Source organism: Neochlamydia sp. AcF95, assembly GCF_018342455.1.
Lineage (GTDB): Bacteria > Chlamydiota > Chlamydiia > Chlamydiales > Parachlamydiaceae > Neochlamydia.
This window is the reverse complement of the sequence record NZ_JAEMUC010000045.1, coordinates 1-44,494: the sequence shown is the minus strand read 5'-3', so window position 1 is coordinate 44,494 and position 44,494 is coordinate 1. Positions and strand designations below refer to the sequence as shown.

35 protein-coding genes are annotated in these 44,494 nt (G+C 38.9%); 21 read left to right on the top strand and 14 right to left on the bottom strand.

All coding sequences use genetic code 11. The features are described from left to right. Positions 1 to 603 precede the first annotated feature (603 nt). Positions 604 to 1,989, top strand: a complete 1,386-nt coding sequence (locus NEOC95_RS05185) for an F-box protein (RefSeq protein ID WP_213152026.1) — start codon at positions 604 to 606, stop codon at positions 1,987 to 1,989. Between the two features lie 5 nt (positions 1,990 to 1,994). Here NEOC95_RS05185 and NEOC95_RS05180 read toward each other — a convergent pair whose 3' ends face one another. Further along, the gene (locus NEOC95_RS05180; RefSeq protein ID WP_213152024.1) at positions 1,995 to 3,485 is read right to left on the bottom strand and encodes a mediator of RNA polymerase II transcription subunit 19 family protein; all 1,491 of its coding nucleotides are present in this window, start codon (positions 3,483 to 3,485) and stop codon (positions 1,995 to 1,997) included. Continuing rightward, the gene (locus NEOC95_RS05175) at positions 3,433 to 3,765 is read right to left on the bottom strand and encodes a hypothetical protein (RefSeq protein WP_213152022.1); all 333 of its coding nucleotides are present in this window, start codon (positions 3,763 to 3,765) and stop codon (positions 3,433 to 3,435) included. Before NEOC95_RS05175 ends, NEOC95_RS05180 begins: the two co-directional genes overlap by 53 nt. An 864-nt stretch (positions 3,766 to 4,629) precedes the next feature. On the opposite strand from NEOC95_RS05175, the gene NEOC95_RS05170 reads away from it, so the two are divergent. Next, the gene (locus tag NEOC95_RS05170) at positions 4,630 to 5,820 is read left to right on the top strand and encodes an amino acid permease (RefSeq protein ID WP_213152020.1); all 1,191 of its coding nucleotides are present in this window, start codon (positions 4,630 to 4,632) and stop codon (positions 5,818 to 5,820) included. 41 nt (positions 5,821 to 5,861) lie between these two features. On the opposite strand, the gene NEOC95_RS05165 is transcribed toward NEOC95_RS05170, so the two are convergent. The 4 genes from NEOC95_RS05165 to ftsY form a co-directional block, all read right to left on the bottom strand. Further along, a complete protein-coding gene (locus NEOC95_RS05165) occupies positions 5,862 to 6,089 on the bottom strand; it encodes a hypothetical protein (RefSeq protein ID WP_213152018.1) in 228 nt (75 codons plus the stop codon). Between the two features lie 82 nt (positions 6,090 to 6,171). Continuing rightward, positions 6,172 to 6,558 carry a hypothetical protein gene (locus NEOC95_RS05160; RefSeq protein ID WP_166156816.1) on the bottom strand — a complete coding sequence of 129 codons (387 nt, stop codon included), beginning with the start codon at positions 6,556 to 6,558 and terminating at the stop codon, positions 6,172 to 6,174. Between the two features lie 831 nt (positions 6,559 to 7,389). Next, the gene (locus NEOC95_RS05155) at positions 7,390 to 7,752 is read right to left on the bottom strand and encodes a hypothetical protein (protein WP_166154895.1); all 363 of its coding nucleotides are present in this window, start codon (positions 7,750 to 7,752) and stop codon (positions 7,390 to 7,392) included. A 266-nt stretch (positions 7,753 to 8,018) separates the two neighbouring features. Continuing rightward, a complete protein-coding gene (gene ftsY, locus NEOC95_RS05150) occupies positions 8,019 to 8,948 on the bottom strand; it encodes a signal recognition particle-docking protein FtsY (RefSeq protein ID WP_213152015.1) in 930 nt (309 codons plus the stop codon). Between the two features lie 681 nt (positions 8,949 to 9,629). Here ftsY and NEOC95_RS05145 point away from each other — a divergent pair. The 3 genes from NEOC95_RS05145 to NEOC95_RS05135 all read left to right on the top strand — a co-directional run bounded on the left by NEOC95_RS05145 (position 9,630) and on the right by NEOC95_RS05135 (position 11,899). Beyond that, a complete protein-coding gene (locus NEOC95_RS05145; protein ID WP_213152013.1) occupies positions 9,630 to 10,811 on the top strand; it encodes a site-2 protease family protein in 1,182 nt (393 codons plus the stop codon). A 116-nt stretch (positions 10,812 to 10,927) separates the two neighbouring features. Then, a complete protein-coding gene (locus NEOC95_RS05140) occupies positions 10,928 to 11,353 on the top strand; it encodes a hypothetical protein (protein ID WP_213152011.1) in 426 nt (141 codons plus the stop codon). 312 nt (positions 11,354 to 11,665) lie between these two features. Then, positions 11,666 to 11,899: a hypothetical protein gene (locus NEOC95_RS05135; protein ID WP_213152009.1), complete on the top strand. Its 234-nt coding sequence runs from the start codon at positions 11,666 to 11,668 to the stop codon at positions 11,897 to 11,899. Positions 11,900 to 11,952: 53 nt separating this feature from the next. Here NEOC95_RS05135 and NEOC95_RS05130 read toward each other — a convergent pair whose 3' ends face one another. From NEOC95_RS05130 to NEOC95_RS05120, 3 genes are all read right to left on the bottom strand, one after another. Continuing rightward, positions 11,953 to 13,371 carry a Do family serine endopeptidase gene (locus NEOC95_RS05130; RefSeq protein ID WP_213152007.1) on the bottom strand — a complete coding sequence of 473 codons (1,419 nt, stop codon included), beginning with the start codon at positions 13,369 to 13,371 and terminating at the stop codon, positions 11,953 to 11,955. 10 nt (positions 13,372 to 13,381) lie between these two features. Beyond that, on the bottom strand, positions 13,382 to 14,767 hold the full coding sequence (locus NEOC95_RS05125) for a dipeptidase (protein WP_213152005.1): 1,386 nt from the start codon (positions 14,765 to 14,767) through the stop codon (positions 13,382 to 13,384). 115 nt (positions 14,768 to 14,882) lie between these two features. Beyond that, a complete protein-coding gene (locus NEOC95_RS05120) occupies positions 14,883 to 15,959 on the bottom strand; it encodes a M48 family metallopeptidase (RefSeq protein ID WP_213152000.1) in 1,077 nt (358 codons plus the stop codon). Between the two features lie 1,008 nt (positions 15,960 to 16,967). On the opposite strand from NEOC95_RS05120, the gene NEOC95_RS05115 reads away from it, so the two are divergent. Together NEOC95_RS05115 and mnmA are read left to right on the top strand one after the other, a co-directional pair. Then, positions 16,968 to 18,224, top strand: coding sequence for a dicarboxylate/amino acid:cation symporter (locus NEOC95_RS05115; protein WP_166154909.1), 1,257 nt, complete (start codon positions 16,968 to 16,970; stop codon positions 18,222 to 18,224). Between the two features lie 45 nt (positions 18,225 to 18,269). Continuing rightward, positions 18,270 to 19,403 carry a tRNA 2-thiouridine(34) synthase MnmA gene (gene mnmA / locus NEOC95_RS05110; protein ID WP_166154911.1) on the top strand — a complete coding sequence of 378 codons (1,134 nt, stop codon included), beginning with the start codon at positions 18,270 to 18,272 and terminating at the stop codon, positions 19,401 to 19,403. Between the two features lie 63 nt (positions 19,404 to 19,466). Here the strand turns inward: mnmA and NEOC95_RS05105 are convergent, their stop codons facing one another. Then, positions 19,467 to 20,147: a hypothetical protein gene (locus NEOC95_RS05105; protein WP_213151999.1), complete on the bottom strand. Its 681-nt coding sequence runs from the start codon at positions 20,145 to 20,147 to the stop codon at positions 19,467 to 19,469. A gap of 293 nt (positions 20,148 to 20,440) precedes the next feature. After that, complete coding sequence (locus NEOC95_RS09520) at positions 20,441 to 20,569, bottom strand: hypothetical protein (RefSeq protein ID WP_283248249.1); 129 nt, start codon at positions 20,567 to 20,569, stop codon at positions 20,441 to 20,443. A 661-nt stretch (positions 20,570 to 21,230) separates the two neighbouring features. Here NEOC95_RS09520 and NEOC95_RS05100 point away from each other — a divergent pair. Beyond that, positions 21,231 to 23,267 carry a DUF4116 domain-containing protein gene (locus NEOC95_RS05100; RefSeq protein WP_213151998.1) on the top strand — a complete coding sequence of 679 codons (2,037 nt, stop codon included), beginning with the start codon at positions 21,231 to 21,233 and terminating at the stop codon, positions 23,265 to 23,267. A gap of 220 nt (positions 23,268 to 23,487) precedes the next feature. On the opposite strand, the gene NEOC95_RS05095 is transcribed toward NEOC95_RS05100, so the two are convergent. Next, a complete protein-coding gene (locus tag NEOC95_RS05095; protein ID WP_213151997.1) occupies positions 23,488 to 23,910 on the bottom strand; it encodes an acyl-CoA thioesterase in 423 nt (140 codons plus the stop codon). A 442-nt stretch (positions 23,911 to 24,352) separates the two neighbouring features. On the opposite strand from NEOC95_RS05095, the gene NEOC95_RS05090 reads away from it, so the two are divergent. The 7 genes from NEOC95_RS05090 to kdpC all read left to right on the top strand — a co-directional run bounded on the left by NEOC95_RS05090 (position 24,353) and on the right by kdpC (position 32,381). Continuing rightward, positions 24,353 to 25,429, top strand: a complete 1,077-nt coding sequence (locus NEOC95_RS05090) for a thiamine pyrophosphate-dependent dehydrogenase E1 component subunit alpha (RefSeq protein ID WP_213151995.1) — start codon at positions 24,353 to 24,355, stop codon at positions 25,427 to 25,429. A gap of 28 nt (positions 25,430 to 25,457) precedes the next feature. Further along, a complete protein-coding gene (locus tag NEOC95_RS05085; RefSeq protein ID WP_213151994.1) occupies positions 25,458 to 26,435 on the top strand; it encodes an alpha-ketoacid dehydrogenase subunit beta in 978 nt (325 codons plus the stop codon). A gap of 11 nt (positions 26,436 to 26,446) precedes the next feature. Then, positions 26,447 to 27,673 (top strand): dihydrolipoamide acetyltransferase family protein, encoded by a 1,227-nt coding sequence (locus NEOC95_RS05080; protein ID WP_213151993.1) that lies wholly within the window; start codon positions 26,447 to 26,449, stop codon positions 27,671 to 27,673. A gap of 107 nt (positions 27,674 to 27,780) precedes the next feature. Next, positions 27,781 to 27,912 carry a potassium-transporting ATPase subunit F gene (locus NEOC95_RS09840; RefSeq protein ID WP_502710274.1) on the top strand — a complete coding sequence of 44 codons (132 nt, stop codon included), beginning with the start codon at positions 27,781 to 27,783 and terminating at the stop codon, positions 27,910 to 27,912. 13 nt (positions 27,913 to 27,925) lie between these two features. Continuing rightward, positions 27,926 to 29,617, top strand: coding sequence for a potassium-transporting ATPase subunit KdpA (gene kdpA, locus NEOC95_RS05070; RefSeq protein WP_213151991.1), 1,692 nt, complete (start codon positions 27,926 to 27,928; stop codon positions 29,615 to 29,617). Positions 29,618 to 29,686: 69 nt separating this feature from the next. Continuing rightward, entirely contained in the window at positions 29,687 to 31,783 is a 2,097-nt protein-coding gene (gene kdpB, locus NEOC95_RS05065; protein WP_213151990.1) for a potassium-transporting ATPase subunit KdpB, read from the top strand. A 10-nt stretch (positions 31,784 to 31,793) separates the two neighbouring features. Continuing rightward, positions 31,794 to 32,381: a potassium-transporting ATPase subunit KdpC gene (kdpC, locus tag NEOC95_RS05060; RefSeq protein WP_283248248.1), complete on the top strand. Its 588-nt coding sequence runs from the start codon at positions 31,794 to 31,796 to the stop codon at positions 32,379 to 32,381. A 211-nt stretch (positions 32,382 to 32,592) separates the two neighbouring features. Here the strand turns inward: kdpC and NEOC95_RS05055 are convergent, their stop codons facing one another. Further along, the gene (locus NEOC95_RS05055; protein ID WP_166154933.1) at positions 32,593 to 32,754 is read right to left on the bottom strand and encodes a hypothetical protein; all 162 of its coding nucleotides are present in this window, start codon (positions 32,752 to 32,754) and stop codon (positions 32,593 to 32,595) included. Positions 32,755 to 32,994: 240 nt separating this feature from the next. Between NEOC95_RS05055 and NEOC95_RS05050 the strand changes: the two genes are divergently transcribed. From NEOC95_RS05050 to NEOC95_RS05030, 5 genes are all read left to right on the top strand, one after another. Beyond that, the gene (locus NEOC95_RS05050) at positions 32,995 to 34,566 is read left to right on the top strand and encodes a DUF4116 domain-containing protein (protein WP_213151987.1); all 1,572 of its coding nucleotides are present in this window, start codon (positions 32,995 to 32,997) and stop codon (positions 34,564 to 34,566) included. Between the two features lie 584 nt (positions 34,567 to 35,150). Next, the gene (locus NEOC95_RS05045; protein ID WP_213151984.1) at positions 35,151 to 35,471 is read left to right on the top strand and encodes a hypothetical protein; all 321 of its coding nucleotides are present in this window, start codon (positions 35,151 to 35,153) and stop codon (positions 35,469 to 35,471) included. Between the two features lie 15 nt (positions 35,472 to 35,486). Further along, the gene (locus NEOC95_RS05040; RefSeq protein ID WP_213151982.1) at positions 35,487 to 35,921 is read left to right on the top strand and encodes a leucine-rich repeat domain-containing protein; all 435 of its coding nucleotides are present in this window, start codon (positions 35,487 to 35,489) and stop codon (positions 35,919 to 35,921) included. A gap of 481 nt (positions 35,922 to 36,402) precedes the next feature. Continuing rightward, on the top strand, positions 36,403 to 39,474 hold the full coding sequence (locus tag NEOC95_RS05035; protein ID WP_213151979.1) for a leucine-rich repeat domain-containing protein: 3,072 nt from the start codon (positions 36,403 to 36,405) through the stop codon (positions 39,472 to 39,474). Positions 39,475 to 41,222: 1,748 nt separating this feature from the next. Continuing rightward, the gene (locus tag NEOC95_RS05030; protein ID WP_213151977.1) at positions 41,223 to 42,632 is read left to right on the top strand and encodes a DUF4116 domain-containing protein; all 1,410 of its coding nucleotides are present in this window, start codon (positions 41,223 to 41,225) and stop codon (positions 42,630 to 42,632) included. A gap of 267 nt (positions 42,633 to 42,899) precedes the next feature. Here the strand turns inward: NEOC95_RS05030 and NEOC95_RS05025 are convergent, their stop codons facing one another. After that, the gene (locus tag NEOC95_RS05025; RefSeq protein ID WP_213151975.1) at positions 42,900 to 43,670 is read right to left on the bottom strand and encodes a class I SAM-dependent RNA methyltransferase; all 771 of its coding nucleotides are present in this window, start codon (positions 43,668 to 43,670) and stop codon (positions 42,900 to 42,902) included. Between the two features lie 158 nt (positions 43,671 to 43,828). On the opposite strand from NEOC95_RS05025, the gene NEOC95_RS05020 reads away from it, so the two are divergent. Further along, the coding region (locus tag NEOC95_RS05020; protein WP_213151973.1) for an IS701 family transposase at positions 43,829 to 44,494 on the top strand (666 nt) is incomplete at its 3' end.

Here is a 44,494-nt window from a genome sequence, read left to right as displayed (position 1 = left end):
TCAGAAGATTAATTAACAGCTTATTTTGCATTACTATTTGCCCTTTTTGCCAAGCTATTCATGACTCATCCAAAAGGCTATTTTTTGATACCTCTTAAACCTAACGAAGTAGTACTATAATAAATCATCTAATTTAAAGAAAATACGTTTGCATAGTCATAGAAGGGGGGGAGCCTCTTAAAAAGGGGCCTTCTCCTTAAAAACATGTCTTTATTAAGCATAGGATTGCACAAAAAGCTGTTCAAAAGCGTATTCTTAAGTAGAAATTGCATAAAAAAAACCTGCTTAATATCTTATAATTTAAAGCTTTAAGATAGAACTAAACAATGTTTAGTTGTAAACGTCAGGGGGTATAAATGGTTTTTCTTCAAAAAAGCAGGGGATTGGGCATCAATTATATGGTTTTGTGCTGCTCTTTATATGATTGCTTACTTTATGAAATATCTTTATCAAGGAGAGAGAGGCCTTTCAGAGGATTAGACAGGCAAATTGGCATTTTTAAAAGCGTATTAGTTGAGTTTTAAAATTTTTCTTTGGTTACTAATTAATGGATTATTAGTATTTTATAATAAATAAGACTAATTTGAATTTATGGTAAATAGCATGACCCCACTTTCTTTAATTCCTCATATAAGAATACCTGAAGAAGTGCAATTAAAGATTCTTAGTTTTCTAGATGAAAAAGATTTACCGATTGCAGCCCTTGTTAACAAACATTGGCAGCGAATGGCCCAAGATCCTTCTTTATGGCGGCCTATTTGCCAACGACGCTGGAAAAATCTTAGCCACTCTTCTTCTCCAGGAAAAAACTGGCAAAAAATCTGTAAGAAAAGAGTGCAGATGTCAAAAACGATGAGGCTAACGAAAGACGAATATTCAAAAAACAAATGTAAACAAACTATCTACAAATTACCTAATTTCTCAGGAAAAATTCTTTCGCTTAAAAGAGAAAAACAATTTGCTTTTATTAAGGCTACAGCAGGTACAGCACAAATCTATCACTTGGGCGAAAAAAGTTGTCAGTTAGTGTATGATAATGTGGAAGATAAAAACTCTCATCTGATTCATTATCAAGAAGGCCATATTATTCAAGTGACGCAAGAAGGGCAGCTCTATCGTTGGAAAGTTAATGAGGCTTTTCCCAAAACTTCTCTATGTTACCTTGGAAACTTTGAAAATGCTTACTTGGCTCAAAACCATTTATTTTTAACTGACCTATCCCAAACCCAATTTAAAATTGTAGATGTACGCACAGGATTAAGCTGTTACAAGACTACCTCTGCAGCCATCAATTTTATTCTCTGCCGAAATAATCAAGCCTTAATCCACTGTCTAGATGGCAGCCTTTATTTTATTAATGATATAGAGAACTCTTTTGCTACGACCTTGATGCCATTGAAGGGCGCTCTTAAAATTACTCTTAATCAAGAATTATGTCAGTTTGATGAAGCACGAGTCATTATTTTATGCGAGGATGATTTACATAGAAGATGCTATGTATGGGATGCTTCTAATGGGGAAAAAAAGATAGAATTTACCTTGGAACCTCGACCTGCGGAAAAATTTTTGGACAGGAAGTCAATCCTAACAACCTCTAGTTATGATGGCAAGCGCTTAGCAGTAGGGCTAAGTATAGGTTTTGTTTTAACTTATAATATGAATGATGGAGCTTTTTTAACTGAATCAAACATAGGCGGTGTAGCGCCTGTGCGCTTTCTTATTTTAGACGAAAGCTATTTCCTAGCTTCTCGTTTCCATCCTGAATTTAAGAAATTTAACCTTTGTCAACATACTCCTGATACAAAATACTGTGGATCCTTATGGCCTTTGCCGCCTAGGGAATATCCAGTGGTAGATTCTCATCATATTCATGCTAGCTACGATGGTCGCAAACTAGTCTTTTGCGATGAACATGGATGGCTGCATTTATGGGACTTTGCTCATTTACAAGGAAAGGAGCCCGTTTTAGTGGCTCCTCCCGATGTTTAAAAAAGCTATTTGTTTACCTGAAGCGTTTGGCTAATTAAAATAGATTGTAACTGTTCATAAGAACGATAAGAGGAATATTTACTTTGCATTACTTCTTGGCTAAGCTTCTCGGTGAGTTGAGAAGTGGCTTGAAGCTGAACATCTATAAAATGTCTCGATTCTTCGAGCCTAGTAAAAAAAGAGGGATCAATGGGGGAAAAAATTGAAGAACCAAAATATGTTTGTATATCGAGTGCATAGTCTTTAAATTCTGCTAGTAAGCCTCGAGCGTCCGGAGCTCTTAGTGCAGCTTTTTTTTCCTGCAAAGCTGAAAGGCTTTCCTTATCTTTTTTTAATTTTTCCTGAACTTTCCCCTGATCCCCAGACATTTTTTGATAGCTTTTATGCTTTTTTTCTATTCCCGGAAAATGTGATGAAGTTTGGTCCATTGAAAGAATCCAATCCTCCTGCGCGGTAAGTTTATATTCCTTCAGCTTGTTAACAAATTTTCTAATGACTTCTTCTTTCTGACGAATTGCGCTTTCAAGACGCTTAATTTTCTCGTCTATCGGTCCATAAATTTCTTTTCTTTGCTGTTGATAAATTTCATATTCATTTTTTAATTCTTTAAAATTCTGAGGACCTCTCGCCAGCCATGCTTTTATATTTTCTAGATCAGGAATGATAATGGGAAGGGAATAAGAATTATCTAAGCTAGATATGCTATCTAATAACCCAGGGATACGTAGAATTAGATTATTTATTTTTTCAAGATTTTCAAACTTTTTGTCCAGAGAAGCCGCTGATTCAGTTTTTAAGTAGCGATTATTATCCCAAAGGAGTTTATTAAGTTCTCCTACGCTTTTTTCTAATTCTTTAAGCATATTGAGTTTTTCATCGGTCTGCACTAAGCTGTGACCCAATACTTTTTCAACTTCTTTACCTACATGCACTGTAGTTGCTATCGGCGTCAAGCTTCTTCCCAATGAAACGTTTTCTAATTGTTTTCTGGCAAACTCACGAACATTTCTTTCAATGATATCATCCATTCTGTTAAGGGTGGCAGGAGCTATTATGGTATGATTATTTAAATAGTAAAACTTACTTTGTTCATTAAATAAGGAACGGGAACGGGAAGCAGGAAAAAAATTATTCCATAATTTGTTAACGGCTTCCTCAGCTCCTACCTTTTTATCTATAATTTGCTTTAAAATTTCTTGAAGAGCTTCTCCAGGAATACCCAAAATCAATAGTTTTAAAATCAAAGCGGATGGAATATTTTCTTTTTTCCTTCCTTCCTTTCTTTCCTGGCGCGCAGCTTCAAGAACTTCGTATTTTAATTTTTTTAAGTAATCGTCTCTAATTTCTGGAAACGATGAATGATGGCAAGCCTCGGTACCCTGCACTTCAGAACCCTGATGAAGTTGAAACTTTGCTCCAAGTGGCTCAATTTTATTTTCGGATTTAAAGAAAGCTACCGATAGATGAAAAAAAAAGTGGCAAGCGTGCTTCAGCATGTAGCTTCACAGCTGAGGATAATTCGCTAGCTGGGATGCCCTCTTGTCTATCATTATACCTATCCATCTCCTCTATCAGCTGTTGAAGATGAGAAAATTTAAGCCAATCCTCTTGCCTGGCCGTCCTGGTTAAACTAGGAATGAGTTCTTGGGCATTGAGAACAACTTGACGGTTAGTGGCAGGGTTGCTATCTAAAGGGCCTGCAGGCCTGAGTTTCAAAGAAAAAATTTCTTTAGCAAAATGAAAAATTGCCAAAGAATCATTATCTCCTTCTTCCATTCTCAGGTAGGTATAAAGATGAGCTTTAAACTGCGGTTTGCTTCAATTTCTTCTAACTCGATTTACAAAAAGTGTAGTTACTCTTTCGTCACTAGCCAATTTAATTGCGTCTTATGAGGCGAGTTGCCACTGGAAGATCCTAGCGTATGCAAAGATCTTAAGGGAGTGATAAGATAACCTAAGAAAAAATATATTTTTAGGATCTATAGCGAAGGAAAGCAAAAAAAGCATTTTCCTTATTAAGAGATTAATAGAGCACTCTTTAGGCTTTAAGGAGGAAAAATAGATAAAATATGCCAGGCTTGTTTTCTTTATTTTCTCTAGCTGGGTTGTTGATTTTAACGCTAAAGGAATAGAGTTTATCAAAGGAAAAAAGATAAAAGGTGAACAGTATCGTAAAAGAGACCGACGAAAAATAAAGTTAAGATAACCGGTGGTTACATTAGCTTTTTGTAAAGCGGAGCATAAAAGGCACTTGCGATCTAGCTTATTGTCCTGGTGAGGCCCTCCTATGCGATAGGGCCAAAGCTGGGGGCAACGTCCGGGCAAGAAAGGAATGCTTTAGAGTTTCTAAAGAAAAATTGGGGCAGGGAAGGCTAGAAGGCGACAAGCTACACAAGCTAGTATCTACATATAGCGCTTCGTTATTTAACATTAACTTTTTTTATAGCCTCCGCTATGCTTTCAATCCGTCAAATGAAAAAAAATTTTCCTAGAGTTCATATGAAATACCTTCTAAAAATATAAAATTTCATTCAATTGTATATTTCTTAGGAATTATTGCTTTTATGGCTTCTATCTTGAATTTTTGAAAGTTCCTCTCTATACTCGCACCTAATTTAACTTATTTAAGAAGATGAGCCCATGAACAATACTGCAAGTTTACTTAAAGGCGCCTTATTAGTAGCAGGAACCTCTATCGGAGGGGGAATGCTTGCTCTACCCGTAGCCACAAGCTTAGGCGGCTTCGTTCCCTCTTTACTTACTTATTTTTTTTGTTGGGTTTTCATGGCCTGTACTGGCTTATTATTCCTTGAAGTTTCTACTTGGATGAAGGGGGAAGCTAATATTGTGACTATGGCCTACACTACTTTGGGAAGTTTAGGCAAATGGGTAGCATGGATCATTTATCTATTTTTATTTTACTGCCTCAATTTAGCTTATATAGTAGGGTGTGGAAATCTGGTTTCTCAGCTCTTAGTCAATATTGTTCCTGCTCATTATGGCTCTTTGTTGTTCGTGCTTTTATTTAGCCCTTTTGTTTATGCTGGCGCTCAAGTAATTGGCCATTTAAATATCATGCTCATGGGTGGATTAGCTGTGTTTTATGCTGCTTTTGTGATGCTAGGAGCTCCCCATGTAAACTCCCAACATCTATTCTATCAAGACTGGTCCCTAGCCGTTGTAGGTTTGCCTATTGCTTTTACTGCATTTGCCTACCAAGGAATTATCCCTACTTTAGTGCAATATATGCATAACGATATACGTTTAACCCGCTTAGCTATTTTGATAGGTAGTTTTATTCCCTTGATAACTTATATTATTTGGCAGTGGTTAATTCAAGGTATAGTGCCGACTTTCGGCTCAGGAGGATTAATAGAGACCCTACAAAAAGGAGAAAATGCTGTGGTTCCGCTTAAGCATTTTTTAGGCACTCCTGCTGTCTATATCATTGGCCAATTTTTTGCTTTTTTTGCTTTAGTAACTTCATTTTTTGGGGTGACTTTAGGATTGCTAGATTTTCTTGCCGATGGATTGCAATTAAAAAAGAACAGCGCAAATAAACTCTTTATTTGCTTAGCTATTTTTGTTCCCCCTCTATTGATTTCCTATAGCCATCCTCATATTTTTTTAGAAGCCTTAGATTATGCCGGAGGATATGGTTGTGCTCTTTTGTTGGGCTTATTACCTGTCTTAATGGTGTGGGTAGGACGGTATGTGCGTGGATTTAAAGGAGCGTATATTTTTCCGGGTGGGCGTATAGCTTTGGTTTTTCTCTTTATGTTTGTCCTATTTGAAATAGCCTGTGAAAGCTATATTAAGTTTATAAAATGAAAGCTAGATATTAGCATTTTTTTAAATGCTTTCCTTAACTTTTAAGGATGATGAGAAGAGGGATAGCGGTAAGAGCGCTGAGGCGTAAGTTTAGAGGGATCATAAGGAGGAGTGCGAGCAGTAGGCTGGCGCCCATGGCGCCTTGGGCGCCGTGGTTGAGTGTAGGAATAGATTTTTAAATTTTTGCCTATGCGGTCATACGCTTCCGAAGGATAAGGAATAAAAAAAGAAAGGAGGGATAATAGATAAACTAATCTTCTATTTTTCATTTAGCCCTTTTTAAATTAAGATGGCTTTCTAGTTGATTTTTGCTACTCTTATTAATTCCAAGAACGACGATTATCGTTCTTTTTAATAGGAAAAACGGCTTTCAAGACGTCTCTCATAGGGAGCAGGATAGCTTGGATTGAGATAAATCGAATAGCTAGAGGGGTAATAATAGGATGAGGAAGGCCCTCTATAATAGTCATAGTAATAGGGATAGGAGGCTCCAAAGCCCAGCCCAATTCCTAATCCGCCATAGTAATAATAATTATTTCCTCCTCCATGCCTATGATCATGATGTTTTTCATCCCTATCATGGCGTCCACCTTTATGGTGCCCATTCCTACCCCCATGCTTTCCTTGAGCTATCAGCAAATTGTCTTTCAATTTTTGAGGCTCATCAGCTTGTAAAGTAGAAGAAATACCCATAGATAGAGAGAAAAAAGCAATAAGAAAGCCATATCTTTTGTACATACAATCTCCCGGTTTATTAGCTATTCAAGTTCTTAAGACACCAACTAAAAAGTTTTTATAAATTAATCTCTAGACTGTTAATCAAATCCACTTATGTTTCCTGTTTTTCTGCTAAAGCTGCTTTTAAGATAGGATTACTTTGTACCTTGCAAGTACTAGCCATAGCTGCTAAATTTTCCTAGAAATCCAAGGCTTAAGCTTTTTAATAAACCCTCAAGGGAGAGCTTATTGACTTAATATTCTAAGAACTTTAGGGGCCTGCTGCGCTTTTTTTCTTAAAAAAGCTTTAAAAGAAACCTTTTACTCAATAGAAAAACTTTAAAATAAAAGGAAAAACTTTTCAATTTATCGCATGTTTTTCTCCAAATCCCTGGCTAACCAAGTGTTTCAACTGAATTTCAAAGGCTTAAAATGGTGTTAGATTTTTGGTTGGTGCCATGCTCTTCTATTCGTATTTATTTAAAAGTATTTCCAAAACCCAAGAATTAGCTAAGTTCCCTAATTGAAGAAAATCTAGCTAGCTTTATCCTTTATTTAAAATTAAGTGTTTCTCTTTACTATTTTCTTAAAGCTAAATTGAAGCTAAAATTTAAGCGTGTAGTTTTTTAATTTTCTTTTTTTAATCAACTCTTTTGGCTTAAAGAATGTTAAATATCTTTTTAATTTTATTCATATTTTAACGGGTGTAGCCCAACAAAGGGATGAAAAGGAATTGGATTTACTAACCGCTCTTTCCAGCTTTCCCTCTATAAATGAGCAGGCATCCTTTCCTAATCATTTTAAAATTGCCTAGCAAGGATTTATAATAGCTAAGCCAAGTGATATAAAAAATTACCCACCTATATTTAAATTAACATTAATCCCATTATCCCAGTAGTAATTAGGATGATAGTAATAATAGGGATAACCATTATAATAATAGGGATAGGTAACAGAAGTATCGCTATAGACGAAGCCTGGATTATACCAGGGATCTACCACATATACATTGCTATGTCCATGCTCATGATGCCAACGATGGTCTTCATGATGATGTTCCCAACCATGATCTTGTTTTCCATGAAAGCCCTCGTAAGAATGATGTCCTTCTTCCTTAACGCCTCCATGGTCACTCCCACCGTGTGCAAACAATCTAAGAGATGAAATAGCAAGCGTGGCGCTCAAAATTGTGACGCGAATTAAGCTTTTTTTCATAATTAATCCCTCCTTTAACTTATAATTTCTTTTAACGATTTTGTGAGTTTTGAACAAGAAGGTAATGGAGAAGAATGTAAAAATATTTTATTATGCTTGCTTTCAAATATATAGAATATAAGAAGCCTGCTTTTCGGAAATTATGAAAAGCTAAAGAAAAGAAAAAATTAATTTTCTTTAAGATTTGATAAGTTTAAATTTTGCTTAGGTAGAGGTGATTTTTCAATTGAATGACTTTAATATATAGATCTGAGTTTATAAACTTTTTATTCATCAAACAGCGCTTTTACAAAGCTTTCAGCATTAAAAGGCTCAAAATCTTCTACTCCCTCACCAAAGCCTATATATTTAATAGGAATACCAAGCTGTTGTTGAATGCTAATAGCAATTCCCCCTCTTGCTGTTCCATCAACTTTAGTAAGAATCAAACCAGTAATAGGGGTATGCTTATGAAAAATAGTAGCCTGATCGATTGCATTTTGTCCTGTCGTCGCATCAAGAACCAAAAGAATTTCCTGAGGTGTGCTATTTTGCACTTTATGGCAGGATCTTTTGATCTTTTCAAGCTCTTGCATAAGATTAGCTTTGGTATGTAGCCTTCCAGCAGTATCAATGATTAATATATCTGCTCCTCTTGCTTTGGCTGCTGTTACCGCATCAAAAGCAACTGAGGCGGGGTCACTTTTGGCAGCTCCTTTAACAATGTGAATATTAAAGAGCTGTGCCCAGCGCTCCAACTGTTCGACTGCAGCAGCGCGAAAGGTATCAGCTGCGGCGAGTAAGACTTTCTTACCTTGGCTATGGTAGAACTTGGCGAGCTTAGCAGCTGAAGTAGTTTTACCATTTCCATTAACTCCTACAATTAGAATAACATGAGGGGTAGAGGAATCCATAGTTGAGACAGAAAGGGAAGGGCTCTTAAGGCTTTGGACAATGTCTTGTTGAATTTCTTTGACTAAATCTTCCGGTTTTAAAAGTGGATGGCTGATGTGTAACTGGCGAATTTTCTCGGTTAAAGTTGCGGACATTTTAACCCCTAAATCCGCTTCATACAAAGTACGTTCTATTTGCTCTAAGGTTTCCTCATTGAGGGGTTTGCTAAAAAGAGCTTTAAGCTTATGTCCTAATACAGCACTTGTCTTGGATAAGGCTTTTTTTAATTTAGTATAGCTGCCTTTTAAAAAATCTAAAATCATAAAAGTTTTTTGTAAATTTAGGTTAAGTAGAAAAAAAGTATACCACATCAGGCTTGAAGATTAAAAAGAAAAAATAGGTTAAGTGCTGTGAGGTGGAGGGGAGTGATGATGAATCTTCATGCCTTTCAATCTTAAAAAAATATTGGCTAGCTTAGCCCTTCTTGTAATGGCCTTTAATTAAGCAAGGGGAATAACGGGCGATATGATCTTAAAATAGATGAAATGATTAAAGGGCAAGTTTAAGGATTAAAGCAAGAGAAGTAGGAAGAGTTCCATATTAGGGAGTAAAGTTTTGCAGTTGGTGGAGGCAATATTTAAAAAATTTTATACCTTCTTTGCTCAGCTTAAGCATCGCTGCTAAAGAAAGGATTTAAGACATTTTCTCTTTCTTTTATAAAGTTATAGTTTATTGAGAAAAAAGTTAGGAAGAAGGAGGCTACTCATAGTAAGCGAAAATGGGGCAGGGAAGCAAGTAAGAGACTGCCTAAACAAATGAAAATTTAGGAAAATAAATTTTAGCCCTAACTTTTGGCCCATTGGGTCTTCTCTTAGGAGAAATAGGCGACTACAATTCTAGTGGCACAAAAGGAAGGGCTGCTGATAAGATAAAACAGATGGAAAGCTCAAAAAATATAATTCAACAAGCTGTCTTAAAAAGAAGCAAAAGGCATAAAAGAAATAATGGTTACTATTCCTGGAAAAATTCCTCTACGTATTTATCCTTTTTTTTGGATTTTAACTTTGATTATCGGCTGGTTAAACAGTTTTTCAGAAATAACATCTATCCATGCAGTTTTAATTAAAACTGTGCTATGGGTCATCGTTATTACGTTTTCCATTATTGTGCATGAATATGGGCATGCTTTATCCGCGCTTGCTTTTGGCCAACGTTCTACTATAGAGCTTACTGGCTTAGGAGGAGCAACTTATCGAACAGGCCCTAAGCTTAAGCTATGGCAAGAATTTATCATTGTCCTTGCAGGTCCGCTTGCTGGCTTTGCTTTAGCAGGAGGCACTTATCTATTTTTAAATAGATGGAGTGAACATTCTTCCCATCTAGGAATCTTTGCTTTGGAAATCTGTTTCTATGTCAATACCTTTTGGACAATAGTTAATCTGCTACCTGTGCAACCTCTAGATGGAGGACGGCTTTTAAGTATAATTTTAGAAGGCTTATTAGGCCTGCGAGGAATCAAAATTGCCTCTTTTATAAGCATTCTTATTGCTGCAGGTGTAGGTTTATTCTTTTTTGCAGTGCAAGCCATTTTAGCAGGATCTTTGTTTTTAATTTTAGCTTTTGAAAGCTATCGTTCCTGGCAAAGCACGTTATCGATGCAAGCGCAAGATCAAAACGATGAGATTAAAGATTTATTAAAAGCTGCAGAAGAAGACCTCCAAGAAGGAAGGAAGCAAGAAGCTTTCGAGAAATTTAAAACTGTTCGCAACAGGACACAATCAGGTGTTTTATATAGGCAGGCTACCTACCATGAGGCCCTTTTATTAAATGAAAAAGGAGACTATAAAGCAGCCTATGAAATTCTTTATCCTCTTAAAAATAAATTTCATCTGCCTATTTGGCAGTTATTGCAAGATTTAGCTTATCATAATCAAGATTGGAAAGAGGCTATTCAATTAGGTAATCGAATATTTAGTGAGGCCCCTAGCTACCAGACTGCTCTTACCAATGCCCTCAGCTATGCTCAGCTAGGTTTGTCTAAACCTGCCGTAGGATGGTTAGAATCGGCTTTTAGGCAGGGGATGCCTTATAAGACTCCCATCCTTTCTAAAAGTGAATTTGATTCTATCCGCCCCAGTAGCGCTTTCCAAAATTTATTAAAAAATTGCCTTAATGAATTAAACTGAATTTTTTTTATAACAATAATTGTAAAAAGATGAGTTTTTTTATCTTTTATTACTTGTGTTGTTTATAGGCGTTAATTATAATTATTTATTTATTAACAATAAAACTTGGATGAGCCATGATTCCCCCTTCTGTAGGAGCGACCCCCCATATACCTCTTTCCCTTAAAATAGAGGAAAAAGAGAATTCCAAAAGTAGAGCTATACAGATATGCCAAGAAAAATATCCTAGTGACTTTAAGCAAAAAAAAATCATTGCCCTGGCAATCGTGATTGGAACCTTATCTTTAACGCTTCTTTCTGTGGTAGGTTCAATCGTAGCTGCCCTCACCTTAGCTTCTCCTTTAGGAATTGTTTTATTAGTAGCTACTCCTTTAGCTATTGTAGGAATAGGCTTGCTTATCAAAAAAATAGATGACAAAACTCTTTATTGGTCGAGGGGAGTAGCTAATGGCCTTATCGAGAAAAAAGCTAAAGAGGAAAAGGAAGCAAGGGAAAAAGAAAAAGATAACGCTTGCAAAGTGGCAGTATCTAAGAATAATTAAATTTAGCTTTCAGCTTTCCTGTTTACCTAAGAAATAGCTCCCTCTTTGGCCTAAGATGTATGGTTTCTTAGCTGCTTATCTGCAATTGCTTGCCGACTTCTATCTTTTCTTAAAATGATGCATCTGTTTTTAATTTAAATAGGCTATTTAGCTAGCTGCGGAGGTTATTTATCTGATAGCTAGGAAGTTTTTTCTATCTTTTTATTTTTTTAACTTCTATTTTTTTTAGGAAATGGAGCTTTTCTTTACCGAAATTAAAAGAATTTGCTATAAGAGTGCTGTTTCTAAATTAAACCCTGTGGAGAAGAACCCATGAAATTAAAATTAGTTTCTATCTTATTGTATACGATGATGCCTATGGTAGCTACAGCAGCACCTGCAGCTGATCAATCAGCTGTTACAGAGGAAAAAGTTCCTTTCAATTTACATAGCAATCCTGATACAACAGATGTATTTGCTATTCCCTTAGACTCTAGCGAAGCCGAGCTAGATGGAGAAGAAGAAGAACTACAAGAACTTCAGAAATATGATGTAAAGAAAAATTAAGCCTTTCAGAAGAAGTGCGAAGCTATCATTAGCTTCGCACTTAATTATCTCCCTTATTTTACCCATAAAGAAATAAAACGAGTTGTATTTCCTTGCTTAACCAGCAGAAGGACTGGTTTATTGCTATCGTGGGTATCCAAGAGCTTGTTGAACTGATCCAGACTGCTAACAGGCTGTTGATCAAGGCTTAAGATTAAGGTTCCTTTTTTTAGGCCTGTCCATGCCGCAGCGCTATTAGGTAAAATCTTTGAGATCACCACACCTTTTTGCTCCCCATATCCTAAAGAGCGGGAAAGCTCAGGTGTAAGTTCTTGCACTTCAATACCTAATTTGTTTTCTTTTTGCGTTAAGCTAGAAGTTTTTTCTCCTAACCTAGGCATCCTGCCAACTTCTAGAGTGAGGGTAAAAGGTGGTATATCTTTACGCTGAAGGGTAAGGGTTAATTTGCTGCCTGGCTTCATTAAGCCAATCGCATTCCTTAGCTCTCCAATAGTGTTAAATGAACGATCATTATATTGGAGAATGACATCACCTTGTTTAATACCAGCTTTTTCTGCCGGTGAATCTTTACTTACCTCTGCTACAAGAGCTCCTTGAGGTTTTTCTAAGCCTAACGCTTTGGCAAGATCTTTGTCGACTATTTGCAAAGCCACCCCTATAAAGCCATTGGAGATGGTTCCACTTTCTAAAATTTGTTCGAAATCATTTTTAATGATGTTGCTAGGGATTGCAAAGCCAATACCCATATGGCCACTACCATTTCTTGAGATAATAGCTGTATTCATGCCAATCACCTCACTTTTTAGATTCAAAAGAGGACCTCCAGAATTGCCACGATTAACGGCAGCATCTATTTGAATAAAATCTTCAATTTGAGCAATATCGAGGTTATTCCGACCTTTAGCGCTTACCACGCCCACAGTTAAACTAGCCTCTAAGCCTAAAGGGGCACCAATAGCCACAGCCCATTGGCCTACTTTAATCTCATCCGAGTTAGCTAGCTTAAGGTAGGGTAAATCTTGGGCATCAATTTTTAATACTGCCACATCGGTGCTTGGATCTTGTCCAATAATAGTAGCAGTAAAGCTTCTTTTATCATTAAGAATGACCTCTATTTCAGTAGCTTTATTGATAACATGGCTATTGGTAATAATATAGCCATCAGGGGAGACAATAAAGCCGGAGCCTTGATTAATTTCTAGTTCAGGTAAGGGCTCAGGATAAAGAGGAGCGCCAAAAAAAGGCTGAAAAGGTTGAAAAAACTCATCATTAAAGAAATTGCTGCTGGGGGGAAAAAAACTTTTTGTTTTAACCTGGATAGAAACGACAGCAGGAATTGCTTGGTCAGCAATTTGCGTAAAATCTTGTAAAAGAACATTTGAACTGATTTCTTTAGAACTTAAAAGAGACCTCTGGCTAAAAATTAAGGAAAAACATACCAGGGTCAATAAACCATGTTTAATTAGATGCATAATTACCTTCCTAATTGGCTAAAAATTCAAGAGTTCGTGCAATAATTAAATAACCTTTTTCTAATCGATCGATTCCAAAATGCTCGTTAGGAGCATGAATTTGATCATCAGGCAAGCCCAATCCCATGAGAACAACCTCGCTTTGGCTGGCTTCAGAAAGCTGCTGGATGATCGGTATGGATCCTCCCGAGTATGTAAAAGCACATGAAGTCTTATACACCTCCTCATAAGCTTTAGCGAAAGCTTGTACACATTTAGATGAAGGCTCTATTCTTACTGCCTTGCCTCCGCCTGCATGGATATGAACTTTCACTTCCACGCCTTCCGGAGCTTTTTGTTCAATAAAATTAGCAATTTTTTTAGCAGTTTCCTCGGGAGATTGGTGCGGAACTAACCGACACGATAGCTTAGCTGTAGCTTGAGAAGGAATGACAGTTTTAAAGCCTTCTCCTGCATATCCTCCTGAGATTCCGTTAATTTCTATTGTCGGTCTAAGCCAGCTTCTTTCTAAGGGCGTATAGTTTTTTTCTCCTCCGGTAGGCTTAGCTCCAAAAGTAAAGAAATAGTCTTGTTCGTCAAAATCAAAAGTAATTCTTTCTTTTTCCTCTGGGCTAAGCTCCTGCACATCTTTGTAAAAGTCAGGAATTCTTATACGACCTGCGGGGTCTCTTAGCTGCGCTAAAATATCTACAAGCGCATGCAGGGGATTATAAGCTATTCCTCCATATGAACCTGAATGTAAATCGGTCTTAGTACCTTTAACTTCCACATCCATGGTCACAATTCCTCTAACTCCTAAGGTAACTGCAGGAGCGGTGGCATGGCGAAGTCCTAAGTCCACAATGGCAAGATAGTCTGCTTCAAGTTCTTTCTTTTTATATGCCAATAGTTCTGAGAGCCCCAAGCTGCCACATTCTTCTTCTCCTTCGATGCAAAATTTAACATTAATTGGCAATTTTCCATCAATATTCATAAGAGCTTTGATGGCAAAAAGTGTGTAAAAACATTGGCCTTTATTATCTTGGGCTCCACGGGCATAGACTTCTCCGTGGCGAATGGTAGGCTCAAAAGGGGGTGTGTGCCATGCCTCTAGGGGATCAATAGGTTGAACATCATAATGATTGTAAATTAATAAGGTAGGCTGGGAAGGGCCGGCCTTCATGTAAGAGGCAAATATGACAGGATGTCCTTTAGTAGGCCAAATTTCAGCCTCAAAACCTATATTTTTAAGATAGCTCATCACCCATTGGGCGCAGGCTTCCATCTGAGAGGTATAGCCTATCTCTGAGCTAATACTTTGAAAACGTAAAAAAGCAAAATATTCTTCCAAAGCAATTTTTTCCTGCTTTTTATAATAGTCCTGCAAAACATGCAGGGAAGGGAAAGAGTTTTGCATCAATTGACCTCTTGATAAATGTTGAATGAAACTTAAGAAAGATCTATACCATTGCGCATGTTTTTCTCTCAATAAAAGTTCCCAAAGCGTATAAATTACGGCTTAATGAACGGTTCTATAAGTTAATCGTGAGATAAAGCAGGAAGGTTAAAGCCGTGAGGAAAAGGGCAACATAGATTAAAAGAGCTTTTTTTACTTTACGATGATGCTGCTCGATTAACAGCGGGCTTAGTAGGCAAGACTTCAAAAACTCTACCCTTTCTTTAATACTGTAATGATGCCAGTTGGGAGTGGCATATCCTCCATTAGCATAGGCTACAGCTTCTAAAGCATTAATCATAGACTCTAAAGGTAAACCGACTTTAAAGACATGTAAGTCTGCTTGTCTTTCAAAAAGCCTAGAGAAGAAGCCAAACACACCGCGAAAATAGCCTAAGATAATAAGAGCATAAAAAGAAAAAAACTTGAGCAGGTTGAAAAAATTTCCTGCGGCAGAAAGAGGCCAAGCCTTTTCTTGCCCTAGAAAGTAGGACAACGGGGCGGAGAAAAAATAAAAAAATATACCGGTAAGTGGAAGGAGACCACTTAAAATAAAGGGATAAAACAATAAATGGCGATGAGTATTATGGCCGATTTCATGGGCTAGGATGGCTTCAATGCTTTCTGTTGAAAGTTCTTTTAAAAGTCGCTCTGTGAACATAACATAGCGGAAAGGAGATATGATTCCCATAATGCCCGCGGTCAGTTGATCGTGCATTACCGTCCATGTTCTCATGCCTGCGTGTTTAAATCCCGCTTTTTGGCAAACTATTGCTAAGCGATCATTTAGCGCTCCTGCTGGTAAGGGGTTGCATTTCCAAATTTTTTGAAGGAAATAGGGAAGGAAAATGAATAGCAAGATAGCTATGAGGACACTGAAAGAGGCAGACATCCATTCAAGAGTTTTTGTAGAAACCTGCGGGCCTAGTAGCGTGCTAAAAATATCTAACGCTAAGGTAATGATAACGAAGGGAAGGAAAAAGGGAACCAATAGCTTTAGCTGCCGTTGAGCGTAATAAAAGCGTGTTTCGGAGATATTGTAAGAATAAAACTTCACAAATGAAAGAGCATGAAAAAGCCCTAGCCCTCCTAAATATAGGCCAAGTTCCCACAGAACGTTAAGAAAATGCATGTTTTGCATAAAGGGAATCATATGAAACAGGCGGCCAGCATCTAAGATATATTGATAAACGCTAAGGTAGGCTAACAATTCTATGTTTATAATGAAGAGAATAAAGCTCGGTTTTCTTCTAAACAACTTCTTTAAAAGAGGATATTGGAAAAAGAAGGTACCGCATAGGCCTACATAAAGAAGCAGGGATATGCCAAAAGCATCCCAGACAGATTTAATTGCTGGCGCTGAAGTTTCTGGTAAACTATTCATTAGTAGGAAAGCTAAAATTAAGAAAAAAATATGGGTAAACATATGAGTAAATTATAAGAGCCCCTTCCACAATTAATCAACCTTACTTTTTTTTGATGTTATTCTCCTCTTGATAAGAGAGAACGAAAAATTAAGAAAATTTCTGAAAAAGGTTTAGCAGTTATCTTCGTAAATTATTCAATCCAAGTTCTTCTTTTCTCTACTTACATGCCTAGCTTGATGGTTAAAACTTTTTAACTATCTATAGCAAGAGTAAGCTTACAATCCCTACAGCTATGTAGCAATTTATCAAGAAACTAAATTTCTTGATTTAACTATTTAAGCTCTTTGACAGAACTTAAAAAACACCTAACCTTAAGGAGTTTAACTTACTTTTTTTACAAAAGCCTTATTATAAGGTTATAGAAGAGGATGATTATTTCTCTAAACTAGAAAGCATAAAGGCAAGCAAGATGGCTTAAAAGGAAAAAGATGGGGTAATAAAAAGCTTTTTTTTCTAAATTAAGCTAGCCACTCTATTCTTAAGAAGTAGAGAAAAGCCTTTTTCTTCTCCTTTATTATAAGTTTGAGCCTATCTTCATATTTTTCTTAAGGATTATTACGCAATCTTCTAATTTGCTTGCGGAGAATGGATATCTTTGTGCATGGGTATAAAACTTTTATTTTTGGCCAAGTATGGTTTACTTTAAAGTTTTGAATTCAGTCGGTCTTTATATTATTTCATTTTGAAAAAAGAAATTTTTCTTTACAATTTTCTTATTTTACTGGGGCAGTTATATGAAAAATAAAGTTTTGATTAAAGTTTTTGCCTCCATTTTTTTAGCTGTAGGGGCTGGCCTTTGGTCAGGAGCAGATAAAGCGCTGGGGGGAGTGCCTTTTGTCCAGCTGTACAACTTAATAGGTCAATTATTTCTGAATGCTCTCACCTTAGTAGTCGTACCTTTAGTATCCTCCTCAATCATTGTAGGGGCTGCTCGTATGGGAAGTGAAGGGGCATTAGGGACTTTAGGCTATAAAACTTTTAGTTATTTCATTTTGACTATGGTGCTAGCTGTAGTGGTAGGATTGACTTGCGTTATGCTCATCAAGCCAGGCATAGGTCAGCCATTAGAAGAGTTAAAGAGTAGCCATCCTCAAGCAAGCAAATTAGTAGAACTTCATGCTCAAGGGCAAGGTGGAAGTTTTCAAAAAATTGAACAGCTCCTTTTGAAGCTTGTACCTTCTAATATTTTAGCTGCTGCCTCTCAAGGGCAGATGTTAGGACTCATCTTTTTTAGTCTATTATTTGGATATTTTGCCTCTAGTATAGAGCCCTACCCCAGTCAAATTATATTAGGCTTTTGGAATGCTATCTTTCAGGTGATGATGAAAATTACTCATTTGGTCATGCGTGCTTTGCCGATCGGTGTTTTTGGTCTTGTAGCTAAAGTAGTAGCTACTACAGGAATAGAGGCTTTTCGCTCGGTAGCCTGGTTCACTTTAACATTTTTTATTGCTTTATTTATTTATGCGGGGATTGTTTTGCCGCTATTATTAAAATTTGTAGCTAAAGTTAGCCCTCTTGCTCATGTGCGCGCCATGGCTCCTGCTTTGTTAACGGCTTTTTCTACTAGTTCTTCTGCAGCTACCTTGCCTTTAACCTTAGAATGCTTAGAAAAGCGTGCCCATGTGCCGTATAGGATTTGCAGCTTTACCGTGCCGTTAGGCACCTCATTAAATCTTACAGCTTCAGCCTTATTTATTTGTGTGACCGTTTTCTTTATTGCCCAGGTTTATAGCTTGGCTTGGAGCCTCGGCTCGATTGCGACTATTTTTCTTTTAATTATTTTCTCTTCTATAGGCATGGCAGGAATACCCTCAGCTTGTCTTGTAGGAGCTATCTTGGTCTTACATACTATAGGATTGCCTGTAGATGCTATTGGCTTAGTATTAGCAGTAGAGCGCCTCTTAGATATGTGTAGAGCAGTAGTTAATGTTTTTGGGACCTCTTGCTGCGCCGTGCTAGTTGCTCGTTCTGAAAAAAAAATACTTTAGCCTCTATTCTCGACAAAGCATAGAAATTAATAAGATAAGGTTGTGATGATACCAAATAAGCAAAAAACTGTTGTTGTAGGAATGTCTGGTGGCGTGGACTCGTCTGTAGCGGCTTTGCTATTAAAGCAGCAAGGGTATCATGTAATTGGAATGTTTATGAAAAATTGGGAAGAAACCGATGAGCATGGAACTTGTAAAGCTTCTTATGAATATGAGGATGTTGTACGTGTTTGTGAGCAAATAGGCATCCCTTATTATGCGGTTAATTTTGTCAAAGAATACAAAGAAAATGTTTTCAATCAATTTTTAGAGGAGTTTAGGCAGGGGCATACACCCAACCCAGATATCTTATGTAATCGCGAGATCAAGTTTAAAACCATGTTTGAAAAGGCATTGACATTAGGTGCTGATTATCTAGCTACCGGACATTATTGCCAATCTTTTACCCATGATGAGGAAAGCATTCTGGCAAAAGGGATAGATCCTGGTAAAGATCAAAGCTACTTCTTATATACCATCAAATCTCATGTGCTTTCTAAAATTCTTTTTCCTGTGGGCAACCTTCACAAGCCAGAGGTTCGAAAAATTGCGCGGGAGCATTGTTTAGCTACTTCTGCTAAAAAAGATAGTACGGGTATTTGCTTTATTGGTGAGCGCAATTTTAAACAATTTTTAAGTCAATATATCGCTTACAGACCTGGAAACTTCGAAACCCTTGAAGGGCAAGTCATAGGTACACATGATGGGGTGGCCTATTATACCATAGGTCAACGTAGGGGAATGGGAATTGGAGGACAAGGAGAACCCTGGTTTGTTGTCGGTAAGGATCTAGAGCGAAATGTAGTTTATATTGAGCGTGGAGCTCATCACCCGGCCCTTTTTTGTGATGAATTAATCGCTTGCGAAGCCAGCTGGGTCTCTCCTCATGGAAGGCCAACTTTGCCCTTGGCTTGCAGAGCTAAGGTGCGCTATCGACAGACAGATCAAGCCTGTACCATTATGACAGAAACAGACAAGCAGTTAAAGGTTGTTTTTGATGTTCCTCAACGTGCCGTCACCCCTCGGCAGTCAATTGTATTCTATGAAGGTAATAAATGCTTAGGAGGAGCAATCATTCAGTCGGCAGGCATATCCTATTACCATCAGAATAAAGCCTTACCTAAGCATGTTTCTTTATAAGCCGGGTGAGCTAATTATTTTCGCCTAACTTTTCGACGTAAGCAAATCTATTAGACCTATCTTCTAAAACCAGTAGGCTAAGCCCGCTTTCATGCCATAGCCCCTAAGGCCATGTTTCTCACGAGTTAAGCTAATGTTGTAAGCAAAACCTAGATTAAGAGACCATTGTTCATGCAGGTCTTTTTCAATCAGTAGTGCATAGCTAGGACCTTTCGCATTGCTCTTACTTTTATCTGTGCCAATGCTTTTAATGGTCGTATGGCTGCGACTCCAGGCATATTGCACCATTAGGCCTGCTCGGCAGCCTTTTGCAATTCTATAAAAAACTTCGATAGAGATATAAGGTGACCAAGAGCGGAATTTTTCTTTAGCTATTAATTTAAAATCCGAGATTTTTAAGGGAATTTTAGTCTTAAGCTGAGTGTAATTAGCACCAACCGCAGGAGTAAAACACCACCTTTTAGTAGGAATGGTAAAGCCTAAGCCGCAACCTGTGGTTAACAAGGTGCCGCGATTAGATCCGTACATAAAGCCAGGTCTAATACATAACCCTTTATAGACAAGAGCATTAGCGTCTATTTTTATAGCGGGCAGGTCCATGGTTTTAACAGTGTTTCCAAAGTTTACAATATCTAAATGGACGAAAGTGGGGGCTACATCGATCTTGCCTCGGCAATCTCCTTGTAAACAAGGGAAGGTGACTATAGATAAGAAAAAGCTTAAAAGTAAGAATAAATTTTTCATCAATACATCCTATTAAAAATAGTAAACTTTTAACATAAAAGACAAAAAGTTTCTAGACTTAAATGTGCTTTCACTTTCTAGCAGTCGGGATTTTTATTCTTTAAAGTTGCCCCGGGCGTCTTTTTCGCATGCTTAGCATCCTTAAGTATTTATTTCACACAAGGGAAATTGAATACCTGCTTAGGAGGCTTAAATAGAGACTGTAAGTAGTCCTTTTAAATGATTAAAATCTTCTAATTTTGCCTAGGCATCTGCTATTCAGTTTTAATCCTGCTTCATTCAGAAGATAAGGGTTAAGGCAAAGATAAGTTTCTTAATTCTGCCAGAGGATGAGTTAAAGGGAGGTCTTCTAAGCAAAAATCTAACGTTGCTAAAGAGGTAAATAAAGTTTCTGTTTCCCATCTAATTTTGTAAGTGCTCATGGTTTTTTGTAGATTTTTATGATTAGCAACGATTAAAAGTTCATTTTTAGACGGTTTGCAGCTACGTAAATAGGGTGCCCAAGCACCTTTATTCTAGTTAAAAAGCTTGTTTGCTTCTTTTGATTGCTATAAAACCCTATCTTGAAGGCGACTCTCTAGTCTAAAACTCTTAATTTTTAGTGAGTCTTTTTATCTTGGCTAGCAAAGGTATTTGGATTTTCATTTTTTTAGTCTAGCTGTCCGATGGAAATTTACATTCTCCCTTTCTAAATCTCATCTTCCTAAGTTGGCTTTAAAAATATTCATCCATTCATTAAGTTGTTCGCGAATAGAATTTAATTGCCCCAGGTCGATTACCCCTTTCTTAATTAATAAACCTTAGATACATTACTATCAGCATGACACTTGACGAGGCAATAATGATTAGTAAAATAAAAATATGAAGTATTGTTATAGATAAAAAATAATAATACGTGTTATGATTTTTCTTTATGCGTATAAATTAATATAACTAAATTAATCAGGTAATTAAAGGTCTAGTTCTTAAACGGCCTTTATTTGTTCGATAGGTTTTTAGATCAATCGATTAAGAAAGCATGCTTGTGAATAGCTTTTTTGAAGGAAGCATGCTTTTTATAAAAGAATAAATTACAAAGATACCATGGCAATAAATTTTCTATCCAGAGCGTGCTTATCTATTAATCATAAGGCTGATTACATCCCTATCGCCAGCACGGTGGTTAATTTAGTCGATATCTTTCAAAAAGTAGTTGTCTTACCTTTAAAGGAAAAAGAAAATATATCTAAAAGCCTTTACTGTACTTACCTTAAACAGAAGACTTTTAAGCGCTGTATAATTTTGTTGATTCCCGTGTTAGGGAATATACTCGTTGGAATTTGGGATTTTACCCATCCTTGCAAAGAGAATGATAGAGACGCCCTGCATACTGCAATTCAGAAGAATGATAAGAAGGCTTTTAAAGAGGCTATCTGCAGGTTTAAAAATGATAAGGAAGCCGTTCTTATCGCTATTCAGTATGATGGCTTAGCCCTTAAGTATGCTAGTTTAAAGCTTCGAAATGATAAGCAAGTTGTTCTTGCGGCTGTTCAAAAATGTGGACTGGCGCTTAAGTATGCTAGCAGAGAGCTACGGAACGACAAAGGAATCGCTCTTGCGGCTGTTAAGGAAGATGGTTTGGCTCTTCAGTATGCTAGCGAAGAGCAGCGGAATCACGAGGGAATCGTCTTTGCGGCTGTCCAGCAAAACGGCTTGGCGCTTCAGTATGCTAGTGAAAAACTGCGGAATCACAAGGGAATCGCTCTTGCGGCTATTAAGGAAGATGGTTTGGCGCTTCAGTATGCTAGTGAAGAACTGCAGAATCACGAGGGAATCGTTCTTACGGCTGTTCAGCAAAACGGTTTGGCGCTCCAGTATGCTAATGAAAAACTGCGGAATCACAAGGGAATCGTCCTTACGGCTGTTCAACAAAACGGTTTGGCACTTCGGTACGTTAGTGTGGCACTGCGGAATAATAAGGAAATCGTTCTTGCGGCCGTTAAGCAAAACGGTTTGGCACTTCGGTATGTTAGTGTGGCACTGCGGAATAATAAGGGAATCGTTCTTGCGGCCGTTAAGCAAAACGGTTTGGCTCTTCGGCATGCTAGCGAAGAGCTGCAGAACCACGAGGAAATCGTTCTTGCGGCTGTCAAGCAAAACGGGCTGGCACTTAAGTATGCTAGCAAAGAGCTACGGAACCACACGGAAATCGCTCTTACGGCTGTTCAGCAAAACGGCTTGGCGCTTCGGCATGTTAACGAAGAGCTGCAGAACGACAAAGAAATCGTTCTTGCTGCTGTCCAGAAATACGGCTGGGCGCTTAAGTATGCTAGCGAAGAGCGGCGGAACGACAAGGAGATCATTCTTGCTGCTGTTCAGAAATACGGCTGGGTGCTTCAGTATAGTAGCCCAGCACTTCAAAACGACAGGGAAATCGTTCTTGCCGCTATTAAGCAATGCGGTTGCACGCTTGAATATGCTAGCGAAGAGCTACGGAACGACAAAGAAATCGTTCTTACGGCTGTTCAGCAAAATGGCTTGGCCCTTCAGTATGCTAGCGAAGAGCTGCAGAATAACAAGGAAATTGTCCTTGCTGCCGTTCAGCAAGATGGTTTAACGCTTCAGTATGCTAGCGCAGAGTTGTGGAGCGACAAGGAAATAGCCCTTGCTGCTGTTCAGCAACATGGTTGGGCCCTTTGCTATGCTAGCCAAGAGCTGCAGAACGACGAGGAAATTGTCCTTGCTGCAGTTCAGCAAAATGGCTTGGCGCTTCGACATGCTAGCCAAGAGCTGCGGAAAGACAAAGAGATTGTCCTTGTGGCTGCCAAGAAAGACTACTTGGCGCTTGAGTATGCTAGCAAAGAGGTGTGGCGCGGCAGGGAATTCGTTCTTGCGGCTGTTAAGCAATACGGTCGGGCACTTCGATATGCTAGCGAAGAGCTGCAGAACGACAAGGAAATCGTTCTTGCGGCTGTTAAGCAATATGGCCGGGCACTTAAGTATGCTAGCGAAGAGCTGCAGAACCACGAGGGAATTGCCCTTGCTGCCGTCCTGCAAAACAGCCGGGCACTTAAGCATGCTAGCCACAAACTTCAAAAAGATTTAAGGCTTATAGTTAGGCAAAAACAAATAAGTTTATAGTCATGCGCTTTTGAATTACTTATTATGCAGCCCCATACTTTATAAAAGCCCTCTGTTTAACTAGTGAGAAAGCTTTTGAATATGTAGGCTAAGTTTTTTTAAGCGTATAAGCTAGGAGATAAGCCAAAGAACTTTTTACTTTTGTTTCTTCCAAAATAAGGAGGGGGTAGAAATTAGGCCCATTATTAAGGCACTCATACAACTTTTTATAGGAGAAAAGCTAAATTTTTTGCTGGATAGGCTGATATTTTTTTAATATATTCTTTAGTTCGTCGGGAAGTGGTATTTTTGAGCGGGTCTGAGTATCTAGGCAAACGTGTACAGTTTTAGCTTTGCCGATCAGCACATGACCTGCTTTTTTGAAAATTTTGTAAGCAAAAGAAAAAGAGGTTGTCCCTAGATGAACCACTTCAACATGCACCTCTAATGCATCTCCTACTTTAACTGGTTTTAGATAGTCTGCTTCGGCATGTACGACTACGAAGGCAAAGGAGGAATGGTGGAAAAGGTGATCTAAAGTGATTCCTTCCTGGTCCATTAGATCTTCTAGGGCGTCATGTACGAAGCGAAATTGCTTAGCGAAATAAAGGATACCTGCCATATCCGTGTCATGCATTCTTACTTTGTTATAACTGATAAACATGTTAGGTCCTTAAGGTTTTCCTATAAATTTTTAGATGATTATTTGCTAAGTAGTCATTAAGTCCATTCTTCATAACATCTTGCATAAACTATTGAAAGGCAAAAGATGTAAAATGATAAGCGGCCACCCATGCCGGCTAGTTAAGCCTTTAATACTAAGTAGCAAATGCAAATCAAAAAACTCTGCAAATAGAAAAAATAGCTATTTGGGAGTGTTTTTGGCGCTGCAAACGCTTTATAAAATCCCCTCTAAAGCTTTATATATCCCTTAACTGCTTGCAAAGCAGATCCTCTTAATGCGGACAGTAATGGGTCAAAATCGAAGAAAAATAAGCAGCTTCATAAATTTTTTTATGTTAAAATGCCTGACTGAGTTTATTAGCCATTTAAAATTATGGAGAATTTAGCTCGTCTTAATAAGCTTAATGGGGGAATAAATAAAAATGGCCATTCCAACGCGTACCTATTTAAATGTCCAGGGCGAACTTTCTTCGAATTGTAAAGTAGATATTGCGGAGGGGGTGTTAGTTAAAGCTTATCAAACAATGGTTTTAACACGCCGCTTAGATGAAAGAATGATAACCCTTCAACGTCAAGGAATGATTTCCTTTGCTTTAAGCTCTTTTGGCGAGGAGGCCTGCTCTGTTGCAAGTGCTGCTGCTCTTTCATTTGAAGATTGGCTTTATCCTCAATATAGGGAAAGTGGTATTATGTTTTGGCGAGGGTTTACTCCACAGCAATATATTCACCAAATGTTTTGTAACAAAGAAGATCTTATTTTGGGAAGGCAAATGCCTAATCATTTTGGATCTCGCGCTTTAAATGTTGTACAAGTATCTTCCCCTATTGGTACGCAAATTCCTCATGCTGCTGGCTGTGCTTATGCCATGAAAATTCAAAAAGAAAATACAGTTGCGGTAGCTTATTTTGGTGAAGGAGCCACTTCCGAAGGAGATTTTCATGTAGGCTTGAACTTTGCGGCAGTAAGAAAAGCTCCTGCGATTTTCTTTTGTCGAAATAATGGATATGCCATTTCTACACCAGCCTCATGTCAGTTTATTAGCGATGGAGTGGCCCCCCAAGTGATAGGAAGAAATATAACCACTTATCGGGTTGATGGTAACGATTTTTTTGCTATTTATGAAGCGGTGTCTCAAGCTAGGCAGGCATGCATAGAAGGGCAAGGTCCAGTTTTCATTGAAGCCATGACCTATCGGTTAGGAGCCCATTCTACCTCGGATGACCCTTCAGTCTATCGTCAAGAGAAAGAAGTTTTAGAGAAGCAATTAGCTTGTCCCATCACTCGCTTAAAGAATTTTTTGGAAAAGCAAGGTTTATGGGATGTGCAACGAGAGAAAAGTTATTTAGATTCTATTAATAAAGAAATTACAGAAGCCATTCAGGTGGCCAAAAAGACCGGTAGGCCTGCTTTAGATTCTCTTATAGAAGATGTATATTTTGAAGTGCCAGCTAGCCTTGCAGCTCAGTACGAAGACATCCAATCGCTTTATCATGCATAAACCCCCCATATTTGTTTAGTAGGTTAACATGGCTATCATGAACATTATTCAATCTTTAAATCACACTCTTCATCAAGAGTTTACACGTGACGCACATTTACTAACTTTTGGTGAGGATGTAGGAGCCTTCGGAGGGGTCTTTCGCGTAACCACTGGCTTGCAAGAAAAATTTGGGGAAGAGCGTTGCTTTGATACTCCTTTGGCAGAAGCTGGCATCGTAGGTTTTGGTATAGGCATTGCACAAAAAGGCCTTAAGCCTATCTGTGAAATTCAATTTGCCGATTATATCTACCCAGCTTTTGACCAGATTGTTAACGAGATGGCTAAGATGCGTTATCGCACCGGCAACCAGTACAGCAGCGCGATGGTTATACGCACTCCCTATGGGGGAGGGATTCATGGAGGACATTACCATTCTCAATCGCCAGAGGCTTTCTTCCTTCATATTCCCGGCCTGGTGGTAGCAGTAATTTCTTCTCCTTATGATGCTAAAGGATTGCTTGCCTCTGCTATTCGTTCCAATGATCCTGTCCTGTTATTAGAACCCAAAAGGATTTACCGCTCTTTAAAGCAAGAAGTACCTGAAGAAGAATATTTAATTCCTTTTGGCCAAGCCCATGTGGAACGTGCCGGTAGGGACATAACCTTGATTGGCTGGGGAGCCCAGCATCATCAAAATAAGCAGGCGGCAGAGGAGTTGGCCCAGCAAGAAAATATTGATGTAGAAGTTATAAACCTACGTACTTTAAATCCTTTAGATATTCATACCTTAGTCGCATCAGTCAATAAGACAGGTCGCTGTGTTGTTTGCCATGAAGCGCCTTTAACTCAAGGTTTTGGTGCCGAGATTTCGGCATTGATTCATGAACATTGCTTGCTAAAACTTCAAGCACCTGTTAAACGTTGCTGCGGCTTAGACACACCTTTTCCTCATACTTTAGAGAAAGAATATTTGCCCGATACTCCTCGCGTTAAGAAGGCAATTTTAGAAACCCTTAATTACTAACGGAAGACTATATGGCTAAAATTCATACCGTGACCTTGCCTGATATTGGGGAAGGGGTTATCGAAGGAGAAGTGGTTGAATGGCTTAAAGATGTTCAGGATACTGTCTTGCAAGATGAGCCTGTCGTAATTGTGATGACTGATAAAGCTACTGTAGAACTTCCTTCCCCTTATCCTGGAAAAATAGCCAAACATTACTATAAGCCGGGGGAGATATCGATTAAAGGAAAACCTCTTTATGATATAGAATTACTTGAAGGACATACAGCAGTGCCCGCCCCTCAGTCTAGGCTTAAAGAAAGTTCTCTCCCTATGCCTTGTCCTTTGCCTCCGCTTGCTCCTAGTCATATGAGTGCCCCTGCTCTTGCACCTGGATCATCGAACATTTTAGCTCTGCCTTCTACAAGGAAATTAGCTCAAGAAATGGGAATTGATATCTGCCAAGTTCAAGGAATGGGCAAAGCAGGTCGCGTAAGACCGGAAGATTTACGTCAATATGTTCGACCTTGGCCCAAGGAAAATTTAGATACTCCTGTTCTTCGTCTTGAAGAAGATAAAGAGCTTCCTATCATAGGCATTAAAAATTTAATGTACCAAAAAATGGTAGAATCCAAACGTAAAATTCCTCATTTTTCTTATTTTGAAAAAGCTGAGGCGACAAGGCTTGTGCGTTTACGCCAAAAATTTAAAGAAGAAGGGGCTAAAAAGAATATTCAAGTCACTTATATGCCTTTTTTGCTTAAAGCTTTAAGTTTAACTTTAAATAAATTTCCTCAGTTTAATAGTTCGGTGGATCAACATAAGCTGATTATTCATCAGCATCATCATATAGGCATTGCCATGGCATCGCCACTAGGATTAATAGTACCGGTACTTAAAAATGTTCAAGCTCTTTCTTTGATCGATCTAATTTATGCTTATGAGGAACTTAAAAATAGAGCTAATACTAATAAACTTCAGCCGAGTGAGATGAAAGAAGGGACTATTACTATCAGTAACTTTGGGGTCTTAGGGGATGGTGGCCTATGGGCGACGCCTATCATTAATTATCCTGAAGTAGCTATCTTAGCCGTTAATCGCATTCAAAAACAGCCATGGGCTTGTAATGATGAAGTAGTGCTCAGGGATGTTCTTAATTTATCCTGGAGTTTTGACCATAGGATCATAGATGGCGATCAAGCGGCAGCTTTTTCTCACTATTATGCTCACCTTATCAAGAATCCAGCCCCTCTATTGTAAAAATAGCTATTCCTAGGTTTACACATTTTAAAAAAGCTTGTTTTCCCTAGAGAGCTTTTGTATTGCTATTTTGCTTTTTTATTTGTAAATTTTTTTTGAAATAGTTAATGTACAATTTACATGATAGCTTTTATGCGTGTAGGAGGAGTATGTCGATGGATTTTATTTTAGCGGGAGCCTTGGCATTTGCCGTCTTAGCTTATTTGATATATACTCTTCTTCACCCCGAAAAATTTTAAGAGAAGATCACTTATGTCCTATGCCGAGTGGATTACACTCCTTTTCTTTCTTATTCTTCTCATAGCGTTAATCCCTGTTCTAGGTAGATATATGGCTAAAATATTTACCGATCAAAAAACTGCCGTACATTTTCTTTTAGGAGGCTTAGAGCATTTATCTTATCGCGTCAGTAGCGTAGATGCAAAAAAAGAGATGAGTTGGCTTGAATATGCGACCGCCCTTTTTATTTTCAATGGCATAAGTTTTTTAGGCCTTTTTTTTCTGCAGCTTTTCCAGCACCTCCTTCCTCTTAATCCCCAGCATTTTCCCTCAGTTCCATGGCCATTAGCCTTTAATACAGCAATCAGCTTTATTACTAATACTAACTGGCAAGCCTATGCAGGTGAAAACACGATGAGCTATTTGACGCAAATGCTTGGGCTGGCCGCGCACAATTTTTTGAGCGCAGCCACTGGATTAGCTACCTTATTAGCTTTAATTCGAGGCCTTGTGAGCAAAAATACTAGACACATAGGCAATTTTTGGAGCGATCTTATCCGTTCTATCGTTTATATACTGCTACCTCTTTCTATACTACTAGCTTTACTATTGATTAGCGAAGGGGTCGTTCAAACCTTTTCCCCTTACATTGAAGTGACTACCTTGGAGAATTCTCAGCAAACCATTCCTCTAGGACCCGTAGCCTCCCAGGTAGCTATCAAACAGCTGGGAACAAATGGCGGAGGCTTTTTTAATGCTAATAGTGCCCATCCTTTTGAAAATCCTTCCCTTGTTACTAATCTTTTTGAAATGCTTGCTATTTTGCTAATACCAGCGGCTTCCGTATATGCCTATGGAATCTTAATCGATGCCAAAAAGCATGCATGGAATCTTTTCGCTGTTATGATAGCTCTTTGGGTTGTAGGCTTAGGTATTTCCTTCTATGCGGAAAAACTCATGAATCTTGCTATGGATGTATCTCCTTTCCTCGAAGGAAAAGAGACCCGGCTAGGAACTAACCTTAGTCTTGTATGGGCTATGTCAACGTCAGCTACGTCAAACGGCTCAGTTAATGCTATGCTTTCTAGCCTATCGCCGCTAAGCGGAGGCATGGCTATGCTTAACATGATGCTAGGAGAGATAGTTTTTGGAGGGATAGGGGTAGGACTATGCTCGATGATCATGTTTGCCATCCTTACAGTTTTTCTTGCAGGCCTTATGGTAGGAAGGACGCCAGTCTACTTAGGTAAAAAAATTGAGAGAAAAGAAATGCAATGGTTAATGCTAGCTATTTTGATGCCTAGCTTTCTCATCCTCATAGGGAGTGGGCTCTCTTGCGTACTGCCAGAAGCCCTTACTAGCTTAGGAAATCAGGGCCCTCATGGTTTATCAGAAATTTTATATGCTTTTTCCTCAGCTGCAGGTAATAATGGTAGTGCGTTTGCTGGAATAGATGCTAATACACTTTATTACAATCTGTTCCTGGGAATAGTCATGTTAATAAGTAGGAGTTCAATAATTTTGTCTAGCCTGGCTATAGCGGGCTTACTTGCCTCCAAAAGGGCTTCCCCTCTTTCTCCCGGGGATTTTTCCATTAGCTCTCCTTTGTTCGCTTTTTTACTTTTATGTGTGATCCTTATCGTAGGAGCTTTAACATTTTTTCCTGCATGGTCGTTAGGTCCCTTAGCGGAGCATCTTTTAATGCTTAAAGGGCAGACATTTTAAATTCAGAAAAATAGATAGATGAAAATAATGTCAAATAAGGGATCAAAATTTGCGGATAAAGGAGATCGAATGCAGTTTAACCAAAAGAGTTTGCTAACTGTGAAAATTGCTGCAGATGCTCTTAAAGAAGCAATCAAGAGGCTGGCTCCTCAGGATCAATTTAAAAATCCTGTCATGTTTGTGACTTATCTTGGAGCACTGTCTACCACAGGTTATGTCATCCAGGAGGTTTTTTATCAGCAGTTAACGTGGATTAATTTGCAAATTGCTCTTTGGTTATGGTTTACAATCCTTTTTGCTAATTTTGCTCAATCCATTGCCGAAAGTAGAGGAAAAGCACAAGCAGCAAGTTTAAGAAAAACAAAAGTTCAAGCTAATGCTCGTCAAGAGATCAATGGAATAGAGATAAAAATTCCTGCAGATCAGTTAAAAAAAGGTGATGTAATAATTTGTGAAGCAGGGGATATTATTCCTACCGACGGGGATGTCATAGAAGGTGCTGCTACCATTGATGAATCAGCTATAACAGGTGAATCAGCACCTGTCATTAGAGAAAGTGGAGGAGATAGAAGCGCTGTAACGGCAGGAACTAGGGTGTTGAGCGATCGCCTGCGTATTCAAGTGACTGCAGAGCCCGGAAATAATTTTTTAGACCGCATGATACGCTTAATTGAAGGTGCCAAACGTCAGAAGACACCTAATGAAATTGCTTTGCATATCGTGCTTTCGGCTTTAAGTATTATTTTCCTTATCACCATCGCTTCCTTGAAAGCTTTTGGAGAATATAGTGCCCACGCTTCTAAGCAAGATATTTCCCAACTCCTCACCTTTCCTATTTTAGTGGCTCTGCTAATTTGCTTAATCCCTACGACCATTAGCGCATTGCTAAGTGCGGTAGGAATTGCAGGAATGGATCGTTTATTTAGGCGCAACGTAATAGCTTTAAGCGGCCGCTCGGTGGAAGCTGCAGGAGATATAGATTTGTTGATACTCGATAAAACAGGCACAATTACTATCGGCAATAGAATGGCTACAGCTTTTCTACCTGCCGTAGGCATAGATGAAAAAGCTTTTGCAGAAATTGCTCAGCTAGCTTCTTTATCTGATGAAACTCCAGAGGGCCGTTCTATTGTAGTTCTTGCTAAAAAATTATTTGGCTTAAGGGCTGAATCTTTGGATACAAGAAACTCTATCGTTGTTCCTTTCTCAGCCACTACGCGCATGAGCGGCATCGATTTCGTAGATGGTTTAGGAAAGGTTGTACGGCGCATACGCAAAGGCTCTACAGAAGCAATTAAAAAACATCTGACGAGCTTAGGAGGGCATTATTTTGATCAGCTAGATGCTGCTATACAAACTATAGCAAGCAAAGGAGGAACACCTTTACTGGTCAGCGATGAAGATAAAATTGTAGGGATCATCCATCTTAAAGATATCATCAAAGGAGGTATCCAAGAAAGATTTGCGCAGATGCGACGCATGGGCATTCGTACTGTAATGGTTACTGGTGACAATCACTTGACCGCTGCAGCTATTGCAGCAGAAGCTGGAGTAGATGAATTTATTGCTGAAGCTACACCCGAGATAAAATTAGCAAAAATTAAAAGCGAACAAGAGAATGGAAGGCTAGTGGCTATGACAGGCGATGGCACCAATGATGCACCTGCTTTAGCTCAGGCGGATGTAGGTGTAGCAATGAATACAGGCACGCAGGCATCTAGAGAAGCTGGCAATATGGTAGATTTAGACAGCAATCCTACCAAGTTAATTGACATTGTAGAAATCGGCAAACAGATGTTGATGACAAGGGGGGCTTTAACAACTTTTAGTATAGCTAATGATGTAGCTAAATATTTTGCCATCATTCCAGCGATCTTTGGAGCATTGTATATAGGAGATAAAGGAGGCTCTGGCCCTCTGTCTGTACTTAACATTATGGGCTTAAATTCACCTCAGAGTGCTGTTTTAAGTGCTATTATTTTTAATGCTTTAATCATCGTGGCTTTAATACCCCTAGCTTTAAGAGGAATCCAATATAATGCTCAGTCGGCACAAGCTTTGTTAAGAAATAATCTCCTCATCTATGGATTAGGAGGACTTGTGGCTCCTTTTGTAGGAATAAAACTTATCGATATTTTAATCACCTTTTTTAGCTTTGTAGAGTAAGAGAGTTTATATGTTAAGAATTTGGACTAGCTTCAAAATGTTTCTGTGGCTAACAGCTTTAACAGGAATTATCTACCCTTTCTTCATTACTTTTATAGCGTATCTAACTATCAAAAATAAAGCTGAAGGGGATTTTATTTCTTTTAATGGAAAGGTGGTAGGAGCTGCCTTGATCGGACAAAATTTTGAAAGTAATCGCTATTTCTGGGGACGCCCCTCGGCAAACAATTATAATCCTTTAGCATCAGGTGGGAGTAACCTAAGCCCTACCAGCGAGGCTTTAAAAAAAGCTATTGAAAAACGTAAAGCAAAGATAAAAAAAAACTACGATGAGAAAAGTGATCGCTTAATTCCTAGCGAGTTACTTTTTGCTTCTGCCAGCGGATTAGATCCCCATATTTCTCCGCAAACCGCCTACTTTCAGGTAGAACGAATAATCAAAGCAAGAGGTTGGAACGAAAATAATAAAGAGGCTATTTTTCGACTCATCGAAGCATCAATAGAATTGCCGCGCTGGGGCTTCCTAGGCGCGCCTTATATTAACGTGCTAAAACTTAATTTAGCTTTAGATGCATGGGATAAAGCTCAAAAGGAATGATAAATTTTATAAAGGGAAAAAAAAGGCACAATAAGCTTTTTAATCTTTTCAGCTTCGTTTTTTTTTTAACGCATTTTATTTTATGGATAGACTTAAATTTCTCTAAATTTATAAAAAAGATTATTTCTTAAAAACATTTTTTAAATTATCAAAATTATTAAAAAATTAAGCTGTTTAACTTAGAACGCGATTAAGATAAACTAACTTTATCCTAAAGAGTTAAATCCTCACGAATAGCAGGGCCTGCACCTATTATAGGCAAGGAAAAGGCAGGCAAACCATCCAAGCACTTCAAGTAACAGTTACTTAATGCTATCTTTTGCATTCTAAAAAGAGAATGACCTATCTTCTTATCCCGCCTTTCGTTAATCATAATAATAGCGCTCTACTCTTTTGAGTGGCAGAATGTTGGATGGGAATTTGCCCAACACCGACTAAGTCTTTCTCTCTTCGGCAGAATGCGCCTTAGCTTGAGAAAAAAGCAGTAATAAATTAACTCATAAAATGTTTTTTTTTAGCCGTGTAGAAGATTAGTTTTTTTTAATAAAGTTTTATTGATTTTATAAGATATAGTTGCTAATATTATTTAATTTAAAGAATAAGTGGGGTTAAAATGAACCTAAGCGGTTTTTCTCAATTGTGTATATGGATTGATCGTAAGGCTGATTACGTGCCTCTAATCAGTACGGTGACTAATCTAGTCAATATTTTCCAAAAATGTGTTTATGGATCGAACCAGCAAGAAGGAAACTTATCTTTAAGCAATAATTATTACCGGTATCTTAATAAAAAAAGTTTTAGACGTTGCATTGTTTTATTGGTCCCCATTTTAGGAAATATATGGGTGGGAATTTGGGATATTACTCAGTATAGACTTGATAATAAGAACTTAAAACCGCCAAAAGTAGGCCAAACGATCAACTCGCCCCAAGATGCTGGGAAAGAAATTAATAATGAACCGGCACCATGGGTTACTGCCCAAGAAGATGACTTAAAGCTTGGCAATCTCAGCGAGGAGTTTAAAAAAGTTAAGGCTACCGCCCTTGCTGACATGCAGAAAAATGGATGGGAGCTTTCTCAAGCTAGCGAAGATTTTAGAAAAGATCAAGATATTGTATTGGCTGCTGTTAAGCAAAGCGGCTTGGTTCTTAAATATTCTCATCCAGAATTACATAATAATAAAAAAGTTGTACTTGCCGCTGTTAGCCAAGATGGCTTAGCTCTTAAGTATGCTAGCCAAGAACTTAGGAGTGATAAGGAAGTCGTACTTGCCGCTGTTAGCCAAGATGGCTTAGCTCTTGAGCATGCTAGCCAAGAGCTTAAAAATAATAGAGAAGTGGTGATTGCTGCCGTTACACAAAATGGCGCATCTCTTAAGTATGTTAGCCAAGCTCTTAAAAACGACAGGGAGGTCGTGCTTGCTGCTATTCGGCATCAAGACCCCGCTCTCCAGTACCTTGATAAAACGGTGATAAATAATGAGCAATTTGTGCTTGTTGATTTTAAGCATCGATGCTTGACTATCCAGTATGGGGGCAAAAAAGTTAAGAACGACGAAGAGGTTATGCTTGCTGCTGTCCAGCAGGATGGTTTAGCTCTTGAATATGCCAGTGAAGAAATTAAAGACAATAGAAAAGTCGTGCTTGCTGCCATTCAGCAAGATCCTCGGGCACTTCAGTATGCCTCCTGGGTCCTAAGAGATGATAAATTTTTGCTGCTTACTGCTGTTCGGCAAGCTGGCGATCTACTCTTTTATGCCAGCCCATGGATTAAAAGTAATAAAGATATTGTGCTTGAGGCCGTTCAGCAAGACGGTTGGGCACTTAAACACGCTGGAGAAGATCTTAAGAATAATAAAGATGTGGTAGTTGCCGCAGTTCAGCAAAACGGTTGGGCACTTCAGCATGTTGGAGAAAAACTTAAGAATAATAAAGAGGTGGTACTTGCTGCCGTCCAGCAAAATGGCATAGCACTTCAGCTTGCTGGAGAAGATCTTAAGAATGATAAAGAGGTGGTACTTACGGCCGTTAAGCAAAACGGCCAGGCTCTTCAGTATGCTAGCTACAAGCTGCGAAACGATAAGAAAGTCGTTCTTGCCGCTGTTAAGCAAGATGGCATGGCTCTTCAGTATGCTAGTGAGCAACTTCAAAAAGATAAAGAGCTCCTTAAGCTATGTAACAAGTAAATGATTAATTGTGGTTTTGTCAGGGAGGGAGCGCTCAACAGAAACGCTATTACTAATTCAAAGCAATGAGGACTTCTGTTCTGCAGGAAAATTGCATGAAGATTTTACTTACCGTTTGGCATTTTCCTCATGTAATCTTGATTCCATCGGCTTTTGCTTTCTTACCCTTAATTCCTACTTTTGTTTTTGCACCAGCTTTCAATAAATTCATTGTACGCCTTTTAAAACAGATAAAATTACACGGCTGAAGCCCTCAAGCCTGGCTTTTATCTTCCTCATATAAGCTATCTAATATGCTTTTAAGAAGGTGTCCCAAAACTCTCGCTTATTGATAAAATGAAAGCAAATTCAAAAATAGGTTTCCGGGCACCTTTTTACATTTTCTTGCCTATTTTGCTTTTTTTATGTATATAAAAGTGCCTAAAAAGTAAATAAAATAAAGCATAAAGCTTAAAAGAGTCTATACCCTGAATCCTAACCCTTCTATTACCATTGAGCATTTACCTAATGAAATACTAACTTCTATTTTAACGGTTTGCACCTCGCCTGCCTTAGTTAGCGTTTGTACAAGATGGCGGCATCTGGTGAACGCAGAAATAATGCCCTCTCTTTATAAGCAAATAGGTAAGATACATTTTCCTCAACGAGATATTAGCGAACAGACTTTTATTTTAGATAGGATTTATAAGCTAGAAGAAGAGCTTACTGAAACAGCAAAGATAAATGCTATCTTTAAGCAGATCTTTAGTTTAGCTAACTCACTTTCTCCTGTAGAGTTAGAATTTAAGTGGAAAACTGAGGAAAAAAGGTATTTTAACCTGGCTAATTATTCTTCTTATCTTATAAATATTAACCGCCTCTTAATGTGGAAAAACCTTCCTGATGGCACAAAATACTTAGAGTAAGAAAAAATTAGGTATTTGCCTCTAGCAAAAAAAGGAGAGCTTTTCAGAGAGTGGATGGAAAGATATGGCCAAGATATTGAAGAGTTATACTTAAGCAAGATTAGCCTGACCTTTTTACCTCCAGAGATAGGGCTGCTTTCTCAGCTGTGGCGGCTTGACTTAAACAACGACCAGCTTACCTTCCTTCCGGCAGAGATAGGGCGGCTTTCTCAGCGGGAATACCTTTGCTTAGAGGATAACCAACTTACCACTCTTCCTGCTGAAATAGGGCTGCTTTCTCAGCTGAAAAGGCTTTACTTATTCGATAATCAGCTCACCTCCCTTCCGGCAGAGATTCGGCACCTTTCTCAGCTAGAAGAGCTTCACTTACCATGTAACCAGTTTGCGTCTCTTTTGGCAGAGAGTGGGCAGCTTTCTCATATCTATCTAATTTGCTTAAATCATAACTAGCTTACCACCCTCCCTTCAGAGATAGGGCAGCTTTCGCGGCTGCAATGGCTTCCCTTAAATAATAACCATCTCACTGCCCTTACTGCAGAAATAGCACTGTGCTTTAAAGATTTAGATTTTAAGTTAGACGGAAATCTGCTGGAAAACATACCAGAGGAATTAAAACAACGTTTTGAGCTGTAGTTGAAAAGTATCTGTCTTCCTCACCTATAACATTTAAAGGGCACATTGGCAAGCTTAGAAAGTTTTAAATATATAGAGAGCTTTTGATTTACTATAGAGGCGTAGGATCTAAAGGTCTGCTTCTCTGCTAAAAACTCGGAAAGAATTTCTCCACGCTTTTTATATTTCTCTGTTTTCCACGCTTAAATATTGAAAATTGATTCCTACTATTTTCTTGCTTATTCTGCTTTTTCTATGTATAGATAATCCCCTGCAGAATGGATAAAATATATATGTATACATCTTAAAGAGCCATATTATGAACCCCAGCTCTTCTATCACCATTGAAAACCTACCTAATGAAATACTAGCGCCTATCTTAAAGGCTTGTGCTAGCCCCTCCCTCTTTAGTGTTTGTACAAGATGGCGACATCTGTTGGCTACGGAAGTCATGCCCTCTCTTTATAGGCAAATAGGTAACATTCATTTTCCTCAAGGGAGGATTAAAGAACAGGCTCATATTTTAGATAGGGTTTATAAGCTAGAGAATGGGCTTTGTGAAGGAGAGAAAGCCAAGGCAATTTTTAAGCAAACTTTTGTTCTAGCTAGAACTCTTGCTCCTATGGAGTTAGAATTTCAATGGAAAACCAAGGAAAAGAGGCGTTATACGTTAGCTAATTATTCGTTTTACCTTATAAATATTAATCGCTTATTAATGTGGAAAAAACTTCCTGGTGGAGAGGAATACCTAAGTCAAGAAAACATTAAGTACTTGCCTTTAGAAAAACAAGGAGAGCTTCTTAGAGATTGGATCGAAAGATATGGCAAAGGGATTACAATGGTAAATTTAATGTCTACCGGCTTGACATTTTTACCTCCAGAGATTGGACAACTTTCGCAGCTGCGAAATCTTGACTTAAGCCACAACCATCTCACAGCCCTTCCTGCAGAGATAGGAAAGCTTTCTCAACTGCAATACCTTGGCTTAACTAACAACCATCTCACAGCCCTTCCTGCAGAGATAGGAAAGCTTTCTCAGTTGCCGGAGCTTAACCTAAGTGACAACCAACTGACTTCCCTTCCTGCAGAGATAGGACAGCTTTCGAAGCTACAGAAGCTTTTCTTAAAAAACAACCATCTCACTGCCCTTCCTGCAGAGATAGGGAAGCTTTCTCAGCTGGAATATCTTTACTTAAACAACAACGAGCTTACTTCTCTTCCTGCCGAGATAGGACAGCTTTCTCGTCTGGAAATACTCCAATTAGAGTACAATCATCTCACTGTCCTTCCTGCGAAGATAGGGAAGCTATCGCAGCTTAAAGAGCTTGACCTAACCAGCAACCAGATTACTTTCCTTCCAGGGGCGATAGGACAGCTTTCGCAGCTGCGAAACCTTGACTTAAGGCTCAATCAACTTACCTTCCTTCCAGCAGAGATAGGATATCTTTCTCAACTGCAAGAGCTTAAGCTAAGCCAAAACCGGCTTACCAGCCTTCCGCCAAAGATAGGGCAGTTATCGCAACTGCGAATGCTTAGCTTAAGCTACAACCAGCTTACGTCTCTTCCGGCAGAGATAGGGAAGCTTTCTCAGCTTAAAGAGCTTGACCTAATCAGCAACCAGATTACCTTCCTTCCAGCAGAGATAGGACAGCTTTCGCAGCTAAAAGTACTCCAATTAGAGGACAACCTCCTTACTTTCCTCCCTGCAGAGATAGGGCAGCTTTCTTGGCTAGAAATACTCCAATTAGAGGGCAACCAGCTTACCTCCCTCCCTGTGAAGATAATGCAGCTCTCTAAGCTGCAAAAGCTTAACCTAAGCTACAACCGGCTTACTTCCCTTCCTGCAGAGATAAGGCAGCTCTCTAAGCTGCAAGAGCTTAGCCTAAACGACAACCTGCTTGCCTCCCTCCCTGCAGAGATAGGGCAGCTCTCTAAGCTGCAAGAGCTTAATCTAACCGACAATGAGCTTATCTTCCTCCCTGCAGAGATCGGGCAATTGTCTGAGCTGCAAGGGCTTTACTTAAATCAAAACAAGCTCACCAGTCTTCCTGCAGAAATCGGGCAATTGTCTGAGCTGCAAATGCTTGAATTAAACCAAAACCAGCTTACCTCCCTCCCTGCAGAGATAAGGCAGCTCTCTAAGCTCCAAAGCCTTTACCTAGGTAATACCCAGCTTACCTCTCTTCCTAAAGAGATTTGGCAACTTTCGCAGCTGGGAAACCTTGATTTAAGCCACAACCAGCTTACCTCCCTTCCTAAAGAGATTTGGCAGCTATCCCAGCTGCAAAACCTTAACTTAAGCCGCAACTATCTCGCTGTTATTCCTAAAGAGATTTGGCAGCTCCCGCAATTGCAATATCTTATATTAAGCAACAACCAGCTTACCATGATCCCTAAAGAAATTTGCCAGCTCTCGCAATTGCAATACCTTGACTTAAGCCACAACCCTCTCACTGCCCTTCCTCCAGAGATAGGGCAGCTGGCCCAGCTGCGGAGCCTTAACTTAGTGAATACGCAGCTTACCTCTCTTCCAGCAGAGATATGGCAGCTCTCTGTGCTGTATGAGCTTAACCTAAGCAGCAACCAACTCACCACTCTTTCTGCACAGATAGGGCAGCTTTCGCAGCTGGGAAACATTGACTTAAGCCACAACCCTCTCACTGCCCTTCCTCCAGAGATAGGGCAGCTTGCCCAGCTACGAGGTCTTAGTTTAGCGAATACCCAGCTTACCTCTCTTCCAGCAGAGATAGGGCAACTCTCTCAGCTGCAAGGGCTTAACTTAAGCGGCAACCAACTCACCGCTCTTTCTGCACAGATAGGGCAGCTTTCGCAGCTGGGAAATCTTGACTTAAGCCACAACCATCTCGCTGTTATTCCTAAAGAGATTTGGCAGCTTTCGCGATTGCAATGCCTTGTATTAAGCAACAACCAGCTTACCTCTCTTCCAGCAGAGATAGGCCAACTCTCTCAGCTGGCAAACCTTGACTTAAGCAACAACCATCTCGCCACCCTTCCTTCAGAGATTTGGCAGCTTTTGCAGCTGCGAGACCTTAACTTAAACCGCAACCCTCTCACTGCCCTTCCTCCAGGGATAGGGCAGCTTTGGCAGTTATGGGAGCTTGGCTTGCAGGACACCCAGCTTACCTCTCTTCCAGCAGAGATAGGCCAACTCTCTCAGCTGACAAAGCTTGATTTAAGCAACAACCAACTCACCACTCTTCCGGTACAGATAGGGCAGCTTTCGCGGCTGCAAAACTTTCACTTAAGCCACAACCAGTTTACCACTCTTCCTGCAGAGATTGGGGAGCTACCTGAGCGGCTAGATCTTAAGTTAGGCGGAAATCTGCTTGAGGATATTCCCGAGGAGTTGAAGCAGCGTTTTAGGCTATAGCTGAAAAAATATCTGCCTCCTCACCTATAATGTTAAAAGGGCAAATTGCTGACTTAGAAAGTTTTAAGGATTTAGAGAAAGAATTTTTGCTTTATGGTGTAAGAGGTCTTGCAGCGTAAATGGCCTAATAGCTTGCCTGCTTAAAGAGGAGTCTTGCATTAGGCTTATCACCAAAGTTAGCATCCGCTGTTCTTTGAACATTGCTTTTTAGGCATGGCAAGCTATGCCATCTTATTCATCGCCAAATGATGTAGCATATAGTGCCCTTTTGGGCAACTTTTTATGCAGTCATATACTTAATAAAAAGCTTGCCTTTACGAGGAGAGTTAGCTTGGAGAAAGGTTGATTTCTTTTTTATTTATATAAACATAAGTTTTTTAAAGTTGCGATTTTGCTCGCTGCTAGGCTAGCGTCACTAGAGCGAAAATTTCCTTTAAACTTCTTTTAAAGCGGTGTGTCGCCCTTTTGGCAAGCGATCTTTGAGGATAGCCGCAAAGTTTCAAGCTGCCTGGCCTCATTGTCTCCTCCTAAACCTTTAACGACTTTAAGGCATTATATCCTTTAAAAAAACTACGTCTGCATAACCGGAAAAAAATAACCTTTTTTTCAGGCTGACTCTATCCTTATAAACAAGCTTTTTATTAAGTATATAATTACATAAAGAGTTGCTCGAAAGCGTATTATTTCTTTCTTTCCCGGCTCGTCTGGCTCTTGGCTTTAAATCTTTCTTCTCTTCTTGGAGGTAATAAAGGATCTATACCTTGAACATAAGATGATCGATAGAAAGCTTGCTTATCGTAGGCACTATCTCCATAAGCGGTTTTTGTGCTCTTAGGTAGATTGGGGATCATTTGGCTCGCCACTAAATCATCAGCTTTATTACTTTACGCCAATTTACTTAAAAATAATTTCATGCGAATCTGGACAAATGCTTAAGTAAATCTTTCTCCAAGTCTTCCGCTTTGCTTTGCCAGGCTGGCGCACTTTCCGCTCTCCTTTACCATAGCTTTCATCCAAGAGGAAGTAAAGGCTGCGTTTGTCAGACGCTTTAAGGCTTGGCCCCTTCAAATTTCTGTCCAAGCTTTTTAGCACGCCTATAGATGCGGGTGTAGCAGGGAAAAGGCAGCCTTAAAGGCCAGCAAGACAATCAATGTTAAAAAAAATCTTAGAATAGCTCAGGAGAGGCAAATGATAAACGGCTTTAATCATCAGCATGCATAGGATAGCGACAGGGGAGTAAATGTTTGAGTGCTCCTTCTCCCTTTAAGCTTATATTTTTCCTTCACCCTTTAATGCCCCCATCCGACAACCATAAAGTAATGCTTCCTCTTTGTATTAAAGCTTTGTTATAATGGAGTCAATTACGTAGGTGATAAGGGAAGAGGGCTTTTTTGATAGCTTGCCTATATTCTTGTTTTTGCAAACTAAATTTTATAGCTCTTAAGCGTTAAAGAGCAATCTTAATCGTCTACGCTTCTTGCCATTTATGCAACAATGCCCATGAGGGGCATATTTAAATGTGACTGAAATTAAGAAATGTTTATCCCGTTTTTTGCTAAAAGATTTTCAATAATTACAGTGTAGCTTATACTCCGATAGTGCATTTTTAATTTTTTGTAGTCAGAGAGCGTTTAAGAAATAAATGTTTTTAAATAGATTAGAAGTTTCTTTTATTAAATTTAACTATTTATTTAAAAAAAAAGATAACCTCTACATTAGGTTAATAAACAATATAAGGTGCCATGTAAATGAATTCTTTATCTAAAGTCTGCCTGTTTATAGATCATAAGGCTGACTATATACCTATCTTTAGCACGGTGACTAATTTAGTCGATATCTTTCAAAAAGCTGTTATTTTACTCTTCAAGCAAAAAGAGACCAAAAATCCTTACTATGCTCATCTTAATCAAAAAAGTTTTAAACGGTGTGTAACTTTGTTGATTCCTGTATTAGGAAATATAATGGTGGGGATCTGGGACGTTACTCATAAGAAAGAAATTGATAAAAAAATTCTGCATACTGCTGCTCAAAAGAATAACAAAGCTTTTAAGAAGGCTATTCCCGCATTCTCGAATGATAGAGAATCTGTGCTTACCGCTGTTCAGCAAAGTGATTTGACGCTTCAGCCTACTAACAAAGAGTCTCAAAGTGATGAAGGAGCCTCTCTTGCTGCTGTTCAGAAAAATAGCTTAACCCTTCCGTCTTCCCCCCAAGGGCTTCAAAGTGATAGGGAAGCCCCTCTTGTTGCTGCTCAGAAAAATGGCTCAACGCTTCAATCTGCTCTTCAAGGGCTTCAAAGCGATAGGGAGGCCCTTCTTGCTGCTGTTCAGAAAAATGGCTTAGCCCTTCAATTTGCTCCTGCAGAGCTTCAAAACGATAGAGAGATCGTTCTTAGTGCTGTCCAGAAAAATGGCTTGGCGCTTCAGTATGCTAGCCAAGAACTTGCAAACGATAAAGAAATCGTTCTTACTGCTGTTCAGAAAAATGGCTTGGCGCTTCAGTATGCTGGCTTAAAACTTCAAAATGATAGAGAAGTCGTTCTTGCTGCTATTCAGCAAGACGATTTAGCGTTTCAGTACGCTAGTCCTGAACTTCGAGATAATAAAGAATTTGTCCTTGCTGCTGTTCAACATAAGAGTTTGGTGCTTCAGTATGCTAGCCAAGAGCTTCAAAATGATAAAGAAGTCGTTCTTGCTGCCGTTAAGAAATTCGGCTGGGCGCTCCAGTATGCTAGTCCCGAGCTTCGAAATAGTAGAAAAGTTGTTTTTGCTGCCGTTAAGCAATTCGGTTGGGCGCTTCAGTATGCTAACCAAAAATTTCGGCAAGATAAAAAAATTATTCTTGCTGCTGTGCAGCAAAACGGCTGGGCTCTTCAGTATGCTAGCCAAAAGCTTCAAAACGATAGAGAAGTTGTAGTTGCTGCAGTCCAGTGTAATGGTCGGGCCCTTCAACATGCTAGCCTGGAGCTTCGAAATAATAGAGAAGTTGTAATCATTGCTATTCAGCAAGACGGCTTGGCGCTTGAGTATGCTAGCCAAAAGCTTCAGAACGATAGGAGAGTCGTTCTTGAGGCTGTTAAGCAAGATGGCTGGGCGCTTCAATATGCTAGTGAGAAATTACAGAAAGATGAAGAGCTTCTTGAGCTATCTAGCAAGTAATGATTTAATCATGCCTAAGGGTGGAGCGCCTAAGAAGTACTGTTATTCATTTGAAACAAGATAAGACTTTGTTTTTTTAATCCCTTACTTTACCTCTTGCAAGTATCTAGATCAAACAGGCACCCTTTTAGCTGAGCTCCTAGCTCTTTTTTGACAGCTTTCCCCATTAGAATCGTTTAAAATAGAACTGCCATAAGTTTTTTTCTCCATGCTTCAATAGATTTCGCCATTACAAGAGCCTGTATGTTAACATTGTTAATCTTATTTTTAGCCACGTATCAAATGGACAAGAGTTTCAACATGGCTTGTCTGGGGAAACATGTCGTAAGGTTGAATAAGAGAGATTTTATAACCTTTAACACAGATAAGTGAAAGATCTCTAGCAAGAGTAGAAGGCATACAGGAAACATAAATAATTTCTTGTGGGCAACGTCGTAAAATTTCTGCTCCGACGGTGGGGGTAATTCCCTGGCGAGGAGGATTGAGAATAATGATATCGGCATGCTGGCCGTGCATTTCTTTTTGTAGGATTTTTTCCACGTCTCCTTCAATGAATTGAGGGGTCGTCAATCTGTTAAGGTAGGCATTTTCTTTGGCCATAGCGATTGATAGAGGATTGTATTCTATTCCAATGACCCGATGGTCTTGCTGGCTTAAAAGTAAAGAAGAGATACCAATGCCACAATAAAGATCAAGAATGGTAGCTTGTTTTTTGTGAGAAAGCAAATCAATGATTTGCTGATAGATCTTCAAGCTTTGCTCCGCATGATTTTGGACGAAGACTTCAGGGGAGCAAAGAAATTTTAAATCCCCGATCGCAAGAAAGTTGGTGGGATCACCCCACACCCATTTTTTTGATCCTCCCTTTATGATGACTCCTTTCCAGCGTGGAAATTGCTTTAAGAATTCTTCGATAATCTCTGCTTCTATCTTATCAAGCTTCTCAAAATTTAAACTTAAAATTAAGTGGCTTGCTTCTGTTTTAAAAAGAGTTGCTTTTCCTTCAGTAGCTTGTTGAGAAGAAATTTTCCCTAGCAAGGTCTGCACCTCGGCAAGGGCCAAATCCTCTTCGGCAAGAAATAGAGGGCAATGCTTAATGGGCAGAATAGTTTGGTTATCAATAGCTATATAGTACTACCTCGTTAAGTGGCTTTCTGATATTAATGTAGGTAAGATTTATTAATTAAGGAGGGGCAATGAATCTAGAGCAATTAAACTCTATTCGCGAACAACTTAATGAATGGATTAATGTTTTCAAAGCCAACTTAGGAAGATCAGAAAGAGTTCACTGGTGCAGATTATACATTTCAGGATTAATATTAGATGGAGAAAGAAAATCTATCGAACCCATGGCAAAAAGGCTTCCTGGAGGAAATGAACAAGCCATTCAACAATTTGTCAATCAAAGCCCTTGGGACCATGCAGCGATGCAACAACAACTGGCACGGCATATGGCTCAAAGCATGGGGGTTAAAAAAGGAGTACTTGTTCTAGACGACACTTCTTTACCCAAGAAGGGAAAGTTTTCGGTAGGGGTAGCCAGGCAGTATTGTGGAGCTTTAGGAAAAATTGCTAATTGTCAATCAATCGTCACGTGGCATTACTGTGAAAAAGGTAAAGAGCATTTTCCTATCCTAGGTGAATTATTCCTTCCCCAATCTTGGACAAAAAGTAAAAAAAGAATGCAGGTAGCCAAAGTTCCTAAAGCAAGATACAAGTTTTTAAAGAAATGGCAGCTTGCTTTACAACTTTTAGATGATATTCTTAAGAAGGATTTTCCCTATGAAGCGCTTGCTTTTGATGCCGGTTATGGAGAAAAACGAGAGTTATTGGGAGAATTAGATAAAAGGCAGTTAACCTTT

Coding starts and splice junctions, on each gene's coding strand:
- NEOC95_RS05170 (WP_213152020.1), top strand. CDS start 4,630: ATGAACAATACTGCAAGTTTACTTAAAGGCGCCTTATTAGTAGCAGGA.
- NEOC95_RS05055 (WP_166154933.1), bottom strand. CDS start 32,754: ATGATTAACGAAAGGCGGGATAAGAAGATAGGTCATTCTCTTTTTAGA.
- NEOC95_RS05115 (WP_166154909.1), top strand. CDS start 16,968: ATGAAAAATAAAGTTTTGATTAAAGTTTTTGCCTCCATTTTTTTAGCT.
- NEOC95_RS09840 (WP_502710274.1), top strand. CDS start 27,781: ATGTACAATTTACATGATAGCTTTTATGCGTGTAGGAGGAGTATGTCG.
- NEOC95_RS05080 (WP_213151993.1), top strand. CDS start 26,447: ATGGCTAAAATTCATACCGTGACCTTGCCTGATATTGGGGAAGGGGTT.
- NEOC95_RS05100 (WP_213151998.1), top strand. CDS start 21,231: ATGGCAATAAATTTTCTATCCAGAGCGTGCTTATCTATTAATCATAAG.
- mnmA (WP_166154911.1), top strand. CDS start 18,270: ATGATACCAAATAAGCAAAAAACTGTTGTTGTAGGAATGTCTGGTGGC.
- NEOC95_RS05125 (WP_213152005.1), bottom strand. CDS start 14,767: ATGCAAAACTCTTTCCCTTCCCTGCATGTTTTGCAGGACTATTATAAA.
- NEOC95_RS05085 (WP_213151994.1), top strand. CDS start 25,458: ATGGCTATCATGAACATTATTCAATCTTTAAATCACACTCTTCATCAA.
- NEOC95_RS05050 (WP_213151987.1), top strand. CDS start 32,995: ATGAACCTAAGCGGTTTTTCTCAATTGTGTATATGGATTGATCGTAAG.
- kdpA (WP_213151991.1), top strand. CDS start 27,926: ATGTCCTATGCCGAGTGGATTACACTCCTTTTCTTTCTTATTCTTCTC.
- NEOC95_RS05035 (WP_213151979.1), top strand. CDS start 36,403: ATGAACCCCAGCTCTTCTATCACCATTGAAAACCTACCTAATGAAATA.
- NEOC95_RS05030 (WP_213151977.1), top strand. CDS start 41,223: ATGAATTCTTTATCTAAAGTCTGCCTGTTTATAGATCATAAGGCTGAC.
- NEOC95_RS05095 (WP_213151997.1), bottom strand. CDS start 23,910: ATGTTTATCAGTTATAACAAAGTAAGAATGCATGACACGGATATGGCA.
- NEOC95_RS09520 (WP_283248249.1), bottom strand. CDS start 20,569: ATGAGCACTTACAAAATTAGATGGGAAACAGAAACTTTATTTACCTCT.
- kdpB (WP_213151990.1), top strand. CDS start 29,687: ATGCAGTTTAACCAAAAGAGTTTGCTAACTGTGAAAATTGCTGCAGAT.
- NEOC95_RS05165 (WP_213152018.1), bottom strand. CDS start 6,089: ATGAAAAATAGAAGATTAGTTTATCTATTATCCCTCCTTTCTTTTTTT.
- NEOC95_RS05090 (WP_213151995.1), top strand. CDS start 24,353: ATGGCCATTCCAACGCGTACCTATTTAAATGTCCAGGGCGAACTTTCT.
- NEOC95_RS05135 (WP_213152009.1), top strand. CDS start 11,666: ATGAAATTAAAATTAGTTTCTATCTTATTGTATACGATGATGCCTATG.
- NEOC95_RS05140 (WP_213152011.1), top strand. CDS start 10,928: ATGATTCCCCCTTCTGTAGGAGCGACCCCCCATATACCTCTTTCCCTT.
- ftsY (WP_213152015.1), bottom strand. CDS start 8,948: ATGATTTTAGATTTTTTAAAAGGCAGCTATACTAAATTAAAAAAAGCC.
- NEOC95_RS05120 (WP_213152000.1), bottom strand. CDS start 15,959: ATGATTCCCTTTATGCAAAACATGCATTTTCTTAACGTTCTGTGGGAA.
- NEOC95_RS05145 (WP_213152013.1), top strand. CDS start 9,630: ATGGTTACTATTCCTGGAAAAATTCCTCTACGTATTTATCCTTTTTTT.
- NEOC95_RS05105 (WP_213151999.1), bottom strand. CDS start 20,147: ATGAAAAATTTATTCTTACTTTTAAGCTTTTTCTTATCTATAGTCACC.
- NEOC95_RS05180 (WP_213152024.1), bottom strand. CDS start 3,485: ATGCTGAAGCACGCTTGCCACTTTTTTTTTCATCTATCGGTAGCTTTC.
- NEOC95_RS05175 (WP_213152022.1), bottom strand. CDS start 3,765: ATGGAAGAAGGAGATAATGATTCTTTGGCAATTTTTCATTTTGCTAAA.
- NEOC95_RS05155 (WP_166154895.1), bottom strand. CDS start 7,752: ATGAAAAAAAGCTTAATTCGCGTCACAATTTTGAGCGCCACGCTTGCT.
- NEOC95_RS05160 (WP_166156816.1), bottom strand. CDS start 6,558: ATGTACAAAAGATATGGCTTTCTTATTGCTTTTTTCTCTCTATCTATG.
- NEOC95_RS05185 (WP_213152026.1), top strand. CDS start 604: ATGACCCCACTTTCTTTAATTCCTCATATAAGAATACCTGAAGAAGTG.
- kdpC (WP_283248248.1), top strand. CDS start 31,794: ATGTTAAGAATTTGGACTAGCTTCAAAATGTTTCTGTGGCTAACAGCT.
- NEOC95_RS05130 (WP_213152007.1), bottom strand. CDS start 13,371: ATGCATCTAATTAAACATGGTTTATTGACCCTGGTATGTTTTTCCTTA.